Source organism: Pseudomonas sp. Pseusp49 (genome assembly GCF_059491875.1).
This window is the reverse complement of the sequence record NZ_CP168514.1, coordinates 5,282,661-5,340,331: the sequence shown is the minus strand read 5'-3', so window position 1 is coordinate 5,340,331 and position 57,671 is coordinate 5,282,661. Positions and strand designations below refer to the sequence as shown.

43 protein-coding genes, 4 tRNA genes and 1 riboswitch (1 of these 48 only partly in view) are annotated in these 57,671 nt (G+C 58.2%); of the genes, 35 read left to right on the top strand and 12 right to left on the bottom strand.

Annotated elements, in window-relative coordinates; genetic code table 11:
• Positions 1 to 4,666, bottom strand: the 5' portion of a protein-coding gene (locus ACEN83_RS23690) for a dermonecrotic toxin domain-containing protein (protein WP_495578590.1). 272 nt of this gene lie to the left of the window's left edge; 4,666 of the gene's 4,938 nt are visible here — the first part of the coding sequence; the start codon lies at positions 4,664 to 4,666; its stop codon lies beyond the left edge, outside the window.
• Positions 4,667 to 4,976: 310 nt separating this feature from the next.
• Here ACEN83_RS23690 and ACEN83_RS23685 point away from each other — a divergent pair, with 310 nt between their 5' ends.
• The 7 genes from ACEN83_RS23685 to astE all read left to right on the top strand — a co-directional run bounded on the left by ACEN83_RS23685 (position 4,977) and on the right by astE (position 12,896).
• Positions 4,977 to 6,197: an aspartate aminotransferase family protein gene (locus tag ACEN83_RS23685; protein WP_495578589.1), complete on the top strand. Its 1,221-nt coding sequence runs from the start codon at positions 4,977 to 4,979 to the stop codon at positions 6,195 to 6,197.
• 214 nt (positions 6,198 to 6,411) lie between these two features.
• Positions 6,412 to 7,431, top strand: a complete 1,020-nt coding sequence (aruF, locus tag ACEN83_RS23680) for an arginine/ornithine succinyltransferase subunit alpha (protein ID WP_007971023.1) — start codon at positions 6,412 to 6,414, stop codon at positions 7,429 to 7,431.
• A gap of 87 nt (positions 7,432 to 7,518) precedes the next feature.
• Positions 7,519 to 8,544: an arginine N-succinyltransferase gene (gene astA, locus ACEN83_RS23675; RefSeq protein ID WP_007971025.1), complete on the top strand. Its 1,026-nt coding sequence runs from the start codon at positions 7,519 to 7,521 to the stop codon at positions 8,542 to 8,544.
• On the top strand, positions 8,541 to 10,010 hold the full coding sequence (astD, locus tag ACEN83_RS23670) for a succinylglutamate-semialdehyde dehydrogenase (protein WP_495580908.1): 1,470 nt from the start codon (positions 8,541 to 8,543) through the stop codon (positions 10,008 to 10,010). The genes astA and astD overlap by 4 nt, the downstream gene beginning before the upstream one ends.
• Positions 10,011 to 10,174: 164 nt before the next feature.
• The gene (astB, locus tag ACEN83_RS23665; protein ID WP_102699826.1) at positions 10,175 to 11,521 is read left to right on the top strand and encodes an N-succinylarginine dihydrolase; all 1,347 of its coding nucleotides are present in this window, start codon (positions 10,175 to 10,177) and stop codon (positions 11,519 to 11,521) included.
• A gap of 61 nt (positions 11,522 to 11,582) precedes the next feature.
• The gene (locus tag ACEN83_RS23660; protein WP_007971029.1) at positions 11,583 to 11,873 is read left to right on the top strand and encodes a hypothetical protein; all 291 of its coding nucleotides are present in this window, start codon (positions 11,583 to 11,585) and stop codon (positions 11,871 to 11,873) included.
• 12 nt (positions 11,874 to 11,885) lie between these two features.
• Positions 11,886 to 12,896 carry a succinylglutamate desuccinylase gene (astE, locus tag ACEN83_RS23655; RefSeq protein ID WP_116579903.1) on the top strand — a complete coding sequence of 337 codons (1,011 nt, stop codon included), beginning with the start codon at positions 11,886 to 11,888 and terminating at the stop codon, positions 12,894 to 12,896.
• Positions 12,897 to 13,023: 127 nt separating this feature from the next.
• Here the strand turns inward: astE and ACEN83_RS23650 are convergent, their stop codons facing one another.
• Positions 13,024 to 13,533 carry a 6,7-dimethyl-8-ribityllumazine synthase gene (locus tag ACEN83_RS23650; protein WP_102699825.1) on the bottom strand — a complete coding sequence of 170 codons (510 nt, stop codon included), beginning with the start codon at positions 13,531 to 13,533 and terminating at the stop codon, positions 13,024 to 13,026.
• A gap of 115 nt (positions 13,534 to 13,648) precedes the next feature.
• Positions 13,649 to 13,819, bottom strand: a riboswitch (FMN riboswitch).
• Positions 13,820 to 14,103: 284 nt separating this feature from the next.
• On the opposite strand from ACEN83_RS23650, the gene ltaE reads away from it, so the two are divergent.
• The 8 genes from ltaE to mgtE all read left to right on the top strand — a co-directional run bounded on the left by ltaE (position 14,104) and on the right by mgtE (position 21,979).
• The gene (ltaE, locus tag ACEN83_RS23645) at positions 14,104 to 15,108 is read left to right on the top strand and encodes a low-specificity L-threonine aldolase (RefSeq protein WP_495578588.1); all 1,005 of its coding nucleotides are present in this window, start codon (positions 14,104 to 14,106) and stop codon (positions 15,106 to 15,108) included.
• Between the two features lie 146 nt (positions 15,109 to 15,254).
• A complete protein-coding gene (alaS, locus tag ACEN83_RS23640; RefSeq protein ID WP_495578587.1) occupies positions 15,255 to 17,876 on the top strand; it encodes an alanine--tRNA ligase in 2,622 nt (873 codons plus the stop codon).
• A 91-nt stretch (positions 17,877 to 17,967) separates the two neighbouring features.
• Complete coding sequence (locus ACEN83_RS23635; RefSeq protein WP_007971040.1) at positions 17,968 to 19,209, top strand: aspartate kinase; 1,242 nt, start codon at positions 17,968 to 17,970, stop codon at positions 19,207 to 19,209.
• A 188-nt stretch (positions 19,210 to 19,397) separates the two neighbouring features.
• Positions 19,398 to 19,586: a carbon storage regulator CsrA gene (csrA, locus tag ACEN83_RS23630; RefSeq protein WP_002554426.1), complete on the top strand. Its 189-nt coding sequence runs from the start codon at positions 19,398 to 19,400 to the stop codon at positions 19,584 to 19,586.
• Positions 19,587 to 19,648: 62 nt separating this feature from the next.
• Positions 19,649 to 19,739: transfer RNA gene (locus ACEN83_RS23625), tRNA-Ser, on the top strand.
• 107 nt (positions 19,740 to 19,846) lie between these two features.
• Positions 19,847 to 19,923 (top strand) — tRNA-Arg (locus ACEN83_RS23620).
• Positions 19,924 to 19,995: 72 nt separating this feature from the next.
• Positions 19,996 to 20,072: transfer RNA gene (locus tag ACEN83_RS23615), tRNA-Arg, on the top strand.
• A gap of 464 nt (positions 20,073 to 20,536) precedes the next feature.
• Entirely contained in the window at positions 20,537 to 21,979 is a 1,443-nt protein-coding gene (gene mgtE / locus ACEN83_RS23610) for a magnesium transporter (protein ID WP_007971042.1), read from the top strand.
• Between the two features lie 862 nt (positions 21,980 to 22,841).
• On the opposite strand, the gene ACEN83_RS23605 is transcribed toward mgtE, so the two are convergent.
• The 3 genes from ACEN83_RS23605 to ACEN83_RS23595 all read right to left on the bottom strand — a co-directional run bounded on the left by ACEN83_RS23605 (position 22,842) and on the right by ACEN83_RS23595 (position 24,015).
• Positions 22,842 to 23,168, bottom strand: a complete 327-nt coding sequence (locus ACEN83_RS23605; RefSeq protein WP_003178899.1) for an Arc family DNA-binding protein — start codon at positions 23,166 to 23,168, stop codon at positions 22,842 to 22,844.
• 412 nt (positions 23,169 to 23,580) lie between these two features.
• Complete coding sequence (locus ACEN83_RS23600; RefSeq protein WP_095963656.1) at positions 23,581 to 23,760, bottom strand: PA3371 family protein; 180 nt, start codon at positions 23,758 to 23,760, stop codon at positions 23,581 to 23,583.
• A 21-nt stretch (positions 23,761 to 23,781) separates the two neighbouring features.
• Positions 23,782 to 24,015: a hypothetical protein gene (locus tag ACEN83_RS23595; RefSeq protein WP_495578586.1), complete on the bottom strand. Its 234-nt coding sequence runs from the start codon at positions 24,013 to 24,015 to the stop codon at positions 23,782 to 23,784.
• Between the two features lie 290 nt (positions 24,016 to 24,305).
• On the opposite strand from ACEN83_RS23595, the gene ACEN83_RS23590 reads away from it, so the two are divergent.
• The 5 genes from ACEN83_RS23590 (at position 24,306) to ACEN83_RS23570 (ending at position 29,999) form a co-directional block, all read left to right on the top strand.
• Positions 24,306 to 24,382, top strand: a tRNA-Arg gene (locus ACEN83_RS23590).
• A gap of 338 nt (positions 24,383 to 24,720) precedes the next feature.
• Entirely contained in the window at positions 24,721 to 26,325 is a 1,605-nt protein-coding gene (locus ACEN83_RS23585; RefSeq protein ID WP_116579907.1) for a tetratricopeptide repeat-containing response regulator, read from the top strand.
• Positions 26,322 to 27,014: a sensor histidine kinase gene (locus tag ACEN83_RS23580; RefSeq protein ID WP_495578585.1), complete on the top strand. Its 693-nt coding sequence runs from the start codon at positions 26,322 to 26,324 to the stop codon at positions 27,012 to 27,014. The genes ACEN83_RS23585 and ACEN83_RS23580 overlap by 4 nt, the downstream gene beginning before the upstream one ends.
• A gap of 287 nt (positions 27,015 to 27,301) precedes the next feature.
• Positions 27,302 to 28,546, top strand: a complete 1,245-nt coding sequence (locus ACEN83_RS23575; protein ID WP_495580907.1) for a glutamine synthetase family protein — start codon at positions 27,302 to 27,304, stop codon at positions 28,544 to 28,546.
• Between the two features lie 70 nt (positions 28,547 to 28,616).
• Positions 28,617 to 29,999: an MFS transporter gene (locus ACEN83_RS23570; RefSeq protein ID WP_495578584.1), complete on the top strand. Its 1,383-nt coding sequence runs from the start codon at positions 28,617 to 28,619 to the stop codon at positions 29,997 to 29,999.
• Positions 30,000 to 30,062: 63 nt separating this feature from the next.
• Here ACEN83_RS23570 and ACEN83_RS23565 read toward each other — a convergent pair whose 3' ends face one another.
• The 4 genes from ACEN83_RS23565 to flgA form a co-directional block, all read right to left on the bottom strand.
• Positions 30,063 to 30,809: a flagellar brake protein gene (locus ACEN83_RS23565; protein ID WP_116579911.1), complete on the bottom strand. Its 747-nt coding sequence runs from the start codon at positions 30,807 to 30,809 to the stop codon at positions 30,063 to 30,065.
• 93 nt (positions 30,810 to 30,902) lie between these two features.
• Positions 30,903 to 31,370 carry a flagella synthesis protein FlgN gene (locus tag ACEN83_RS23560; protein WP_495578583.1) on the bottom strand — a complete coding sequence of 156 codons (468 nt, stop codon included), beginning with the start codon at positions 31,368 to 31,370 and terminating at the stop codon, positions 30,903 to 30,905.
• A 48-nt stretch (positions 31,371 to 31,418) separates the two neighbouring features.
• A complete protein-coding gene (gene flgM, locus ACEN83_RS23555) occupies positions 31,419 to 31,745 on the bottom strand; it encodes a flagellar biosynthesis anti-sigma factor FlgM (protein ID WP_007980134.1) in 327 nt (108 codons plus the stop codon).
• Positions 31,746 to 31,914: 169 nt separating this feature from the next.
• Positions 31,915 to 32,673 (bottom strand): flagellar basal body P-ring formation chaperone FlgA, encoded by a 759-nt coding sequence (gene flgA, locus ACEN83_RS23550; RefSeq protein WP_116579913.1) that lies wholly within the window; start codon positions 32,671 to 32,673, stop codon positions 31,915 to 31,917.
• 83 nt (positions 32,674 to 32,756) lie between these two features.
• Here flgA and ACEN83_RS23545 point away from each other — a divergent pair, with 83 nt between their 5' ends.
• The 6 genes from ACEN83_RS23545 (at position 32,757) to flgE (ending at position 37,878) form a co-directional block, all read left to right on the top strand.
• Positions 32,757 to 33,689 carry a chemotaxis protein CheV gene (locus tag ACEN83_RS23545; RefSeq protein WP_015096472.1) on the top strand — a complete coding sequence of 311 codons (933 nt, stop codon included), beginning with the start codon at positions 32,757 to 32,759 and terminating at the stop codon, positions 33,687 to 33,689.
• A gap of 45 nt (positions 33,690 to 33,734) precedes the next feature.
• Positions 33,735 to 34,562, top strand: coding sequence for a protein-glutamate O-methyltransferase CheR (gene cheR / locus ACEN83_RS23540; protein WP_007980127.1), 828 nt, complete (start codon positions 33,735 to 33,737; stop codon positions 34,560 to 34,562).
• A 378-nt stretch (positions 34,563 to 34,940) separates the two neighbouring features.
• Positions 34,941 to 35,348, top strand: coding sequence for a flagellar basal body rod protein FlgB (gene flgB / locus ACEN83_RS23535; protein ID WP_008051530.1), 408 nt, complete (start codon positions 34,941 to 34,943; stop codon positions 35,346 to 35,348).
• Positions 35,349 to 35,351: 3 nt separating this feature from the next.
• On the top strand, positions 35,352 to 35,795 hold the full coding sequence (gene flgC / locus ACEN83_RS23530; protein WP_007980123.1) for a flagellar basal body rod protein FlgC: 444 nt from the start codon (positions 35,352 to 35,354) through the stop codon (positions 35,793 to 35,795).
• A gap of 15 nt (positions 35,796 to 35,810) precedes the next feature.
• Complete coding sequence (gene flgD / locus ACEN83_RS23525; protein WP_116579915.1) at positions 35,811 to 36,533, top strand: flagellar hook assembly protein FlgD; 723 nt, start codon at positions 35,811 to 35,813, stop codon at positions 36,531 to 36,533.
• A 31-nt stretch (positions 36,534 to 36,564) separates the two neighbouring features.
• Positions 36,565 to 37,878, top strand: coding sequence for a flagellar hook protein FlgE (gene flgE / locus ACEN83_RS23520; protein ID WP_116579916.1), 1,314 nt, complete (start codon positions 36,565 to 36,567; stop codon positions 37,876 to 37,878).
• 742 nt (positions 37,879 to 38,620) lie between these two features.
• Here the strand turns inward: flgE and ACEN83_RS23515 are convergent.
• The gene (locus tag ACEN83_RS23515; protein ID WP_495578582.1) at positions 38,621 to 39,385 is read right to left on the bottom strand and encodes a hypothetical protein; all 765 of its coding nucleotides are present in this window, start codon (positions 39,383 to 39,385) and stop codon (positions 38,621 to 38,623) included.
• A 695-nt stretch (positions 39,386 to 40,080) separates the two neighbouring features.
• Between ACEN83_RS23515 and ACEN83_RS23510 the strand changes: the two genes are divergently transcribed.
• The 7 genes from ACEN83_RS23510 (at position 40,081) to gmtX (ending at position 50,321) form a co-directional block, all read left to right on the top strand.
• Positions 40,081 to 41,922, top strand: coding sequence for an AAA family ATPase (locus tag ACEN83_RS23510; RefSeq protein WP_495578581.1), 1,842 nt, complete (start codon positions 40,081 to 40,083; stop codon positions 41,920 to 41,922).
• A 1-nt stretch (position 41,923) separates the two neighbouring features.
• Positions 41,924 to 42,811 carry an ATP-binding protein gene (locus ACEN83_RS23505; protein ID WP_495578580.1) on the top strand — a complete coding sequence of 296 codons (888 nt, stop codon included), beginning with the start codon at positions 41,924 to 41,926 and terminating at the stop codon, positions 42,809 to 42,811.
• Entirely contained in the window at positions 42,793 to 44,217 is a 1,425-nt protein-coding gene (locus ACEN83_RS23500) for a response regulator (protein ID WP_495578579.1), read from the top strand. Before ACEN83_RS23505 ends, ACEN83_RS23500 begins: the two co-directional genes overlap by 19 nt.
• 1,200 nt (positions 44,218 to 45,417) lie before the next feature.
• Positions 45,418 to 45,615, top strand: a complete 198-nt coding sequence (locus tag ACEN83_RS23495; RefSeq protein ID WP_495578578.1) for a hypothetical protein — start codon at positions 45,418 to 45,420, stop codon at positions 45,613 to 45,615.
• A gap of 23 nt (positions 45,616 to 45,638) precedes the next feature.
• A complete protein-coding gene (gene gmtY, locus ACEN83_RS23490; RefSeq protein WP_495578577.1) occupies positions 45,639 to 47,045 on the top strand; it encodes a gamma-mobile-trio recombinase GmtY in 1,407 nt (468 codons plus the stop codon).
• 9 nt (positions 47,046 to 47,054) lie between these two features.
• Positions 47,055 to 49,643: a gamma-mobile-trio integrase GmtZ gene (gene gmtZ, locus ACEN83_RS23485; protein WP_495578576.1), complete on the top strand. Its 2,589-nt coding sequence runs from the start codon at positions 47,055 to 47,057 to the stop codon at positions 49,641 to 49,643.
• Between the two features lie 3 nt (positions 49,644 to 49,646).
• Positions 49,647 to 50,321: a gamma-mobile-trio protein GmtX gene (gene gmtX / locus ACEN83_RS23480; protein ID WP_495578575.1), complete on the top strand. Its 675-nt coding sequence runs from the start codon at positions 49,647 to 49,649 to the stop codon at positions 50,319 to 50,321.
• A gap of 358 nt (positions 50,322 to 50,679) precedes the next feature.
• On the opposite strand, the gene ACEN83_RS23475 is transcribed toward gmtX, so the two are convergent.
• A complete protein-coding gene (locus ACEN83_RS23475) occupies positions 50,680 to 53,574 on the bottom strand; it encodes a ribonucleoside-diphosphate reductase subunit alpha (protein ID WP_495578574.1) in 2,895 nt (964 codons plus the stop codon).
• 740 nt (positions 53,575 to 54,314) lie between these two features.
• On the opposite strand from ACEN83_RS23475, the gene ACEN83_RS23470 reads away from it, so the two are divergent.
• On the top strand, positions 54,315 to 55,037 hold the full coding sequence (locus ACEN83_RS23470) for a winged helix-turn-helix domain-containing protein (protein WP_495578573.1): 723 nt from the start codon (positions 54,315 to 54,317) through the stop codon (positions 55,035 to 55,037).
• The gene (locus ACEN83_RS23465) at positions 55,034 to 56,644 is read left to right on the top strand and encodes an ATP-binding protein (protein WP_495578572.1); all 1,611 of its coding nucleotides are present in this window, start codon (positions 55,034 to 55,036) and stop codon (positions 56,642 to 56,644) included. The genes ACEN83_RS23470 and ACEN83_RS23465 overlap by 4 nt, the downstream gene beginning before the upstream one ends.
• Positions 56,645 to 56,768: 124 nt before the next feature.
• Here ACEN83_RS23465 and ACEN83_RS23460 read toward each other — a convergent pair whose 3' ends face one another.
• Positions 56,769 to 57,488: a 4'-phosphopantetheinyl transferase family protein gene (locus ACEN83_RS23460; protein ID WP_495578571.1), complete on the bottom strand. Its 720-nt coding sequence runs from the start codon at positions 57,486 to 57,488 to the stop codon at positions 56,769 to 56,771.
• Between the last annotated feature and the right edge of the window lie 183 nt (positions 57,489 to 57,671).

Genomic DNA, 57,671 nt, shown 5'->3' with positions numbered 1-57,671 from the left:
TGCCCGTATGGCTCAAGTCCAGTGAGGATATTTCTGTCATGTGGCTAAGGTCAGGGCTTGGGCCGAGTGGATTGTCCCGCAGGCTCAAGTGGTCAAGGTGCTCCATGCCCGCCAGGGCCTCTACCGTTTCCTGAGTCAGCGTAATGCCGCACTCCGACAAGCTCAGCACCGACAACCTGCCCATTCTGAAGATGGCTTCGGGAAGGTTGCCCAGTCGGTATCCGCGTACGGTCAGGGTGTCCAGGTTGGCAAAACTGTCCAGGAACCGGCCAAGTCCAGGTGCAATGCCTTGGGCGGTCGTCAGGTACATTTCGGGCACATGACTGAAGTCGGCTGACAGCGTCGGAAGGTCACCCATGATGGCCAGGTGTGAGACGAATCCGTACTCACCCACGGCCATGTTTTCGATGGGGATCTGGCGCCAGCAGCGTTCCAGGTTTTGCTTGAATTCGTCTCTTTTGACGTGCTCGGCAAAAATCTCCTCGGCCGTCAGCGGGGCGCCAGTAACGGAATGGGTGTCGGGCACATCGGCCGTCCACCGGCTCAGCTCGATACCGAGTCGGGTGAGTTCGAGCTCGCGACGGGTCAGGTCGGTTCGACCCTCTGCGAGGGTGCCGGGTAAGCGATAGGCGAAATCGCTGGCCTCTTCGTTGTCCAGACTTGGGTAGAGGGCTTTGACGCGATCGATATCGACCTGTTCGGCATGGACTCCAAAGTCCTTTTCGGTTCGCTGATAGTGACGTTTGATGTGTTCCCGGGTGGTCGGGGACAGAGGGTTGTTGCCAAAATCAAAGCCCTCGGTGAGGTCGTCGGGCAGATCGAAGAGGGCAGTGGGCAACTCGGTGATCTGGTTGTCATTCAAAATGGCGGTTCGAATGCTCGGGTGATTCACCAGGCCGTCGGGAATGCGGGTAATTCCGGTACCGGAAAGATCGACGTAGTTCAGCTTCGGCATGTTTGTCAGGGAAGGGCACTCACCGAGCGGGTTTTTATACAGGTCGAGCGCAGTCAATTGATTCAGGCCAGACAGGGTGGCGCGACTCTGTTCTGTGAGGGTCACGGCGCAGTCGCTGAGGATGAGTGCGTCGAGTTGGGGCCATTGGGCAATGGCGTCCGGCAACTGCCCCAGTTCGAAGTTGCGTAGCGCCAGGCGGTTGAGACTGGAAAACCCCTTCAAAAAATCATTCACACCACGGGTGGCACGATGACCTTCAAGTGTCACGCTGCGCACCTGAGGGAAATCGACGTTCAACTTTGGCAGCTCGCCAACAACCGGCTGGGAAAACTCAAAGGAAACCGGTACGCCATGGGCGCTGTCGTAGGTGGCCTGACGCCGCCAGCCGTCGAGCAAACTGGCTGTCATTTGCCGGCGCGCAAGCCGTTGACTGGCGAGCTGCTCGACGCTCAAGCGGGTTTGCGTACCCGGAACATGCAGTGGGATCTCTTCGCGCCAGGCGCTCAATTGCTCAAACAATTGCGTGTGTTGGTTAAACAGGCGCTGGAGTTCTGCGCGCGGTCCGCCGGGATTGCCTTGCAATCGTGCGGCAAAGGCTTGCAGTTCCTCTGGGGTCAGATGGGGGAACAGCCGAAAGATGTGGCTTTGTAATGAAGGGGTATTGACCGGCATCCGGTGATAACCATCGCCCCCGCCCAGCAAGCGCATCACCGCCGGATCGTAGGCAGGCTTGATATTCGGCCGTTGCGCCAGCAGCGCACGCAATGCTTCAGGAGTGAGCGCGTGGGTGCGAATCAGCTGCTTGAGCCTTTCGCCCTCACCGATGTTGAGGGCGAGGGCGATTCGCTCGCTGTCGGGCAGTGCCTGTAACAGGCTGGAATAGAGGGAGTCGGTGCCGCTGAGTTGTTCACCGGCGTCGTCGTAGGCCTGATAACCCCCTTCATCGGTCAGCACCAGCAGCTTGCGCAAGGGCGCGTCCGGCTCGCCAATGCTGTCGATAAGCGGTCCATTGTGGGTGTATTGGCGGATTTCCAGGCGCAGTTGTCCCGACCAGCCAGGCAAGCGTTCCAGGGTGTGTAACGCCAGGCGATCGGTGTCGAGATGGTTGCGCGTCGAGTACAGGTAGAGCCCTTCATAAGCGCGAGTGACGCGCACCTGCAGGCCGGCCTCCTGTGCCAGTTCGGCGAGGCGTTTGGACAAGATTCCACGCTCCAGTTGCTCGCGTTCAGCGGCACTGGCGCTGTCGAGCAGTGCTTCAGCGAGGCTGGTTGGCAAACCGGGCTCGCTGTCGATAATGCGCTGGACCAAGGGGCGCGCACCTTGTTCGATTTTGCGGTAGCGCTGGCTGAAGAGGGTTTCCCGTTTGTCGGCGGCAAGCGTTGTCAGGTAGCGGCGCACTGAGCGTGCATCGGTGCTGTCGAGGTGTTGCAGCAGGGGGGTGATCAGGTCGCCATTGTCCAGTTGCGCTTGATTGATCTGCACCACGACCCGGTTGCCTATGCCGCGCTCCCAGAGGGTTTCTCCTGTTGCGTCGATCAGTCGCAGACCCTTGTCCGCTGGCCAGTTACCGTAGTCGCAGAGCAGTTCCAGTTGCATCAGCGGATCAGCCTTCAGGTAATCGTCTGCACGATCGCTGCCGATTTGATCAATGAAGATCTGCAGGTCCTGATCAATCTTGAAGCGTTTGAGGGTGTCGGCCAGCAGCGGCGGTAGTTGTTCGGCGTCGACATGCATCTTGCGCAAGGCGTTTTCGTGGCAGCCGCTGATGCTGAGGATGCGCTCGCGTTCGCTCGCGGAAAAACGCTGCATGTCCGGACCGATACGCCGCAGCAGGGTGGCCTGGTCCCAGGTCAGTGGCTGCTCGAGTTCGGTGTGCCAGGCGCCTTTTCCGTTGTGCCTCAGGGTGGGCTGATAAGCTTCGGGACGCGTGGGGTGCTGGATACGATGGCCCCCCGTCAGCGGATCCTCTGTCACGGAGTAACGGCTGTTGTCCAGTGTCAGCAGGGTTTTGCCTTGATGGGCGTGCAGTCCCATCGAGTCGGGTTGCGCGTCGTTGGGGGTCGCGACGGTATGTTCGTAAGGCGTCAGGTCGGGCTGCCAATAGCGGGTTTCGCCATTGGGGCGTTTCACGGCGTTGAAGCGGTCAATGAATTGCACGACCTCCCGGGGCAGGACCGCGCGAAATTCGCTGACGGCGATCATGCCACCGGCCGCGAAAGTGCCCAGTTGCACTGCAGATTCAACCATCCCCATGAAATGCTCGAAGGCTTCGTTGGTCAGGCCTTCAGCCCAGTCGACAACAGCTTCGAAGGTGTCATCCAGCAGCTGATAGGCCGTGTAAGCCAGCATCAGCTCGCCAAGGAACGGGACGAACGGCAACGCGATGAAGGCTGCGATGTTCAGCAGCGCCGAGGCGATTTCCGTGAAGGAGTCCCATAACGCCCATCGGGCCTTGCGGTCGACCGTGGCCGTCGACACTGCGATCACGCGCGCGTCATTGAGGATCTTGTCGAGTTTGCGTTGATAGAGATGAACCCACAGGTCGCCTCTGATCGGCGTTGCTGCCATTTGCAGGTCGGGACGCTGGTTGGGGGCTTCTCTCCAGGTCGGCCGTGGATCGCCGGGTGGGACCGGTTGCCAGGTGATGGGATCGAGGCGGTTGTTCAGCTCGGCGAAGAAGTAACCGCGGTCTTCATGATTGATAAAACGACTGAAAAATTGTTGATAGTCGGGCGCGCGCAGGCGCTGGCTCAGTTCCTTGGCGAATGCCGCCGATGAGGGGTATTGCTTGATGGGATGTTCGGGGTCGTCAGGAATGTAGGCCACTACCCGGACCGCTTCGCGGGCGCGCTCCAGTTCCGGGGCGAACAGCACGATGCCGGTCAGGCGGGCATTCATGATCGTCAGGTCATGGCATCGCCAGGATTGGCTGTGTGCATCGGAGAGCAGGCGAAGGAGCGGCTGATGAACGTCGCTGGTCAGCAGGTTTTGCATCTGCGCCATCTGCAGGGCGACGGTCAGTGCGGTTTTTTGGCTTTCGCGAATTTTCGGTTGCAGGATCGCCGCAGCCACCGGGTTGCTGATGCCAAGGTTGTCTTCCAGGTACCTTTTATAGCGCTCACCAATGTCGAGTTCGCGGCACAGTTGGGTGAACGCCGTGATGGGCATCGTCGCCAGAATCTGTGGCAGGGTGCTGAAGTGCCCGGTGGAAGAGGGCGCAGTGATGTAAGTCGAGGCGGGCTCAAAGGCGTCGGCCTCGGTTTCTGCGCTTTCGAAGTTGTGCAGCGCGGCGTCCAGCAACGACACGGTCCAGGTGCGTGCGGCTCCGGACTTCAGGCGCAGCCAGGGGATGTGCGCGGGAATGTAAAGGCGCAGAAAGATTTTATCGACGTCCACTTCCAGGCCGAAACGTTTCTTGAGTGCGCCCTTGAGCATGGGTTCGGCGAAGGCTGTGGGGTTGAGCAGATTCGCCAGGGCCTGATCGACCCGGTTCTGGCTCGTCGTCTGCCGGGTAATGAGTCGGCCGAGTTCGGCGTGCTGATCTTTGGATGCATCCCTGATGGGGGTGGGCAACACCGGCTTGATGTTGCGCAGCGCTTCACGCCGTTTTGGCGTGGTTTGGCGAAGCCAGGGTGGAATGACGTTCATCAGATGCTGGTAATGCGCGTCGGGCCTGAAAGTCTCAGGGATGTCAGGATTTTCGGTATTCATGGGGACAGGTCCACCCTTGCGGTTGATAGACCGTCAGGAAAACCCGTAATCGAAGACGACGCGCGGTACATATCTACCGCATTCACGGAATCGGCATGGGTTACGACACAGCGACCTGCCGCAAACGTCCGCCGCCAGTTAAACTGCGCCTTTGCGACCCTATATGTCGCATTGCCGTAAACCCGGGAAAATCCGGGGTTTGCGCTATAAGAAGTTGTCGCTTGGCGGCAAGGCCGGGCTGAAAACTGTCCTTACAATCCCCCCATCGCTCGCCAGTTTCAGGCGAGTGTTTTCTCTTCAGGAGACTCCGATGTCCGTTGAGCACGCTGCGGTACAACGCGCCGATTTCGATCAGGTAATGGTTCCCAACTATGCGCCTGCCGCATTCATTCCTGTGCGTGGCGCCGGTTCCCGCGTTTGGGACCAGTCCGGTCGCGAGCTGATCGACTTCGCCGGCGGGATTGCCGTTAACGTATTGGGCCACGCGCATCCGGCGCTGGTCGGTGCCTTGACCGAGCAGGCGAACAAGCTGTGGCACGTGTCCAACGTGTTCACCAATGAGCCGGCCCTGCGCCTGGCGCACAAGCTGGTCGACGCCACCTTTGCCGACCGCGCCTTTTTCTGCAACTCCGGCGCCGAAGCCAACGAGGCCGCCTTCAAGCTGGCCCGTCGTGTCGGTTTCGACCGTTTCGGCAGCGAGAAGTACGAGATCATCGCCGCGCTCAACAGCTTCCACGGCCGTACCCTGTTCACCGTGAACGTCGGTGGCCAGTCGAAGTACTCCGATGGTTTCGGTCCGAAGATCACCGGCATCACCCATGTGCCGTACAACGATCTGGCCGCGCTGAAAGCCGCCATTTCCGACAAGACTTGCGCTGTGGTGCTGGAGCCGATCCAGGGCGAAAGCGGTGTCATCCCGGCTGAACTCGAATACCTGCAAGGTGCCCGCGAACTGTGCACCGCGCACAACGCATTGCTGATCTTCGACGAAGTGCAAACCGGCATGGGCCGTACCGGCCACCTGTTCGCCTACCAGCATTACGGCGTGACTCCGGACATCCTGACCAGCGCCAAGAGCCTGGGCGGTGGTTTCCCGATCGCCGCCATGCTGACCACCGAAGACCTGGCCAAGCACCTGGTCGTCGGCACCCACGGCACCACCTACGGCGGCAACCCGCTGGCGTGTGCGGTCGCGGAAGCCGTGATCGACGTGATCAACACCCCTGAGGTGTTGGCCGGCGTCAAGGCCAAGCACGACAAGTTCAAGGCGCGCCTTGAGCAGATCGGCGAAAAATACGGCCTGTTCACCAAGGTCCGTGGCATGGGCCTGTTGATCGGCTGCGTGTTGAGCGATGCGTGGAAAGGCAAGGCCAAGGACATCTTCAACGCCGCTGAAAAAGAAGGCTTGATGGTCCTGCAAGCCGGCCCGGACGTGGTGCGTTTCGCGCCAAGCCTGGTGGTGGAAGACACCGATATCGATGCCGGCCTGGACCGCTTCGAACGTGCCGCGGCAAAACTGACGCAAGCCTGATAGACCCTTCGACGCCTGACCGTTCAGGCGTCGAACCCAATTTTGATGCCGGGCACGATCAAATGTGGGAGCGGGCTTGCTCGCGAAAGCGGTGTATCAGTCAACATTTTTACTGTCTGACCCACCGCTTTCGCGAGCAAGCCCGCTCCCACACTGATCTCTGTGTAGGCCCGGGATTTTTCTTCTGTAAGTTCTGAGATTAAGGAGTGACACCATGCTGGTGATGCGCCCCGCGCAAATGGCTGATCTGGGCGAGGTACAGCGTCTGGCTGCGGACAGTCCGATTGGTGTCACTTCCTTGCCGGATGACGTTGAGCGCCTGAGCGACAAGATCGCGGCAAGCGAAGCCTCGTTCGCCGCCGAAGTGAGCTTCAACGGTGAGGAAAGCTATTTCTTCGTCCTCGAAGACAGTGCCACCGGCAAGCTGGTCGGTTGCTCGGCCATCGTGGCGTCGGCCGGTTACTCCGAGCCGTTCTACAGCTTTCGCAACGAAACCTTCGTGCACGCTTCGCGCGAGCTGAAGATTCACAACAAGATTCACGTGCTCTCCCAGTGCCACGACCTGACCGGCAACAGCTTGCTGACCAGTTTCTACGTGCAGCGCGATCTGGTGGGGTCGCCGTGGTCGGAACTCAACTCCCGTGGCCGCTTGCTGTTCGTGGCCAGCCATCCGGAGCGTTTTGCCGATTCCGTGGTGACCGAGATCGTCGGTTACAGCGATGAAAACGGCGACTCGCCATTCTGGGATGCCATCGGGCGCAACTTTTTCGACCTCAACTACGCTGAAGCCGAGCGTCTGTGCGGCCTGAAGAGCCGTACGTTCCTCGCCGAACTGATGCCGCATTACCCGATCTACGTGCCCCTGCTGCCGGACTCCGCGCAAGAAGCGATGGGCCAGGTGCACCCGCGGGCGCAGATCACCTTCGACATCCTGATGCGCGAAGGCTTCGAGACCGATCACTACATCGACATTTTCGACGGCGGCCCGACCCTGCATGCCCGCGTCTCGGGGATCCGTTCGATTGCCCAGAGCCGCGTGGTGCCGGTGAAGATCGGCGAGCCGGTCAAAGGTGTCGGTCGCCAGTACCTGGTGGCCAACGCCCAGTTGCAGGACTACCGCGCAGTCATGCTCGAGCTTGACTACGCGCCGGGTAAACCGGTGACCCTGGACCTGGAAGCGGCCGAAGCCCTGGGCGTCGGTGAAGGTGCCAGCGTGCGCCTGGTGGCGGTTTAACGCCTGCTGCTATGCCTATAAAGAGTGAATGCTTAGTAAAGCAGCGAGTTTCACGGGTGGCGCAAGCGGCCCGTTTGAGGAGATAGCATGATCGTTCGTCCCGTACGCAGCAGCGATTTACCCGCTCTGATCGACCTGGCCCGCAGCACCGGCACCGGCCTGACCACCTTGCCGGCCAACGAAGAGCGTCTGGCCCATCGTGTCGGCTGGGCCGAGAAGACCTTTCGCGGCGAAGCCGGGCGGGGCGATGCGGACTACCTGTTCGTGCTCGAAGACGACGACGGTCGCGTGGTGGGCATTTCCGCCATTGCCGGCGCCGTCGGCCTGCGTGAGCCCTGGTACAACTTCCGGGTCGGTCTGACGGTCAGCGCTTCCCAAGAGCTGAACATCTATCGCGAAATCCCGACGCTGTTCCTGGCCAACGACCTGACCGGCAACTCCGAGCTGTGCTCGCTGTTCCTGCACGCCGATTACCGCAGCGGTCTCAATGGCCGCATGCTGTCCAAGGCGCGGATGCTGTTCATCGCCGAATTCCCGCAACTGTTCGGCAACAAGATCATCGCCGAAATGCGCGGTGTTTCCGACGAAGCCGGGCGTTCGCCGTTCTGGGAAAGCCTGGGGCGTCACTTCTTCAAGATGGAATTCAGCCAGGCCGATTACCTGACCGGCGTGGGCAACAAGGCGTTCATCGCCGAACTGATGCCGAAATTCCCGCTGTACACCTGCTTCCTGTCGCCGGATGCGCGCAACGTGATCGGTCAGGTTCACCCGGACACCGAACCGGCGCTGGCCATGCTCAAGAGCGAAGGTTTCAGCTACCAGGGCTACGTCGACATCTTCGACGCAGGCCCGGCCATCGAATGCGAGACCGGCAAGATCCGTGCGGTACGCGACAGCCAGGCGCTGGTGCTGGCCGTCGGCACGCCGGGTGATGACGCCACGCCATTCATCATCCACAACCGCAAGCGCGAAGACTGCCGCATCACTGCTGCGCCGGCACGTCTGGCCGCCGGCACCCTGGTAGTCGATCAGCAGACCGCCAAACGTCTTCAACTCAACGCTGGCGATCAAGTGCGCGCCGTGGCGTTGTCCGCAGCTCGGGAGTCGAAATAATGAAGTCGCTTTACATCGCAGGTGAATGGCTGACCGGTCAGGGCGAAGCCTTCGAATCGCTGAACCCGGTGAACCAGCAGGTGCTGTGGTCCGGCGTCGGTGCCACCGCCGCTCAGGTCGAGTCGGCTGTGCAGGCGGCGCGTCAGGCGTTCCCGGGCTGGGCGCGGCGTACCCTGGAAGAGCGTATCTCGGTGCTGGAGGCCTTTGCTGCCGCACTGAAGAATCATGCGGACGAACTGGCCCGCACCATCGGCGAAGAAACCGGCAAGCCCCTGTGGGAAGCGGCGACCGAAGTCACCAGCATGGTCAACAAGATCGCCATCTCGGTACAGAGCTACCGCGAACGTACCGGCGAGAAGAGCGGCCCGCTGGGCGACGCCACCGCTGTGCTGCGCCACAAGCCTCACGGTGTAGTCGCGGTGTTTGGTCCTTACAACTTCCCGGGCCACTTGCCGAACGGCCACATCGTGCCGGCACTACTGGCGGGTAACAGCGTGCTGTTCAAGCCCAGCGAGCTGACACCGAAAGTGGCCGAGTTGACGGTCAAGTGCTGGATCGAGGCCGGTCTGCCGGCGGGCGTGTTGAACCTGCTGCAAGGCGCTCGCGAAACCGGTATCGCCCTGGCGGCGAACCCGGGCATCGACGGCCTGTTCTTCACCGGTTCCAGCCGTACCGGCAACCACCTGCACCAGCAATTCGCCGGTCGTCCGGACAAGATCCTCGCGCTGGAGATGGGCGGTAACAACCCACTGGTGGTCGATCAGGTCGCCGACCTCGATGCCGCCGTGTACACCATCATTCAGTCGGCCTTCATCTCCGCCGGCCAACGTTGCACCTGTGCCCGCCGCTTGCTGGTGCCGCAGGGTGCCTGGGGCGACTCGCTGCTGGCGCGCCTGGTGGCCGTCAGCGCGACAATTGAAGTCGGTGCCTTCGATCAACAGCCGGCGCCATTCATGGGCTCGGTGGTTTCCCTCGGTGCGGCAAAAGCGCTGATGGACGCCCAGCAACACCTGCTGTCCAATGGCGCCGTGGCGCTGTTGGAAATGACCCAGCCTCAGGCTCAGTCGGCCTTGCTGACCCCAGGCATCCTGGACGTGACCGCCGTTGCCGATCGTCCTGACGAAGAGCTGTTCGGCCCGTTGCTGCAAGTGATCCGCTACGCTGATTTTGAAGCGGCGATCGCTGAAGCCAACGACACCGCGTACGGCTTGGCCGCCGGTCTGCTGTCGGACTCCGAAGCGCGTTACCAGCAATTCTGGCTGGAAAGCCGTGCCGGTATCGTCAACTGGAACAAACAGCTGACCGGTGCCGCGAGCAGCGCGCCCTTCGGCGGCGTCGGCGCCTCGGGCAACCATCGCGCCAGCGCCTACTACGCGGCGGATTACTGCGCGTACCCGGTGGCCTCGCTGGAAACGCCGAGCCTGGTGTTGCCTGCGGCCCTGACACCAGGCGTGAAGATGGCGTAGCGCCCATTCGCGGGCAAGCCCGCTCCCACAAGGACTGCGTCGAACACAAAATTTGTGAACACTGCTGAACCTGTGGGAGCGGGCTTGCCCGCGAAGGCCGCGCCTCGGTCTAAATCAATTGTTACTCGATGCCTATAACAACAGATTCTCGTGGAGCCTCGCTGATGAAATCCTATGAAGTCAATTTTGACGGTCTAGTGGGGCCGACCCATAACTACGGCGGCCTGTCCTACGGCAACGTCGCGTCCCAGAGCAACAGCCAGCAGTCTTCCAACCCCAAGGAGGCGGCGCTGCAGGGCCTGGCGAAGATGAAAGCGCTGATGGAAATGGGTTTCCAGCAAGGCGTGCTGGCACCGCAAGAGCGCCCGGACGTGGCCGCATTGCGTCGCCTGGGCTTTGGCGGCACTGACGCTCAAGTGATCGAGCGCGCTGCCAAAGACGCGATGCCGCTGCTGGTGGCCAGTTGCTCGGCCTCGAGCATGTGGGTGGCCAACGCCGCCACCGTCAGCCCGAGCGCTGACACCGCTGACGGCCGTGTGCATTTCACCGCTGCCAACCTCAACTGCAAATATCACCGCAGCATCGAACACCCGACCACCAGCCGCGTGCTGGGTGCGATGTTCGCTGACCAGAAACACTTCGCCCACCATGCCGCCTTGCCGGCCGTGGCGCAGTTCGGTGACGAAGGGGCGGCCAACCACACGCGTTTCTGCCGTGAATACGGCGAAGCCGGTGTCGAGTTCTTCGTGTTCGGCCGCAGCGCGTTCGACACCCGCTACCCGGCTCCGCAGAAGTACCCGGCGCGCCAGACCCTCGAAGCGTCCCAGGCCGTTGCCCGTCTGCACGGTTTGAGTGATGACGGCGTGGTCTACGCCCAGCAGAACCCGTCGGTGATCGATCAGGGCGTGTTCCACAACGACGTGATCGCCGTGGGTAATGGCGAGGTGCTGTTCTATCACGAGGACGCGTTCCTCGAGACCGAGAAGATGCTCGCTGAATTGCAGAGCAAACTCGCCAAGGCCGGTGGGAAATTTCAGTCAGTCTGCGTACCGCGTTCCGCAGTAAGTGTGGAAGACGCGGTTCGTTCCTACCTGTTCAATAGCCAACTGCTGTCGCGTCCTGACGGCTCCATGCTGTTGATCGTGCCGGAAGAATGCCGTGGCAACGAGCGTGTCTGGCAATACTTGCAGGGTCTGACCAGCTCCGGCGGGCTGATCCGCGAAGTGAAAGTCTTCGATCTCAAGCAGAGCATGCAGAACGGCGGTGGCCCGGCTTGCCTGCGGTTGCGCGTCGCACTCAACGAAACCGAACTGGCGGCCGTCAACCCAGGGGTTATCATGACGGCACCGTTGTACGGCACACTGACCGAATGGGTCGAGAAGCACTACCGCGACCGCATGACCGAAAACGATCTGGCGGACCCGCAATTGTTGCTTGAGTGCCGGACGGCACTGGATGAACTGACGCAAATCCTTAAACTGGGCGCGGTTTATCCATTCCAGATCAATTGATCGACGACGCGCTGCCCCGGATGGCAGTGCGTCGCTTCATCTCAAACGAGAGCGTAAAGACATGAGCGATACCCTGCAGCTGATCCTTGAAGACACCGACGGCACGCAACTGGAGACGTCCTGCACCCGCGTCGCGGTCCTGTGGCAAGGCAAAGAGCTGTGGATCCAGCAGGACGGCCGTGGCCAGTTGCTGATCGGCGTGGACGTCGAAGAAGGCGATGCCGAATACGCCAACCTGCTGCTGCGCCCATTGGCGACTAATCTGGTAAGTCTGCAACTGGAGATGGAACCGGCTGACCTCACCGACGATGAGGACCATGTTCACGGCCCGGACTGCAACCACGATCACTAAGGAAACCGCTCTATGCTCGCCCTCGGCAAACTGCTTGAACTGACCCTCGCCGGCCGCGAACCGGCGGAGAAGACTCAACTGACTGTCGAAGGCGTGCGCATGCGCTGGTTGAGCGAAGGTGCGCTGGAAGTCCGGCCACCTGAAGCGCGTGACAATGGCTTGGACCTGCTGCTGTCGGCGGGGATCCACGGCAACGAAACAGCACCGATCGAGTTGCTCGATCGCCTGTTGCACGACATTGCCCGCGGCGACCTGAAGCCGCGCGCACGTATTCTGTTCCTGTTCGGCAACCCCGAAGCGATTCGCAAAGGCGAGCGCTTTGTCGAGCAGGACGTCAATCGGCTGTTCAACGGCCGTCATGAACAAAGCAGCGGCTCCGAAGCCTTGCGCGCCTGTGAGCTGGAGCGTTTGGCGGCCAGCTTTTTCAGCCTGCCGGACCGTCAGCGCTTGCACTACGACCTGCACACGGCGATTCGCGGCTCGAAAATCGAGCAGTTCGCCCTGTACCCGTGGAAAGAAGACCGCCAGCATTCGCGCCAGGAACTGGCGCGCCTGCGTGCCGCCGGTATGGAAGCGGTGTTGCTGCAGAACAAGCCGTCCATCGTGTTCAGCGCCTACACCTACGACAAGCTCGGTGCCGAGGCCTTCACCCTGGAGTTGGGCAAGGCGCGGCCGTTCGGGCAGAACGCCGGGGTCAACGTGTCGCTGCTGGAGGCGCGCCTCAAGCAGATCATCGAAGGCACCGAGCCGGAACTGACTGAAGCGGCACTGGACGGTTTGCAGCTGTACAGCGTGGCGCGGGAAATCATCAAGCACAGCGACAGCTTTCGCCTGAACCTGCCGGCGGACGTCGAGAACTTCTCGGAGCTGGAAGTGGGTTACCTGCTGGCGGAAGACATCGCCAACACCCGCTGGATCATCGAGGAGGAGGGCGCCCGGATCATCTTCCCGAACCCCAGGGTGAAGAATGGCCTGCGCGCAGGCATCCTGGTGGTGCCGACCACCGACGAAAACCTCGCCTGATCTGATAAGCCCCCTGTAGGAGCGAGCTTGCTCGCGATGGACTTGAGAACGCCGCGGGGTATCAGATACCCAGCGTTATCGTTGACGACCATCGCGAGCAAGCTCGCTCCTACAGGGGATTGTGGTGTTAGACGGCTACCGCACGAGGTTCAGTGCGGCGCAGCGCACGGATCTTCATCAGCGTATCCGCACAGGTTTTCGCCGCTTCCTGGCCTTTATGCACGAAATGCTCGAAGAAGAACTTCTGGTGCTCTTCGCCGGCATGGAAGTGGTGCGGGGTCAGGGACACCGAGAACACCGGCACTTCGGTTTCCAGTTGAACCTGCATCAGGCCGCTGACCACCGATTGGGCGACGAACTCGTGACGGTAGATCCCGCCGTCCACCACCAGGGCGGCCGCGACGATGCCGGCATAACGACCGGTCTTGGCCAGCAACTTGGCGTGCAGGGGCATTTCGAAGGCACCGCCGACTTCGAAGAAGTCGATGTCGGATTCCTGATAACCCTGGGCAATCATTTCGGCGAGGAAACCTTTACGGCTCTGATCGACGATTTCCTTGTGCCAGCAGGCCTGGATGAACGCGACGCGCTCGCCGTGATGGTGTTTGCTTTTGCTGTCAATTGCGGTGGGTTGCATGTTCTGACTCCTGTTTGTGTGAAAAAACAGGGCGTTATGAATCGAAGGGGATCTGAGGGTACGCAGGCACGAATGCCTGCGGACGGCGCTTTGGTATAGAGCTAGGCGGCGTCAATCCCGTTCTCTCTTCATCCGGACTATGACCGTCGGCCCCGGGATCACACCGGGTCTGCTGACCTTGCTGTCAGGCACCGCCGAAGCCGTGCTGCCATCAAGCGCTCGCGGGCTATGCGCATTGCGCGCAATTACCGCCGGTGGGGAGTTGCACCCCGCCCTGAGAACGTTTTTGCCGCCGGAATGTTTGGCGGCGCAGCGTTTTTATCACATATTTCCGATATGCGCATGACCAATACCGGTCACTAAAGGTGGGGAACCTGTGGGAGCGGGCTTGCTCGCGAAGACGGTTTAACATCCAGCGCAAATGTCGACTGTCAGTCCGCCTTCGCGAGCAAGCCCGCTCCCACATGGGCGCATTTCGTCTTTTACTCGTTCAAGGGTTGATTAATCGCCGCCATGCCCGCAGTAATTCTTTCCTGAAAGGGATTTCCCCTGCTTACCGAGGCCAGATTCATGAGCGTTATCGATCTTCGCAGCGACACCGTCACCCAACCTTGCGCCGGCATGCTGGACGCAATGGCCAAAGCCGCCACCGGCGACGACGTGTATGGCGAAGATCCGACGGTCAATCAGCTGGAGGCCGAACTGGCCAAGCGCCTGGGGTTTGCCGCGGCGCTGTTCGTGCCGACCGGGACCATGAGCAATCTGCTGGGGTTGATGGCCCACTGCGAGCGCGGTGACGAGTACATCGTCGGCCAGCAGGCCCACACCTATAAGTACGAAGGTGGCGGCGCAGCGGTGCTCGGCTCGATCCAGCCGCAGCCGCTGGAAGTGCAGGCCGATGGCTCGCTGGACCTGGCACAGGTCGCGGCGGCGATCAAACCGGACGACTTCCACTTCGCCCGCACCCGCTTGCTGGCGCTGGAAAACACCATGCAGGGCAAGGTCCTGCCGCTGGAATACCTGGCCCGGGCGCGCAGCTTTACCCGCGAGCAGGGTTTGCAGCTGCACCTGGACGGCGCACGTCTGTACAACGCGGCAGTGAAGCTGGGTGTGGATGCCCGGGAAATCACCCGGTATTTCGATTCGGTCTCGGTGTGCCTGTCCAAAGGCCTGGGTGCCCCGGTCGGTTCGGTGCTGTGCGGCTCGGTCGAGCTGATCGGCAAGGCGCGGCGCCTGCGCAAGATGGTCGGTGGCGGCATGCGTCAGGCCGGTATTCTGGCGGCGGCGGGCCTGTATGCGCTGGATCACAACGTTCAGCGCCTGGCCGATGACCATGCCAACGCGCAGTTGCTGGCCGAAGGCCTGCGTGCGGCGGGCTTCGAGGTCGAGCCGGTACAGACCAATATGGTATATGTGCAGATGGGCGACCAGGCCGAGGCGCTCAAGGCCTTTGCCGCTGAGCGCGGGATCAGGCTCAGTGCGGCCGCGCGTCTGCGCATGGTCACGCACATGGACGTCAGCCGTGGGCAAATCGAGCAAGTCGTCGCGACATTCGTCGACTTTTCGCGCAAGTGATAGCGTTAGCGCTCCAATTGACCGTTTCTATCGTATAAACACGCTGTACCCCGCGCGCAGGGCCGATATAATGCGGCCCTTTGCCGTCGCTTCGTCTGTTGACGTTTCGAACAGGCCTTTGGCCGCAGCCTCCGTGGAAGAACCTAATGAAAAGCGCAGAAATCCGTGAAGCCTTCCTTCGCTTCTTCGAAGAGCAAGGCCACACCCGTGTAGCCTCCAGCTCTTTGATTCCGGGCAACGACCCAACCCTGCTGTTCACCAACGCGGGGATGAACCAGTTCAAGGACTGCTTCCTGGGCCAGGAAAAACGCGCGTACACCCGCGCGGTCAGCAGCCAGAAATGCGTGCGCGCCGGCGGCAAGCACAACGACCTGGAAAACGTCGGTTATACCGCTCGTCACCACACCTTCTTCGAAATGCTGGGTAACTTCAGCTTTGGCGATTATTTCAAGCGTGATGCCATCAGCTACGCCTGGAACTTCCTGACTTCCGACAAATGGCTGAACCTGCCGAAGGAAAAGCTCTGGGTCACCGTCTACGCCAGCGATGACGAGGCGTACGACATCTGGACCAAGGAAATCGGGGTTCCGGCCGAGCGCATGGTGCGCATCGGCGACAACAAGGGCGCGCCGTACGCTTCCGACAACTTCTGGACCATGGGCGATACCGGCCCGTGCGGTCCTTGCACCGAGATTTTCTACGATCACGGCGCCGACATCTGGGGCGGCCCACCGGGCTCGCCGGAAGAAGACGGCGACCGTTACATCGAGATCTGGAACAACGTGTTCATGCAGTTCAACCGCACCGCCGATGGCGTGTTGCACCCGCTGCCAGCGCCGTCGGTGGACACCGGCATGGGCCTGGAGCGGATCAGTGCCGTGCTGCAGCACGTTCACTCGAACTATGAAATCGACCTGTTCCAGAGCCTGCTGAGCGCGTCGGCCAAGGCCATCGGCTGCACCAACGACGCCCAGGCTTCGCTGAAAGTCGTGGCTGACCACATTCGTTCCTGCGGCTTCCTGATCGCCGACGGCGTGCTGCCGTCCAACGAAGGCCGCGGCTACGTGCTGCGCCGGATCATCCGTCGCGCCTGCCGTCACGGCAACAAGCTGGGCGCCAAGGGCAGCTTCTTCTACCAGATCGTCGCGGCCCTGGTCGCCGAGATGGGCGAGGCTTTCCCTGAGCTGAAATCCCAGCAGACACACATCGAGCGCGTGCTGAAGGCCGAAGAAGAGCAATTCGCCAAGACCCTGGAGCAGGGGCTGAAGATCCTCGAGCAGGATCTGGCTGAACTCAAAGGCGACGTGGTGCCGGGCGACGTGGTGTTCAAACTCTACGACACCTACGGTTTCCCGATGGACCTGACCGGCGACATCGCTCGCGAGCGCAGCCTGACCATCGACGAAGCAGGTTTCGAGCGCGAAATGGAAGCCCAGCGCGTCCGTGCCCGTTCCGCCAGCTCCTTCGGCATGGACTACAACAGCCTGGTCAAGGTCGATGTGGACACCGAGTTCACCGGTTACACCGCTCACAGCGGTTCTGCCAAAATCGTTGCTCTCTATAAGGACGGGCAATCGGTTGACGTGCTGAGCGAAGGCGAAGAGGGCGTGATCGTCCTCGATCAGACACCGTTCTATGCGGAATCCGGTGGCCAGATCGGTGATTGCGGCTTCCTGCAGGCCGGTGCTGCGCGTTTCGACGTGCGCGACACCACCAAGACCGGTGGTGCGTTCCTGCACCACGGCGTGCTGGATTCGGGCAGCCTGATCGTAGGTACTCCGGTGGAGACTCATGTCGACGCCGAAGTGCGCCACGCGACTTCGCTGAATCACTCGGCGACTCACTTGCTGCACGCTGCATTGCGCCAGGTACTGGGCGACCACGTCCAGCAGAAAGGTTCGTTGGTCGACAGTCAGCGTCTGCGCTTCGACTTCAGCCACTTCGAAGCGATCAAGCCTGAGCAACTGAAAGCGCTGGAAGAAATCGTCAACGCCGAGATTCGCAAGAATTCCGAGGTTGAAACCGAAGAAACCGATATCGAAACCGCCAAGCAGAAAGGCGCCATGGCGCTGTTCGGCGAGAAGTACGGCGATAGCGTGCGCGTACTGAGCATGGGGGATTTCTCCGTCGAGCTGTGCGGCGGTATCCACGCCAACCGTACCGGCGACATCGGCCTGCTGAAAATCATCAGCGAAGGCGGTGTGGCATCGGGTGTGCGTCGTATTGAAGCCGTCACTGGTGCTGCGGCGCTGGCTTACTTGAACGCGGCGGAAGAACAACTCAAGGAAGCGGCCAGCCTGGTCAAGGGCAGCCGCGACAACCTGATCGACAAGCTGTCGGCTGTGCTGGAGCGCAACCGTCTGCTGGAGAAGCAACTCGAGCAGTTGCAAGCCAAGGCTGCCAGTGCCGCGGGCGACGATCTGTCGGCCCAGGCGCAGGACGTCAAGGGTGTGAAAGTGCTGGCCGTGCGTCTGGACGGTCAGGATGGCAAGGCGCTGCTGGCGCTGGTCGATCAACTGAAAAACAAACTCGGCCGCGCAGTGATCCTGCTCGGCAGTGTCCATGAGGAAAAGGTCGTTCTGGTTGCAGGCGTAACCAAAGACCTGACTGGCCAACTCAAAGCCGGTGATTTGATGAAGCAAGCCGCTGCGGCAGTGGGCGGGAAGGGCGGTGGTCGTCCAGACATGGCGCAAGGCGGCGGTACCGACGCTGGCGCACTGGATGCGGCACTGGCGCTGACCGTTCCGTTTGTAGAGCAGGGTCTATAAGGCAGTGCTTGCGGCTCGTAGTCTAGTGGCGGGCCGCAATGCTGTTTGAGTGATTATTTGGGCGCCCTTCATGGGCAGAGGCGGCTTTGAAATGGCTTTGATCGTACAGAAATTTGGAGGCACCTCGGTCGGCACTGTCGAGAGAATCGAGCAGGTCGCCGACAAGGTTAAGAAATTCCGCGATGCCGGCGATGACCTGGTGGTTGTGCTGTCTGCAATGAGCGGCGAAACCAACCGTCTGATCGATCTGGCCAAGCAAATCAGTGGCGACGGCCAACCGGTTCCGCGCGAGCTGGACGTGATCGTCTCCACCGGTGAGCAGGTGACGATTGCCCTGTTGGCCATGGCGCTGATCAAGCGCGGCGTGCCGGCGGTGTCGTACACCGGCAATCAGGTGCGGATTCTGACGGATAGCGCGCACAATAAAGCGCGTATCTTGCAGATTGATGACCAGAAGATTCGCGGTGACCTGAAGGCAGGTCGTGTGGTGGTTGTCGCCGGTTTCCAGGGCGTCGACGAGCACGGCAACATCACCACCCTCGGTCGTGGCGGTTCCGACACCACCGGCGTGGCGCTGGCGGCGGCCCTGAAGGCTGACGAATGCCAGATCTACACCGACGTCGACGGTGTCTACACCACCGACCCGCGTGTGGTGTCCGTGGCCCAGCGCCTGGACAAGATCACCTTCGAAGAGATGCTGGAAATGGCCAGCCTCGGTTCCAAGGTGTTGCAGATCCGCGCGGTCGAGTTCGCCGGCAAGTACAACGTTCCGCTGCGCGTACTGCACAGCTTCAAGGAGGGTCCGGGCACCCTCATTACTATTGATGAAGAGGAAACCATGGAACAGCCGATCATTTCCGGTATCGCTTTCAACCGCGATGAAGCCAAGCTGACCATCCGTGGCGTGCCAGACATTCCGGGCGTTGCCTTCAAGATTCTCGGCCCGATCAGTGCCGCGAACATCGAAGTCGACATGATCGTGCAGAACGTCGCGCACGATAACACCACCGACTTCACCTTCACCGTGCACCGCAACGACTACCAGGCGGCGCAAGCCGTGCTGGAAAAAACCGCTGGCGAGCTGGGTGCCCGTGAAGTCGTGGGCGACACCAAGATCGCCAAGGTCTCGATCGTCGGCGTCGGCATGCGCTCTCACGCAGGCGTGGCCAGCCGCATGTTCGAATCCCTGGCCAAGGAAAGCATCAACATCCAGATGATCTCGACCTCGGAAATCAAAGTCTCCGTAGTGATCGAAGAGAAGTACCTGGAGCTGGCTGTGCGCGCTCTGCACACGGCTTTCGAACTGGACGCACCGGCCCGCCAGGGCGAGTGATGCGTTTGCCAGAAGGCGCGGTCTGACCGCGCCTTTTGTTTTTTTGAATGGCGTGACCCCCGAGACTGTTCTTTTGCTCGCGCTAGTCAATACTCAGGCATGTAGGGCTGCGACCGCTCCGGTTGTGGGTCGAGTGCCTTTTTTTTGCAGACTGTTGTCCCTGAAATGAAATGCGTGAGGAGAAAGGTATGCTGATTCTGACTCGTCGGTGTGCAGAAAGCCTGATTATCGGTGATGGCGAAATCACCGTGACCGTACTCGGCGTCAAAGGAAATCAAGTGCGCATCGGCGTTAATGCCCCCAAAGAGGTCGCTGTTCACCGGGAAGAAATTTACCTGCGTATCAAGAAAGAGAAGGACGAAGAACCAAGCCATTAATTTTTATCGTTTTTTATGTTTGCAAACGGGGAAGAAGCTGGTTAATATACGCCCCGTGTTGCGGAGAGCTGGCCGAGTGGCCGAAGGCGCTCCCCTGCTAAGGGAGTACACCTCAAAAGGGTGTCGGGGGTTCGAATCCCCCGTTCTCCGCCATTATTTGCTTAGTACGTTGTAATCTGGCTTTTTCGGTAAGTTGTTGAAATTACTAGAAAAAGTGTTTGACATAGAGATTAGACGGCCTATAATGCGCGGCAACAAATGCACTCGTAGCTCAGCTGGATAGAGTACTCGGCTACGAACCGAGCGGTCACAGGTTCGAATCCTGTCGAGTGCACCATTTAAGAGTCATCTGCAGTAATGTGAATGACTTGGCTTCAACCAGTTGTGATCTGGTCTAAAAACACAAATTGCACTCGTAGCTCAGCTGGATAGAGTACTCGGCTACGAACCGAGCGGTCACAGGTTCGAATCCTGTCGAGTGCACCATACAACAAAAAGCCCGCATTTTATGCGGGCTTTTTGCCGTCCGGGATTTGGCTTTTCCCTTCTTGCATCCCTTCCCGTCGAACGCCACGCGTGCCTGGCGTCTTGCTGGCTCCTGCTGGTTGAAGATCGCCTCTGTGTGCTCCCGTGCGTCCTGCGTGGCATTCCTTTTCAAGGCTGGCGGCTACAATTTTCGAAGGGGCGTGTGTTTTCCTCTCGGATTGCGTCGTCGCATTTTCACGGATCAGGACGATGCTCAGGTTTGTTGTGCAAGCGCTTGTTTCAGCCAAGATTTTTTAACGTTTAAAACCGTCAGGCGGTGTATCATTGCGCCCGTCAGCCCCGCCGGGGCTTGTGGAATACCTCCATGGACTTACCCAGTAGTTACTCAGTACCCCGTTTTACCAATCATGAATTGACTGATTGATCCTTCCGGCGTGCCCCGCTGCTGGGAGTGGAGTTCGCCTATGTCCGAAGTTGAAGTAAAGAAAACGCAGGAAAGCTTGCAGGATCGCCTGGCTCAGGTGGTTGAGTTGCTGCAGCGCCAGCGAGTGGTAGAAGACCTGACTCACCGCCAGGAAGGCCCGCATCATGACCGGGTCGAGAACCTGGTCCACCGGCAGAACCTCGTCGAGTTGCAACGCAAGCTCGATGACCTGCACTCCGCCGACGTCGCCTACATCCTTGAAGCCTTGCCGCTGGACGATCGTCTGACGCTCTGGCAATTGGTCAAGGCCGATCGCGACGGCGACATTCTCCTTGAAGTATCCGATTCGGTCCGTGAATCGCTGATCGCCGACATGGACGATCACGAGCTCCTGGCAGCCGCCAAGGACATGGACGCCGACGAACTCGCTGACCTGGCTTCCGAGCTGCCGCGAGACGTCGTCCATGAGCTCATGGAGACCCTCGACCAGCAACAACGCGAGCGTGTGCGTTCGGCACTGTCCTACGACGAGGAGCAGGTCGGTGCGTTGATGGACTTCGAGATGGTGACCATCCGCGAGGATGTCAGCCTTGAAGTGGTCCTGCGTTATCTGCGTCGTCTGAAAGAGCTGCCGGGCCACACCGACAAGCTGTTCGTGGTCGATTACGACGGCGTCCTCAAGGGCGTTTTGCCGATCAAGCGTTTGCTGGTCAACGATCCGGACAAACAGGTTTCCGAGGTGATGGCCAGCGATCCGGTGAGTTTCCACCCGGACGAAGACGCCTACGATGCCGCCCAGGCATTTGAACGTTACGACTTGATCTCCGCACCCGTGGTCGACAAGAACGGCAAGCTGATCGGCCGTCTGACCATCGATGAAATGGTCGACCTGATCCGTGAAGAGAGCGAAAGCGAAGTTCTCAACATGGCGGGTCTGCGTGAAGAAGAAGACATTTTTGCGTCGGTCTGGAAATCCCTGCGCAACCGTTGGGCCTGGCTGGCGATCAACCTGATTACCGCGTTCGTGGCTTCCCGGGTCATCGGTTTGTTCGAGGGTTCGATCGAGAAGCTCGTGGCGCTGGCGGCGTTGATGCCGATCGTGGCGGGGATCGGTGGGAACTCGGGCAACCAGACCATCACCATGATTGTTCGGGCCATGGCGCTGGACCAGGTGAGCACCGGCAATACCTCGCGCCTGATGCGCAAGGAGTTGGCGGTAGCCTTGATTAATGGCGTGATATGGGGCGGGGTGATCGGTGTGGTCGCCTATCTGCTGTATGGCAGTTGGTCACTCGGCGTGGTGATGACCGCCGCGATGACGCTCAACCTGTTGCTGGCGGCGTTGATGGGGGTCTTGATTCCAATGACGTTGGCGAAAATGGGCCGCGATCCAGCGATGGGTGCCAGCGTGATGATTACGGCCATGACCGACAGCGGAGGCTTTTTCATCTTCCTCGGGCTGGCGACAATTTTCCTGCTCTGATGCCCTGTTTACTGAAAACCCGCCTTCTGGCGGGTTTTTTGTGCTCGGGTGAAACTGTAGGAGCCAGCCTGCTGGCGATGGACTCAAGGGCGCCGCGTTTATCCAGTTTGCCCGCGTTATCGTTAACGACCATCGCTGGCAAGCCAGCTCCCACAAAGGAACGTGCCCACGCGGGAAAACTGTAGGAGCCAGCCTGCTGGCGATGGACTCAAGTGCGCCGCGTTTATCCAGTTCACCCGCGTTATCGTTAACGACCATCGCTGGCAAGCCAGCTCCTACAAGGGACCGTGCCCGCGCTGAAACTGTAGGAGCCAGCTTGCTGGCGATGGACTCCAGTGCGCCGCGTTTATCCAGTTCACACGCGTCATCGTTAACGACCATCGCTGGCAAGCCAGCTCCTACAGGGGACCGTGCCCGCGCTGAAACTGTAGGAGCCAGCTTGCTGGCGATGGACTCCAGTGCGCCGCGTTCATCCAGTTGACCCGCGTTATCGTTAACGACCATCGCTGGCAAGCCAGCTCCTACAGGGGGCCGTGCCCACGCTGAAACTGTAGGAGCCAGCTTGCTGGCGATGGACTCAAGTGCGCTGCGTTTATCCAGTTCACCCGCGTTATCGTTGACGACCATCGCTGGCAAGCCAGCTCCCACAGGGGACCATGCCCACGCTGAAACTGTAGGAGCCAGCTTGCTGGCGATGGACTCCAGTGCGCCGCGTTTATCCAGTTCACCCGCGTAATCGTTAACGACCATCGCTGGCAAGCCAGCTCCCACAAGGGGTCGCAACTGCAGGAGTCCATGCTCAGGCCAGTGAAATAGCCAAAAAAAAGCCAGCGATCAGGCTGGCTTGAGCTTTCTGGCTGAATCAGGACGCGTCGGCGGCCATTTCAGCGTCATGAGCGATCAGCGAAACCAGAGCGTTCTGCTGTCGATGTGAGAGTTGGCGGAAGCGTTGCAGCAGCTCCCGTTCGTGCAAGGAAAGCTCCGGGCTGTCCAGGCGCATGCTCAACTCTTCTCCCAGTGCGCCTTCCTGAATAAGACTCTGCTCAAGGCGCGCAATGATTTCGGAGTTCATGCTGCGATGATGATTGCGAGCCACCTCGGCAATGCGTTCACGCATTCCGTCTGGCAGACGTACGACGAACTTGTCAGCCGTACGGCTGGAATAAATTGCCTGTTTCAATGGGCGCATATATTTAACCGGTTAGTTCAGGGGAGCGGTTTTCGGGATTGGCCGCAGGATGTCTGGTAGGACAAGCTCTCTGACCAAATGTTCAACCTGAATTGATAGAGGCGCGCATCATGCCTCAAACCAGCCAGATCCTTGGCGTCAATTCTGTGACAAATATTGAACTGGATAAAGGCGTTCTGCCAGCACCAATTATCAGAAATGCGCACTGGTTTGAAAAGTTTGACCGGGCCGTTTCGCTTGGCGCTTTCTCCGACCGACGAAAGGTCTCTGGCGGGAGGAAAAAAGCGGGCTCGATTCCTGCTCCTTGCCCTTACAGAATAGTGGCAAATGGCCGATTTACTAGGGGAGGTGGTATTGAGGGGCTGAATTCAGGTTGGAAGACAGGCCCTTGCACTGAATCCGCCAAGCCAGGTCAGCGCAGTACCGGATCAAACTTGATCTTGCGTCCGGCAATCAATGCGAGCACGAACAGAGTGGTGAATACACCACAGGCGATCAGGGGGAGGGTGACGACCATGTCCTGGGTCAATGACAGATGAAAAATGCCGCTCAACAAGGCGAGGATGAAAAAACTCGCGGCTGATCTGGACATGCGATGCTCCTGGTGGGGGGGTCAAAATACCAAACGTTCGGCAGGCGGGTTTGGCACCGGGATGTTTTCCTGGCTGGCCTCCTGGCTGACAAAACCGTGCTGGTCGCTTATCGCTGCCAGCTGCGGAGCCTTCTGCAACTGAAGGTAATGCGGGATGCGTTGGGCAACCTGCGTAGCGCTGGTCTCGGGAAAAAAATGAAATCCCAGTAAAACTGCCAGTGCGATTGCATTCGAGAGTAAAAGGGCGCATTTCATGGTGCGTGCCTCGGTTGTTCTGTGAGAACAGTGGAAGCAGCTCGCATGCCAGAGTTTATCGGCAATTAAATTCTTTAAAAACAATGAATTAAGTTATTTTTGGTAAAGCTCCATATTGCATTTTGCAATGGTGGCTTTTTGCAGTGATGCAAAATGCACGGTAAACAAGTCCGCGCCCGCCAGAGGCATCTGCCTACACTTAAAAAACCCACGGACGACATGACAAAAGCAGGTCCGGCCGTTAACATGCACGCCGTCCATCGCGCCGCGTTTCGTCGCGGCCGACTTGTGTCTCAGTAGCTCAATTGGATAGAGCATCCCCCTCCTAAGGGGAAGGTTGGCAGTTCGAACCTGCCCTGGGACACCATCCTTCATCAGCACTTTGCTGTCCAAAAAGCCCCGTCGGAAAGTTGATTCCGGCGGGGCTTTTTTGTGCGCTGCGTCTCGTTTTCACTCGCCCGTTCAACTATTCAGAGTGAGCGTTGGGGCAGGTTCTCAAGGGAATGCCATGGCTGGCCGATAACCCTGACAGTTACGCGCTTCTTCATCTATGCGGTCAGTGCATCTGCTGATTGGCGATGAGAAGCTGTTTGATGGCTAAGGGCTACCAGTTATCATCTGCGCGCCAAATCAAGGGCTGCGAAGCTGAGTCCGTCCGTGTATTTGCCTTTGGGTTCTCCTTCTTAAATTGCCTGGAAATCTTCGATGCTGTCGTATCACCAAAAGCGTTTTCTGATCGTCGATGATTTCTCGGACTTCCGCAGTTCGGTTCGCTCGATGCTGCGCGAACTGGGCGTCAAGGAAGTGGACACTGCCGATACCGGCGAACAGGCGCTGAAAATGTGTTCGCAGAAGGCCTACGATTTCATCCTGCAGGACTTTCACCTGGGTGACGGCAAGAAGAATGGCCAGCAGGTGCTCGAAGACCTGATGGAAGAAAAGTTGATCAGCCATGAAGCGGTGTTTGTGATGGTCACCGCCGAAACCAGCCAGGCCATGGTGCTCAGTGCGTTGGAGCATGAGCCCGATGCCTACCTGACCAAGCCGTTCAACCGTTCCAGCCTGGCCCAGCGCCTGGAGCGCCTGGAGCAGCGCAAGACCTTGCTCAAGCCGATCCTGCAGGCCCTCGACCGGGGCAAGCCGATGGAGGTGCTCAACGCCTGCATCGCCCTGTGCAAGCAAGACATCCGTTACTCGCCGTTGTGCCTGCGCTATCGCGCCGATGCCTTGCGCGACCTCAATCAGAATGAAGCGTTGGAGCGGCTGTACGACGGCATCATCGCCGACCGTCCTTTGCCCTGGGCGTTTGCCGGGTTGGGCAAGTTGCTGTTCAAGCGCGGTCAGGTCGGGCAGGCGAAAGGTATCTACGAAAAAGCCCTGAAAGTGTTCCCGATGATGCCGTCGTTATATGACGGCATGGCTGACGTGCTGGTCGCCGAAGGGGACACCAAGGGGGCGCAGCGCGTTCTCGAAGAAGCGATTCGCCTGTCGCCGCTGGCGGTGCGCCGGCAAGCGGCGCTGGGCAAGCTGGCTATGACCAACGAGGACTTCGATACCGCCTCCAAAGCCTATCGTCAGGCGGTAGCCCAAGGCGCGCAGTCACGTTTCAAGGACCCTGAAAGTAACCTCGGCCTGGCTCACGCCTTGATCAGCAAGGGCAGCGACAGGGGGTTGGATACCCGCACCCGGCTGGAAATCAACACCACGCTGAGCGCAGTGGCCAAGGACAACCCAAGCGACCCTGGCCTGCAAATTCGTGCGCGCTTGATGAAGGCCACCAGTCTGCTGATCAACGATGCGGAAACGGCCGACAAGCTCACCGAGCAGGCCCTGTTGCGCCTCGACGGCATGGAGCAATTCATGAGCGCGGAAGCTGCGTTGCTGGTGGCCAAGCAACTGAAAATGCTCGGGCAGTCCGAGGCCGGCACCGCGATGCTGAAAAACTGCGTGGAAATCTACGGCGACGATCCGGCGGTGATGAAGGACATCGCCAAGCAGACCGACGACCCGAGCATCCTCAATGCCGGCAACGCCGCCGCAGAACTCAACCGTCAGGGCGTGCGCGTCTACAAGACCGGCAATCTGGTGGAGGCTCGGCAGGTCTTTCGCAAAGCCCTGGCCATGCAACCGAAGAACATCAGTATCGCCCTGAACATGGCGCAGTCGCTGTTGCACGGCACCGATACCAGCGTTGCTTCGGCGGAGCTGGAGGAATGCCGGACCTGCCTGAAAATGGTCGGCCTGATGCCCGACACCGACGCGCGTTTTCCACGTTACCAAAAGCTCAAAAGCAAGGCGTTTGGCCAATGAACGACAACGAACAGGCACTGGACTTCTCAACGGTGATCGCCTCCACCGTGCATGACATGAAGAACTCGCTGGCCATGCTGATGCAGGCCCACAGCCAGTGGCTGGGGCGATTGCCGGAGTCGGCGCGGCAGACGCCGGAGCAGGGCGTGATCGACTTCGAGTTCGCCCACCTCAACGGCATGCTGGTGCAATTGCTGGGGCTGTATAAGCTCGGCGTCAACCAGATGCCGTTGCAACCGGCCTACCATGAGCTGGACGACTTCATCGAAGCGCAACTGGCGTGTCATCAAGAGGTGTTCGCCAGCCGCGGCATCATGGCCACCTATGAAGTGGACCCGTTGAGCCCGCTGGGTTTCTTCGACCGCGAGTTGATCGCGTCGGTATTGGCCAACTGCATCAACAACGCCATTCGTTTTGCACGGCATGCCGTTCTGATCAGTGTCAGTGACGAAGCCGGGCAACTGGTGTTGACCATCAATGACGATGGCGAGGGCTATCCGGCGCCGATGATCGAGCGTCAGGCCGATTACGCGCAGGGGATCAATCAAAGCACCGGCAGCACAGGGCTGGGCCTGTACTTTGCCGGACGAATTGCCGCGCTGCATCAACGCAACGGCGTGGGCGGGCACACCGAGATCAGCAATGGCGGTCCGTTGGGCGGTGGGGTCTTCAGACTTTTCCTTCCATGATTGTTTCTCGCAGGAGCTGCCGAAGGCTGCGATCTTTTGATCCTGGAAGTCAAAAGATCGCAGCCTTCGGCAGCTCCTACGGGGTTTTGTGTCTTTATTGATGTGGGCTGCTTGAAATTCCGAACACGCGGAGCCTATTTTGTACGGTCGCCGTTCGCGGCCCGCACAATAACAAGGATAGCGTCATGACGACCGTTGGCCTGAGTTCACTCGCGCAGCGATTGACGGGCATTGATGAAGTTGAATGTGTCACGCCGGATTTGAACGGCGTTCCACGGGGCAAAGTGATGACCTCCGAGGGATTTCTCGACGGTCGACGTTTGCAGTTGGCGCGGGGTGTGCTGCTGCAATGCATCATGGGCGGATACCCGCCGGCGCGGTTTTACGGCAGCGATGATGGCGACCTGGCGCTGATTCCGGACCCTGCACAAATCCACCGCTTGCCCTGGAGCAGTCCACCGCGTGCTTTCGCCATTTGCGACGCGAACGAACTGGGCACTACCACCAGCTCCAACCTGTCGACCCGTGGCCAGCTCAAGGCGGTGATTGCCCGTTACGCGGCCCGCGGCCTGGCGCCCGTGGTGGCGACCGAGCTTGAGTTCTTCGTTTTTGCGCCTAACACCGACCCGACTCAATCGTTCCAGCCACCGGTGGGGCAGGACGGTCGCCGCGAGGACGGTCAGTCGGCGTTCAGCGTCAGCTCCAACAACGGCTTGCGGCCGTTCTTCAATGAGGTCTACGCGTGCATGGCGGCGCTCGGGTTGCCCCGCGATACCTTCATGCACGAGATGGGCGTCAGCCAGTTCGAGATCAACCTGCTGCATGGCGATCCATTGCTGCTGGCCGACCAGACGTTCCTGTTCAAGCACCTGCTCAAGGAAGTGGCTCTCAAGCACGGCCTGAGCGTGGTGTGCATGGCCAAGCCGTTGGCGCATACGCCGGGCAGTTCGATGCATATCCACCAGAGTGTGGTCGAGATCGATTCGGGGCGTAACGTGTTCAGTGACGAGGCGGGGCAGGAGACAGCCACCTTCCGCCATTTCATTGCCGGCCAGCAAGTGTGCATGGCCGACTTCACCGCGTTGTTTGCGCCGAACGTGAACTCCTATCAGCGCTTGTGCCACCCTTACGCCTCACCGAACAATGCCTGCTGGTCCCACGACAACCGGGCGGCCGGCCTGCGCATCCCGGCCAGTTTGCCGGTGGCTCGTCGGGTCGAAAATCGTTTGCCCGGCGCCGATGCCAACCCGTATCTGGCGATTGCCGCAAGCCTGGCGGCAGGGTTGCATGGCATCGAGAACGCATTGGAGCCGAGCGCACCGATCCAGGGTGAATTCGAAGTGCCGGACAATCTTTCATTGCCGTGTACCTTGCATGCGGCTCTTGAGCGTCTGAAACGTAGCCAGTTGGCCAAGGAACTGTTCGGCACGGAATTCATCGAAGGCTACATCGCTTCGAAGACCCAGGAGCTGAGCAGTTTCCATGATGAAATTACGCCCTGGGAACGACGTGTTTTAGCCGCCCAGGCCTGACGATCTGTCGACATCCGGCTATCGTTTAGCGATAGCCGATTCTCACTGCAAGGAGCCGCTCGGAACGCCGATGCGCCAAATCTGGAAATCCTTTCGAGCACTGTATTTCGCCTCGCTGATGATGTTGATCGGCTCGGGCCTGTTGAGTACTTACCTGGGCTTGCGCCTGGCGGCCGACCATGTCGACAGCCTGTGGGTCGGTGCGTTGATGGCCGCCAACTATTTCGGCCTGGTGCTGGGGGGCAAGATCGGTCACCGCTTGATTGCCCGGGTCGGGCATATCCGGGCCTACTCGGCCTGTGCCGGGATCGTCGGCGCGGCGGTGCTGGGCCATGGCCTGGTCGATTGGCTGCCGGCCTGGCTGTTCCTGCGGGTCATAGTGGGTCTGGGCATGATGTGCCAGTACATGGTGATCGAGAGCTGGCTCAATGAGCAGGCCGATGCCAATCAGCGCGGCATGGTGTTCAGCGGTTACATGATCGCTTCGTACCTGGGCCTGGTGCTGGGGCAACTGATACTGGTCATGCACCCGGCGCTGGGGCTGGAACTGCTGATGCTGGTCGCCCTGTGTTTTGCCCTGTGCCTGGTGCCTGTGGCCCTGACCCGGCGGATTCACCCTGCACCCTTGCATCCTGCGCCGATGGAGCCACGGTTCTTTATCAAGCGTGTCCCGCAATCATTGAGTACGGTGCTCGGGGCGGGCCTGATTGTCGGTTCGTTCTACGGTCTGGCGCCGCTGTATGCCTCGCAGCAAGGGTTGTCCACGGAGCAGGTCGGTCTGTTCATGGGTAGCTGCATTTTTGCCGGGCTGCTGGTGCAGTGGCCGTTGGGCTGGTTGTCCGACCGCTACGATCGGGCCGTGCTGATCCGCAGTTTCGCCTTCAGCCTGGCACTGGCTGCACTGCCGCTGGCGATCATGCCGCAGGTGCCGCTGGAGGTATTGTTCATCGCCGGCTTCCTTTGCTCGCTGGTACAGTTCTGCCTGTATCCGTTGGCGGTGGCGTTCTCCAATGACCACGTCGAAGGCGATCGCCGGGTGTCCCTGACGGCGATGTTGCTGGTCACCTATGGCGTGGGTGCGAGTATCGGACCACTGGTGGCCGGTGTGCTGATGAAGCTGTTTGGCAGCCAGATGCTCTATGCGTTCTTCAGTTTCTTTGCGTTGGTGCTGGTGTGGCGGATTCGCCCGAAAGCGGTGACCAACCTGCATCAGGTCGACGACGCACCGCTGCATCACGTGGCCATGCCGGACAATATGACGAGTTCGCCACTGGTGGCCTGCCTCGATCCGCGTGTCGATGAGCAGGTGGTGCAGGATCAGATGCACACTCCGGTGAGTGTCGGGCCAGAACCTGAGCCTGAGCCAGAACCTGTCACCGAAACTGAAGCCGATCAGCCGCCGCAAGACCCTGATACAGGGCGGGACCCTAACTTCAGCGAGGCCAGGCCTTAAAGCCGGGGCATAAAAAAACGGGCAGTCACCGCAAGGGACTGCCCGTTTTTTGTGGAGGTTCTATCAGATGTCGTCTTTGTCGAAGCGGCGCGCTTCACGCTGCAACTGGTAGACGAAGCGTTCGACCTGACGCTGCACCAGTCCGCTCATGTTGTGGAAACGAACGCCGGCGAAGGTGGTGGAGATCTTTTCTTCGAAGTGCAGATAACGCAACTCGACCGGCGCCGTCATCTTGCCAAAGGGCAAGTCGGCGTTGAAGCGGTCGTACACCTGACCCAGTTGCAGGCTGCCCGTGATGTCGCCGTCGAAACGCAGTTTGCAGCCGGTAGCGGAAATATCCAGCAGCTTGCCGCTGATGGGGGCCTTGAGCTTTTCGCCGTCGAGATTGACGTTGACCAGTTGTGCCAGTTTCAAGGCCGCGCGGAACGCATTGCGGCGCTGGTGGTACACCACTTCATCGGGCAGGGTGCCGCGATAGCAGCGGCTGCCACCGGATTCGTCGATGTTCAATTGGCCGTTGCTTTCCCAGGCAATGCGCACACCTTCGTGGAAGCCTTCGACCCTGAAGGGTTCGCCCGCCATCAGGTAGCGCTCGCCATCGCGAGGGATCATTTCGTCCAGGGCAATCATGTTGCTGTCACGGTCCAGTTCCACCAGATAGCTCTGGAAGCGCTGGCTGCGCTCGTGGAACGTGATGATCAGCGGGTCATGGCTTTCGAGCAGCTGGCGCAGATTGCTGGAGATTTCCAAGGGCGTGGAGAGCACCTTGGGGGGCTGCGGAGCATCATCCACGGATAAGGCATTGGACACGGTTAATCAATCTCCAGACAAAATTTGACTACGACTAGCCAGCATTTTGCCAGCATCTTTCGCGTCTTGGATAGAGCGGGCGCATCAAGCGGCCTAAGCCTGACTGAGCGGGCGCGGCTTAGCAAGCTTGGAGAATGTTCCGCTGGCATCGTAGAGCGCCGGGGTTTCTCCACCGTTGAGAATTCTCAGCTGGGTGGCCGTAGCGGCCTGCTGAGTGAGGATCGATTGACCGTTGCTGGCATTGCTGGCCTGGCACTGGACCAGGAGATCGCTCAGCACGTCACTTTGCGCCAGCAACTGCTCGCCAATGCTCGACTGGCTGGCCAGTTGCTCCAGCCCGCCGCGGTTGGTCGGCAGGTTGAGGCTGGCGAGAATTTCACTGCGCTTGCGCCCATGCTGTTCGAGCAAGACGACCAATGCCTGTTTCTGCGCCAGGATGCCCTCGAGCAATGGCATGTCACGGCCATGCAAGGCGAGGGATTCGGTCTGCAGCAATTCCAGCAGGTGTTGCGCTGGAGCAAGGTCGTCGGTGATCAGTTGCAGTAGCTGAGTGTCGTGCATGGCTGGCCTTGGGTTTTAAGCGTCCAAAAGCCTGGCGCCGGCGGTGGCCTAGCGCTGGGCTTCGAAGTTGAGCAGTTTGCTGGCTACACGGTTGCTGTCGACTTTATAGCTGCCATCGGCAATCGCTGCTTTCAACTCGGCCACGCGGGCTTTGTCGACGGCAGGCTGATCGCGCAGCGTGTCAGTGACCTTCTGCAACTGTTGAGCCTCATTGCTGATATGTACCGATTCCCCGCTGTTGACGGTACCGGCCTGTTCGGCCGCGGATTCCAGCGGCGCGGTTTTGCCGGCTTCGGCGCTTTCCTTGCTGGCGCTGGTACGTGTACTGCCCGTCAGGGACGAGGAGCTGTTCAAACGGCTGAAATCGATGACCATGATAAAAAAAACCTCTGGGAATTTGGACGCTTGCCATGGTTTCGGCCATTCCCTGGAAAACTTTAGGCTCATTTATCAATGAACCTCGCGCGCGTCAGCGCTTGCCCTGCATGGAGCACAGTCTAGGGAACAGCCGCGACGAGCGCCACATTCCGATGAACCGAGCGCCTTACATGGACACTTCCACCTGCCCCGGCGCCATCACCTGCGCCTTGATGACCCGCTGGGAGTTGAGGTTTTTCACCCGGATCTGTTCGCTCAGGCTGCCGTTCGACAGGGCTTCGCCGGGCATGCGCACGCTGAGCGTACCGCTGCGGGCGGTAATCACCACCTGATCCCCCTTGCGGATCACCTCGGCCTGTTCGATATGTACCAGGGTAATTACCTGGTCGGTGACCATTGGTCGGGTCAATCGCTGCCCGATCGCCTGGTCGAGGGACGTCAGGTAGCCCTGGCTGATCAGGCTGATATCGCGCTCGCGCAGCACCACATCTTCAGGCTCGACAATGGCGGCACGGCGCAGTGGCCGGGCGCTGGTCACGACATCGCGAAACAGGCGGACTTGAGCGGGTACGAAGACAGTCCAGGGGGAGGCGCCCTCGCAGCGGACCTTGACCGTGACCCGTCCCAGCGGCTTTGGAGTCTCGAGCGTTGCTGTCAATTCCTTGTCGCACATGGGCATGTGCATGCGCGGGTCGAGCGGGTTGACCTGGATCTCGTAGCGACCTTCCGTTTGACTGGTTGCCAGATAGTCTTCTACGGTGAATTCAAGAAAGCCCTGAGTGACGCCGATAAGCATGTCAGGCAAGGTAACCGCGTCAGCAAGGGCAGGGCTGCCAGCGTTGAACAGGCAAACAGCCGCCAGCACGCCGAGCAATTTGCGGTAGGGTGTGGTCAGGCGTCGGAAAAATGTCGGTTCTGTGTTCATAACGATTAAAAAAGCAAGCGCCGTGCCGTTTAGTGATGAAGGCGCGTCGCAACAACACTTGGCGTTGGTGTAGGAGTCTGGGCATGGCTGGTGTAATGGATTCGGTAAACCAGCGCACGCAACTGGTGGGGCAGAATCGCCTTGAGCTGTTGTTGTTCCGTCTCGACGGCCAGCAGCTGTACGGGATCAACGTTTTCAAGGTTCGGGAGGTGCTGCAATGCCCCCAACTGACGTTGATGCCCAAGTCCAGTCCTGTCGTGTGCGGCGTGGCGAACATCCGGGGGGCGACCATTCCGATCCTTGATCTGGCAATGGCGACCGGCTCCGGTGCGTTGAAGGACAAGAACAATCCGTTCGTGATCATCACGGAGTACAACACCAAGACCCAGGGTTTCCTGGTGCGCTCGGTGGAGCGCATCGTCAACATGAACTGGGAGGAGATCCATCCGCCACCCAAGGGCACCGGGCGCGATCACTACCTGACGGCGGTGACGCGGGTCGACAATCAGTTGGTCGAAATCATCGATGTCGAGAAGGTGCTCGCGGAAGTGGCACCGACGCCGGAAGCGATTTCCGTCGGCGTGGTGGATGTCGAAACCCAGCACAAGGCGCTTTCGTTGCGCGTGCTGACGGTCGACGACTCCTCGGTGGCGCGCAAGCAGGTCACGCGTTGCCTGCAAACGGTCGGCGTCGAAGTGGTGGCGTTGAACGATGGTCGGCAAGCGCTGGATTACCTGCGCAAACTGGTCGACGAGGGCAAGAAGCCGGAAGAAGAGTTCCTGATGATGATCTCCGACATCGAGATGCCGGAGATGGACGGGTACACCCTGACGGCGGAAATCCGCAACGACCCGCGCATGCAAAAGCTTCATATCATCCTGCATACTTCGTTGTCGGGGGTATTCAATCAGGCGATGGTCAAGAAGGTCGGTGCCGATGACTTCCTGGCCAAGTTCCGTCCTGATGACCTGGCATCCCGGGTAGTCGACCGGATCAAAGCAGCAGATATCAGCTAGGGGCCTGCGCCCCTGGCAGTCAACACGATTTAAGAGGCGGCATCATTGTCTACGGGTAATTTGGATTTCGAACAGTTCCGGGTATTCCTGGAAAAAGCCTGTGGCATTTTGCTCGGTGAAAACAAGCAATACCTGGTCTCCAGCCGTCTCAACAAACTGATGGAACAGCAAGGCATCAAGTCTTTGGGTGAGCTGGTTCAGCGCATGCAGACCCAGCCGCGCAGCGGTTTGCGCGAGCAGGTGGTGGATGCCATGACCACCAACGAAACCCTGTGGTTTCGTGATACCTACCCGTTTGAAGTCTTGAAGAACAAGGTCCTGCCCGAAGCGATCAAGGCCAGCCCCGGCCAGCGCCTGCGTATCTGGTCGGCGGCGTGCTCGTCGGGCCAGGAACCGTATTCGCTGTCGATGTCCATCGACGAGTTCGAACGGGTCAATATGGGCCAGTTGAGGATGGGCGTACAGATCGTTGCCACCGACCTGTCCGGCACCATGTTGAACAACTGCAAGACCGGCGAGTACGACAGCCTGGCCATCGGCCGCGGTCTGTCGCCCGAGCGCCTGCAGCGTTATTTCGATCCGAAAGGGCCGGGGCGCTGGGCGATCAAGGCGCCGATCAAGAGCCGGGTGGAGTTCCGTTCGTTCAACCTGCTGGACAGTTACGCGAGCCTCGGCAAGTTCGACATCGTGTTCTGCCGCAACGTGCTGATCTACTTCTCCGCCGAGGTGAAGAAGGACATCCTGTTGCGTATCCACAGCACGTTGAAGCCGGGGGGGTACCTGTTCCTCGGTGCTTCCGAAGCGTTGAACGGTTTGCCGGATCATTACCAGATGGTCCAGTGCAGCCCGGGGATCATTTACCAGGCGAAATGATGCAAAAGCGGCACGTATAAAAACGGGAGTCCTCAGGGACTCCTTTTTTATGCGCGCCGCTTTTGCATCAGGTAGGAGCTGCCGAAGGCTGCGATCTTTTGATCTTGTTTTTTAAGATCAAAAGATCGCAGCCTTCGGCAGCTCCTACAGGGGGCGGCGTTCGATCCAGTAAGGGACGGTGCCCGATTCAGGAGGGGGGCAGTGCGGAACTCGGGAAAGCGGCAGAAAAGCGGCAGGCGGCGGAAAACCGTTGCCGCTTTTCTGGCATTGCCGCGTTGCCATGTCCGGCAAAGCCCCGGTTTTCGGGGTTTTTTGAATTGGCATGGGGCTTGCTAAGTTGATCCTACGAAAAATCAGGTCACCCGAAGGTTTCCCGACATGAGCATCAGCTTCGATAAAGCGCTCGGTATCCACGAACAAGCCCTGGGCTTCCGCGCCCAGCGTGCCGAGGTCCTGGCCAATAACATCGCCAACGCCGATACCCCGAACTACAAGGCTCGGGACCTGGACTTCTCGAAAGTGCTCGCCGAGCAGAACGAGAAAACCAAAAGCGGCACCTTCGCCTTGAACATGACCAACAGCCGTCATATCGAAGCGGAAGGCCTGGGCAATGGCGACGAGTCGTTGCTGTATCGCACGCCGATGCAACCGTCGATCGACCAGAACACCGTGGACGCTCAGCTGGAACAGTCGAACTACGCGGAAAACGCGATCGGCTTCCAGGCCAGCTTCACCCTGCTCAACAGCAAATTCAAAGGGCTGGTGTCAGCCCTGCGCGGAGAGTAAGCCATGTCTCTATCCAGTGTTTTCAACATTGCCGGTAGCGGCATGAGTGCGCAGACCACGCGTTTGAACACCGTTGCCTCGAACATCGCCAACGCCGAGACCGTCTCGTCGAGCATCGACCAGACCTACCGCGCGCGTCACCCGGTATTCGCCACCATGTTCCAGGGTGGCCAGAGCGGCGGCAGCGACTCGCTGTTCCAGAGCCAGGACGCCGCCGGCCAAGGTGTGCAGGTGCTGGGTGTGGTCGAAGACCAGAGCAATCTCGAAGCGCGCTACGAGCCGAACCATCCGGCCGCCGATGCCAAGGGCTATGTCTACTACCCGAACGTCAACGTGGTTGAAGAAATGGCTGACATGATTTCCGCGAGCCGTTCGTTCCAGACCAACGCCGAAATGATGAACACCGCCAAAACCATGATGCAGAAAGTCCTGACCCTCGGTCAGTGATAAGGGGCGACTCAGATGAGTGTTACCGATTCCACCAGCGGTTTGAGCCTCAACGACATCCTGGCCAACTCTTCGATCAAGACCAACACCACGACTGACGGCCTCGCCTCGGCAGCCGGCAGCGCCTCGGGCAACAAGGCCCTGGGCAAGGATGCGTTCCTGCAGTTGCTGGTGACCCAGCTGAAAAACCAGAACCCGCTGGAGCCTCAGGACAACGGTGCGTTCGTGGCCCAGTTGGCGCAGTTCAGCAGCCTGGAAGGCATCACCACGCTCAACGACACCGTGAGCGGCCTGGCCAGCAACTACAACTCGTCCCAGGCCTTGCAGGCGTCGTCGCTGGTGGGCCGTTCGGTCATCGCGCCGGGTGACAAGGCCGTGGTCGATACCACCAAGAGCCTCAGCGGTACGGTGGTGGTGCCGTCTTCGGTGGCGTCCGCCACCCTGAAGATCACCGACTCAACCGGCAAGACCGTGCGCACCATCGACCTCGGTTCGCAGAAGGCCGGCAACGCCAGCTTCATCTGGGACGGCAAGAACGATGCGGGTGAGACGGTACCTGCGGGCACCTACACCTTCGGCGCCACGACCGAGATCGATGGCAAGTCCGTCGCGTTGATCACCAACCTGCCCGCGACCGTCAACAGCGTGACCATCAGCCAGACCGGCGGTGAGTTGATGCTCAATCTGGCCGGGCTGGGCAGCGTTGCCCTGTCCAAAGTACAAACCATTGGTATGTAAAGCCGACTAACCCGGCACAAAGGAGTGAAATATGTCTTTCAATATCGGTCTTAGCGGTCTCTTTGCATCCAACAAACAACTCGACGTTACCGGCAACAACATCGCCAACGTCGCGACCACCGGCTTCAAATCGTCCCGTGCAGAATTCGAAGACGTGTACTCGGCGACCCGCCTGGGCACCGGCAGCAAGACCATCGGCAACGGCGTGCGCCTGGCCAACGTTTCCCAGCAGTTCACCCAGGGTGACGTGAGCAACACCGGCAACGTGCTCGACATGGGTATCCAGGGCAACGGCTTTTTCGTCCTGAACAACAACGGTTCGCTGACCTACACCCGTGCCGGTACGTTCAAGACCGACAAGGAAGGCTACGTCACCAACAGCGACGGCACGGCCCGATTGCAGGGTTACGGTGTGGATGCCAATGGCAAGATTCTCAACGGCGTGTTGACCGACCTGCGAATCGATACCTCCAACCTGGCGCCGAAGGCCACCAACACCGTTTCGTCGACGATCAACCTGAACTCCACCGCGCCGGTGATCGATCAGACGGTGGCGACCAACAAGTTCGATCCGAGCAAGCCCGCCACTTACACCAAGCAGTTCACTACCCCGGTTTTCGATACGCAGGGTAACCAGCACCCCATGGACCAGTACATGGTCAAGACGGGGCCGAACACCTGGGATACCTACACCCTGATCGATGGTCGCAACCCGGATGGCAGTGATCCTGCCGTGACGGCTCCGATCCCTTCGACCATGGCTTTCGATTCGAGTGGCAAGCTGGTTTCGGTTACCACTCCAGGTACTCCGCCTGTCGTCAGCCCGGATCTGAAAATCACCAACTGGGTTCCAGGCAAAGTGACCAACGGTGTATGGGCAGCCAACGGCGCCGCCGCCGATCCGGCAGGTGTGACCACTTCCATGAGCAACACCACGCAGTTCAACGCCGACACTGCGCGTTCGATTCCTGCGCAGAACGGCTACGCCACCGGCCAGATCACCAACCTGACCATTGATGGCAGCGGTGTGCTGCTGGCCAACTTCAGCAACAACCAGACCAAGCCGATCGGCCAGATTTCCCTGGCCAGCTTCACCAACGAGCAAGGCCTGCAGCCGGTAGGCGGCACAAGCTGGAAAGAAACCTACACGTCGGGCATCCCGGGCTACGATGCGCCGCAGACTGGTACTCTGGGTTCGATCGTTTCCAACTCCCTGGAAGAGTCCAACGTCAACCTGACCAACGAACTGGTCGACCTGATTAAGGCGCAGAGCAACTACCAGGCGAACGCCAAGACCATCTCGACTCAGAGCACCATCATGCAGACCATCATTCAGATGACCTGATGCTGGAAAGTGCTGCATAAAAAGCCCCTCGAGAGTTATTCCCCCCAGTCTGAAATACATAATTAAGGCTTTTCAGGCGATTCCCCCTATCGATACCCCTCTATTGAGGGGTATTTTTTGAGGTGTAAACGCTAAAGCTATACCATGATTCTGCATAGCATGTAGCTGAGATACCTATCTATGCATAATCTGGCTGCTCTCAAAGTCAGCCTGTCCGCGTGATTGCCTTCATGGCGCCTTGTGCATAATTGCATTCCTTCTGATCTACCAATTGCTATTGCGCTGACCATCGTTGCATTCGACTCAACCAACGCACGCCGAAGAGGCGACCGGCAAACAACGGCCAAAAGCTTCGCCCCAACGTCCCCCTCCCCGAAAATCTATCCAAGATAATCGCCGATGAGTTTTCAGCAATAGATTCTGACTCAAAATTACACCCTAACGGCGATACACTATTTGGGGCGATTCTGTTGATAAAGTCGATTCATCAAGACTGCCTGCATAGGACTGCTGAAACGCCTTTATTGCGCGCAGCTACGCAGAATCTGAGCCCGGAGTCCTGTGTGCTCAAGGCAAAGATTTCAATCTCAAGCACGTACTTTTCAGCCGTGGAAACCATGATCGACTTTTTCAACAGAATCGGTCGATTTCGGTCAGTCGCGACAGACAGAAATCGGCCAGGGGCAGACGTTCCCGCCTATAGGTTCTGTAGTAAGTAGACCTCTAGAAAAAAGAGATCAATTCACATTGACTTGAGCTCATCATCAGTAGCTCCCCGCATGGCAGCTTCAAATGAGTCAAGGTCGTCGTCTGAAGGGACGGTCATTGCGGGTATCGCTCGAATCCCATCCGCAATGTCCCTGCGGCTCAGATTGCAGATGATCATTTGGCCGCTGTTGATCTGGTACTCCAAAGAGCCACACCAGCGATTCATGTACCCTACGGTAGGTGTCAGGACGGCTGCGCTGGGACGCTTTCTCATCTGGTGTTTTGCGAGGGACATTCGCAGGAGCTCCATCTGAGTGAACAGCACTTGAGTACGCTTTAGGTCATCCCTCATCGTTTCAACGAGCTCTGGTTTCTCTATGAGCAGATTGATTTCCTCGATGCGTTTTTGGATCGTGTAGTTCTCATAGCCCAAGGGCTTCTGCAGTTCCTTCAACTTGAGCGTCAACCCGCCATTGTCTGCTGCTTTGAGGTATTTACTGATTTTCTCGCGCCATGTGCGCACCAGTTCGTAGGCAGAGAAAATCCACATTTGTGACTGCGCAGACAAAAACATCGACTGGTAAGACGTGTTTGTCTCATCGAATTTACTACGAAGGTATCCGTACTCCAGATCCATGACGAACTCATCCACAAGCGTGAGATTCATCGCTTGGTTGCTGAAGTCGAGATTGTTTGCGAAGAAAACAAGGCTGTTTAGAGCTGAGTAAATCGCCATCTGATCGATTTCCTCAGGTCTCTCGTAAGGAATCTCTTCGTCGTACTCTTCGTAGTCATCCATGGTCTATCCTTTCGACGGCTTCGACGCTCACCCCATTACAGCTTTGCTCAATGCTGGCAGGCAGTCTTTGGATTTGGGCTGCATTGACCCACTGCTAGGCAATGTGACCAGTAGCGGTACCTGCTTCGCGGCTGCTCGCTCAAGTTGATCCTTCACTGCCAATCAGCCGTAGCGGTCGGTTATAGACCAGTCGCTGCTTGGAGTACGCTGGCACTTACAACATAGTTTGACACGAATCACCTGCCACCTCACATGGGCTAGGATTCGCGTCAAATCCAGTTTTGACCCTGGGCGAAACCCACCGCCGGAGAGTCCCAAGCGGCGCTGCAAGCGCACCGATAACCACGCCTTAGGAGCATCAAGACAAATGGCGGTTAGTCAGGTGCACATTGTGCAGCCCACTCACAGGCTAGCTTGCGGTCATGGATATCGCGAATCGTATTGTTTTCCTTAAATAAATAGACAACGCAGCAAGTCTATGCATGTGAATTTTTTGAGCGCAGCACCAAGGTATGTCCATACCCGGCTGTTTTTTGATTCGCTGTTCGTTACTCCGGCTTTCGGCTCAAAACCGCACCTTTATTTTTTGCATTGATAAAAAAACATCTACCTGTGGATTCTCTAGATTGCACGCCTGCGGTATCTTTGATGAACTGAGTGATTCATCGTTAAAAATCCTAAGGATTGGAGTTTAAATGTATATACAACGCGTACAAGTCGACGAGGGCTTCCTCGATGGTTTGGATATCACCTTTACTCCGGGGCTGAACGCAATAATAGGCTCGCGGGGAACAGGTAAAACATCACTCATCGAATTAATCAGATTTTGTTTAGATGTCACCAGCACGACGACTGAAACTACTAGACGCAGCAGAGATCATGCTCTATCTATACTTGGTGCTGGCCAGGTTACGGTTACTTTAGTTGATAATGACAAAACAATTTTAGTTAGTCGAACAGCTTCTGATGATGTCCCAAGAGCCACTTCTGTATATCGGAAGCCTGTAATATTTTCTCAAACAGAAATCGAAACCGTAGGGCTAGAGGCGGCAGGACGACTAAGACTTCTCGACGGATTTGTAAGAGCCAAGCAAGACTCCGACGTAGTTGAAAGAGATGTCGTTGCAGAGTGTAGGAGCTTGACACGACAGATAGAAGCTTGCCGAAAGGAAATAGATGAGTTCGAGCAAGCACAGAAAGCTCTTCCTAACCTGCATGCAGAGCTGACTCAAACAGCTCAAGCAGAGCAAGAAGTCTCGAAAACCTCTTTAGATTTGCAGGCAAAAACACAGCTTCTCAGCCACCACTCTAATGAAATATCAGGGATAAGTGTAATACTTCAGCATGTCACTCGGCTTAAAGATAGTGTTGCAGGTTGGAGTCATGAAGTAAAAAAGGGGATCGATTTTGGTCTGCCGTCTGATATTGATGCTGATCTTGCAGCGAAAGTTACGACAAACATCCTTGCCATAAATCAGAGGATAAAAGGCGTAAAAGAGCGCCTAAGTGGCGAGCTGAAGGAAGTCATAAATATATATCACGAATTGGATGAAATCGTAAAAAAATGCACTGGTGATAAAGTTGTACAAGAGGATATAGCAAGACAGCTCCGGGTAGAGGTAGAAGGAATTCAAGCCGGATCAGGAGCAGTGCTAAGAAAAGGACAAGAGCTAAGAGAGAAAATTGCGAAACTGGATTCCATAACCGCGTATCTAGGGCAGAGAAAAATATTCATACAGAGTCTAATTGATAAAAGAGCCGCTGCATTAGATCAGCTAGATGAGATACGCGCCTCACGATACAAAGCAAGATATGAAGCATCTGATGCGTTAAATAAACTGGTTGGTCCTAGCATACGCGTATCAGTTTTCCGGAATGGGCAAGTAAAAAAGTTTGCTGCCTCAATCTCTGAGTCTTTAAGAGGAAGTGGATTACGGTACGCCGAGGTGGCCGAAACTCTAGCAAATAATTTGAGCCCTAGAGCACTTTTAGAGGCTGTAGATGATTTTGACGCGGATACTATAGCAGACGCAGCAAATATCACATCGGATAGAGCAGCCCGACTCTTGTCACACCTAAAGGGATGTGATTTAGGAGAGATTTGCACCATCAATATAGAAGATGAAGTTTCCCTACAACTTCTCGATGGCACAGATTATAAAGATATATCTGACCTTTCAACCGGGCAGCGATGCACCGTAGTATTACCGTTGATTTTATCTCATATGAACCGGATGTTAATAGTCGATCAGCCGGAAGATCATATCGACAATGCATTTATCGCTAAAACCTTGATCAAGGTGATAGTTTCGCGAGGTGGTCAAGGACAGATAATTTTTTCAACACATAATCCTAATATTCCGGTGCTCGGAAATGCCGACATGGTGCTGCATCTTGGCTCGGATGGCCGTCGCGGCTTTAGAATTTCTTCGGGCCCTCTTCATGAGCGGGACATCGTTTCGGCAATAAGTACCGTTATGGAAGGTGGCGCAGAGGCGTTTTCAAAGCGTGCAACTTTCTATAGTGGTAACTCTTAACATGAACCGAGAAGAGGCTCTCCTGGCGCTGACTACCGGCAATTCGCACGTTAGGTTTCGCGCATTGCGGGCGTTAGAACGGGTTGCTCTACCGTCGGATATAGCTTTTTTACTTAGACTTCAGACTACTGAAACGGACTTATACGTTAAAAAGCGTATTGATAGAATAGTGTCTGGTCTTCACGTCCAATTACCAGCGAAACCGGTAGCGGAGGATGACATTGTCCCCGCCGACGTTAGGGAGCGCATTAGGGCTGATGCCATAGAATGGGTTGCAGGCCTTCTTTTGCATGAAATCGGTTCAAAGCTCGGCCTTCTTGCCAGTGAGGTATCCCATGACATACCAAACTATGAGAACTCCAACTCAAAGCGTAGAGTAGAACAGCTCCAAGATACATTTGATGGTATTGAAGAACTTAAAAAAGCCACTTCATCGCCTAAGCCAGTAGAAATGGATCTTGCATCATTTATACGAGATTTAGTTGAGCTTGAGCGAGTTGGACGTGATGTTGAGGCTTCCTATGTAGGGTCAAAGCCACTGGTCATATTCTGTGATAGAGGTCTTTTGGCGCTGGCTCTTTGCAATGGCATTAAGAATGCCATAGAGGCAGCTATCTCCGTCCGCTCCGAAAACCGGGAGCCGACGATTATTGTTAGCTGGGGTCAAACAGACATCGATAATTGGATAACAATAATCGACAACGGCCCGGGCTTACCAAGTAATTCATCAAGATCATTTGTTCTCGGTGAATCTACGAAGTCGGGCCACCTTGGCTTCGGTTTGGGTATAGCACGACAAGCAATTGAAACACTGCATGGCACCGTCGAACTCCGAAATTCGGGAGCAGATGGAGCTGCATATGAGCTAAGATGGAGCTTGATGAATTGAATATTCTTATAATCGAGGATGAACCCGATTTTGTTGAGGAAATTAAGAGGCGGGTTTCCTCGATATGTCGTGAACCAATTTTTACAGTCGCTGCCTATGCCGAAGTTGCGGCAGATTTTTTGACAAATAATTTCTTCGATCTGATTTTTTTAGATTTAAAGTTGCCTACTGCGAATCAATCCATGGACAGTGATCCTCAGCATGGGAGAGACTTGTTAGATTTGGCGAGGGCTGTTGCTCCTGGTACTCCTGTATTCATGCTGACAGGATCATCCGCAGAGCAATTTTTGCCGGAGATGATGGCCCTCAACCATCAAGTCGATATTTGGGGCCAAGGAAAAACGCTATCATTAATTGGATTTCAACCAAAGCACCGAGTAAACAATCTGGATGCGCTAATTCATCCATACATTAAGGCATGCGATGCCGTATGCGACGTTGAGATCAATTCGGCAACCGATTTAGATCTACGTGTCGCGCGTTTAGTACGAATTTTCACTGCGTCAGTGGGCGGAGTATTTTGTGATGTACGTAGACTAAGTGGCGGCTTATCCGGTGCACTAGTTCTAAAACTTCTTGTTAGGGACGGTAGTGGAGCTAAAATTCACGATTCGATCGCAAAGATTGGCTCACCCGACCACATCCAAGATGAGGTAGAACGGCATGATAAATATATCTTGAGATTAGAGCCCAGCGCTACACCTAGAAAAGTAGCTGTCTTGAATCATGGTGCTAAAGATACGTCAGGAGTATTTTACAGCCTAGCTTCAGCCTCAGAATTTACTGGATTTTCGACTGTTGAAAAAGGCGCTACTGAAGTAATAAAGGCGGTCATGGGATGCGTTCAGCGCTGGACAGATGCGGCAACACAAAAACGAGTTTCAATTCAAAGTATAAGACGCAGCTTTATAAGCGATGAGCAATTCGCAGAGGTTCGAAACCTAGTTTCACACGAATGGGTGGAAAGATTTGAGCAAAACCCTGTTCTCGTTAAATGGGGTTGTGTGCATGGTGATTTGCATGGGATGAATGTTCTTCTCTCCGACGCTTGCGTACCAGTTCTCATTGATTATGGTGATGTTGAGGAAGGCGCCCTCTGTAGAGATCCTATTACATTTGAGCTAAGCACATTTTTCCATCCGGATGGTCCATTTAGAAATAGTGAATGGCCGAATGAGAAGGAGGCTTTGCTATGGGGGCAGCCGGAATTTTCTGGTCTTAATTGCCCCGCTGAAGAGTTTTTTGACGGTTGCAGAGTGTGGTCGGAAACCATAGCTGCGGGAAAACGGGAGAGAGCGGCAGTTGCATATGGGTACTTAGTTCGCCAACTAAAATATCCTGGCTGCAATGCGTTGCGTGTCAATCAATTATTAGCGGGAGTTAAACGACTCTACGACTCGGCTTGATTACCATTTCCATAGAGCTGAGTAACGCCTCAGATATTTGTCTAATGAGGCGTTACGTAGTCTTTCGCCAGCAGCACAGCGCTCGTTAGCGTACTCACAATGCAAGCCGCGCCCAATCCCGACCGATACTCCGCCCAGGATGCGAAAGCCCCGAATCCGGGGGTTTAACCTACATTTCTGAGGGGCGCTCAAAACACGAGTTACCTTGGAATTTCAATTGTGTAGGTTGGCAGTCACTTGCTCGTACCTCGCATTTGAAATATGCAAAAAGAAGCAGTTTGGGTAAGTGACTGATTTATGGACGATAAAACGCATACAACAGTTAGCAAGGCGCCGGAATCACTGAGCGGCTCCAACATGAGGGAAAAACGACATGGGTAGCCGGTCGTGGAAGGCCGCAGTCGACCCATCGCTGACGGTTGTGACAGACAGAAATCTGTCCAAGCAAGCAGCTGTAGCCAGGGCTTTGAATACGCGAAGTAATAGCAAAAAAACGCGAACACCAGAATATTTTAATGACTAGATCTATTATATTAATATAGCCATTTATGCCTCATTATTAGCAGAAAACTCTATAATATTTGAATTATGCGCAATTATGCAAAAATCCATAATTTGCTTGAAGGCAGGATTCAGCGACGAAAAAACAAATGTGCATGAGGCTGGATAAGGGGTGGATAAAACCGTCTCTCAAAATCCTGGTTCCTAGGCCTTCGGGACGTTACTGCCGGTAAGAATACGAGGCGCGTTCGTCAAAGCTGAAGGCTGACGGTTCCTGGCCGCCCGTGCGATTGTTGTCCCGCGCTTCATCGTTGCCCAAAAATACCAGTAGCAAGGAAAAAAAGTGTTTCCTTTAAGTGCTGAAAATAGCCTTAAAGACAACATTTCTTTACTTACAGCTATTGGCCGATTTCTGCCTGCCAAGACCGGCTGAACCCGACCCAAAGCGGACGCAAGTGTCAATGCGAGCAGGTATTGAAGTGGAGTGCAAATCGCGCTATCGAAGTTAAAGCCCTATTCTCCCTCCCTGTACTCGTCGTTCAGCCTGCGACCTGATCGGCTTCCATCGACTATGCTCATCAATCTGTCCAGCGTTGACGGAGTGAGCGTTTACATTTCTGCGTCTTTGCTCGGCTTGTAGGCAATATGGATAAACCTCGTCCTTCTGGCCCTTATCGGTCCATTGATCGGAGCTGAACCATGTCGACCGGCTATTATCTGGCGTGCCTAGAAACACTGCGCTATGTCTGGATTGACACACTTGCCGATACGACGTCCGCGGCCGGCGTCGAAGCTGAGGTTGTATCGCGCTTCTGCTTGGCACATCGCGGTAAGGCGCTCAGCGTGGTCAGCGAAGAGCACCAGATCGTTGAGGAAGGCCAAGAATGGCGTCTTTAACTTATACGATGCTCAGATAAGAGATGCACATCGTGTTTGTGACAGTCAAGGCTCGCGTCTACACCGACGCCACAGGGGTCTATAGCGAGCTGCCAGCGCTGTTGACGCCGGCTGGGGTATTGGAGCCTTTACTCGACTATTGCCTGTCTCGCAGCCATGACCGCAGCCTCACTTGGATGTCGAAAGTGACCCGCTCGGTCCGGATGTTTCTCGAGTACCTGCAATCCAACCCCGCCGAGCGCGACACCTATCGCCTGTTTCAGAACTTCGCTCAGAGGCTGTATACCGGCACCTTCGACCTTAAGACGGGGCTTGATCCCAGCGGCTTGTGCTGGGCGCCGCGCTCGCCGCAGGACGCCTCGCACATCGTCACCCAACTGACGGACTTTTTCGATTGGCTTGGGAAGATGCGTCCCGAGGCGGCCTTGTTGAATCCACACTATGCGGGCGGCGCCTTCGACCGACAGACTGACGAGGCTGCGTACCAATTCCGACGTAGCAGGGCCTTCCTCGGGCACACGTGGGCAGCGAATGCAGCCCCCACGGAAGCAGGACATCGTGTCCGCGGACGACGCCTTCCGCAGGTCGAAAGAAGTGAGCCGCCGGCCTTCCCGGAAGAGCGCTTCGAGGAGTTGATAGCCAAGGGATTCAGGACGGCCGGACGTCAGGACTATCGCGGAATGCTCATCACGCTTCTGTTGCACGGCGCTGGCTTCCGCGAGTCGGAGCCTTTCCACCTCTACATTTCGGACGTGTTCCCTGACTTGGTCTGCCCACGCCAAGCCAAGGTGCTGATCCATCACCCAAGCCATGGCGCTGCGCCTGCCGATTGGTGCGACGAAAAGGGCAAACCTCGTAAAGGCAAACGCACGGAATACCTCGCCCAGCGGTTCGGCCTGACGCCCCGCACCGAGGTGATGGACCGGCGCCACGCCGGCTGGAAGGGCGGTATGCACGATGCGGCTTACTACAAGCAGGCCTACTGGTTCCTGCCTGAGTATGGAGAGTGGTTCCTACAACTGTGGTATCGCTACCTGGAACAAGTTGCACGTATCGAGCGCGACCATCCGTTTGCCTTCATCAACCTGAGCCGCGAGCCCGTGGGGGCGATGTACACGCTCGCCCAGTACAACAAAGCACATGCCAACGCTTGCGAACGTATCGGCCTTGAGGTCAGCAAAGCACTGGGCACGACACCACACGGTCACCGTCACGCCTACGGCCGCCGGCTGCGCAGCGCAGGCGTCGACAAGTCACTGATACGCCGCTTCATGCATCACGCCTCCGAGGAAAGCCAAGAGGTATACACCCGGGCGACCGCTCGCGAGGTCTTGGCGGCGCTTAATACGGCTGCGCAGCGGCTGCAGGACAATCACGCCGGTACGCGGATAGTGCCTGGCCGAGTACCAGGCATCGAGCTCAGCGAGTGAAGAATCCACATGACCAAAGAGAAGACAGCGACCAAGACATCCACCGGCCCTGTCCCGAAGAGGAAAGGGTTGAATCGTAATACCGACACCAACCTGGGCTGGGTGGAACGCGAATATCCGCAGTTGGCTGTCTGGCGCGCCTTGGCCATGCTGTGGTTGAAAGGGGAAACAAGCGGAGTTGGTAAGAAGCTCCAGGCCCTCGCGGCGTTCTTCGAGCGATACCTCGTCCTGCTGGGGTTGCCGCTCGAGCCGGCAGTATTCTTGGCCCGCGTCACGGTCCTGCCTGACTTTCACCGCACAGTCTGCCCGGATTCTGCGGACGGCATCCAATACAACAACACCATCCACGCCTTCTTGCACTTCGTGCTTCTGCGCGAGTTCAGCGAAGCAGCCGACGACGGTGATCCAGTGGTCTCGCCAGCTTTCCACAACCCAGTACCCAAGATGTCCAGGAGCGGCCTGCCTCGGCGCGACGAAAGCGTACATTCTCCGCTACCCTACGGCTACATCGACGAACTGCGCTGCCTGCTCGCCTCAGGGCCGAACTTCCGGGGCTGGCATTGGGCGCATGGTGCCCTAGGCGCGGAAAGCGACCAGCGCGGCCCCGACTGGTTTGAAGTGAACGAAGACCAGATTGACCGTAACGACCCGGACTGCGTGTGGCGTGAGCGACCAATAAAGAACGGCACGCGCCTGGAAATGTGGTCACCGGTGCGCTGGGTAGCTCTCCTCGTCAAGCTCATACTGCCGTTACGCACCTTCCAGGTCCGCATGCTCGATTCAGGCGAAGCCGATACCTGGCGCTACACAGGGGGCGCGTGGGCGTTGAACGCGAACCGGCTGGCGCAGGGCAGCGCACGTTACCCCCTTCAGCAAGGGGTGTTCCGCCGTAGTAACCCGGCCACCAACGTTGAGCCGGCGTTGGCCATTCTCTACATAAATACGAACAAGACCGCCGACATCGCTAGATCCGGTCCTGACAAGGGCTACGTACTGCCCTGGCCTTCTGGCGGGCCGGTTCACCAAGATGTCTTCTACTGGCTGGAGAAACTGCGCAACTGGCAGGAGAAGTACAACCCTGTCTCGCGGCGCACGGCGTGGAGGGAACTGGACGGCCGTCACCTCCGGGCGAAGAGCGAGGTGCAACTCGCTGGCTATTCGGATGCCTGCTTTCTCTTCAGGCTGCCGGAGGCGCGAGGTGGCGAGCGGAATTTTCCTGTGCAGCGATACGGTAAACTAGAGGTGTGCTGGTTCCGTCTATTGGAGGCACTGGAAATCCGCCTTGCTAACCGTGGTGAGACTCATCGCAACGGCGCACTGATTCGTTTCTTGCCACCACTGGAAGAGCAAAATAACGGGAGGACAACTCTCTTTCCCCTGCACAGCCTGCGCGTCTCCCTCATCACCGCTCTGGCTCTGGATGGACAAGTGCCATTCCCCGTTTTGCAGAAGCTCGTCGGCCACAGCCGCCTGCTTATGACGCTGTACTACACAAAGCCCGGCGGGAGTTACATTCGTGAAGTGCTGCTTGGCGCCGCGGAGCGACTGGAGGCGAACAAGGAAGCGCGCATTCAGGACTTCCTGCTTGACACCTTACACGAGGAACTACTGCAGAAGGCCATCTGTAACAGTGTGCCCAGCCTAGCCGCAGCCATCCCGCAGCATCCAGCCGCGCGCAACCCGGCGGGCTGGATGCCGATGCACCACGGTCTGTGCTTGGTCGGCGGCAACACCAGCGACGTTGAAGGCAATGGCATGGTGGGGGGGTGCTACAACGGGGGGCCTATTATCACCAATAGCAGTTCGTCAGTGAATACCAAATACGGTCCAGTTCCGGGTGGCAGTCGCAATTGCGTGCGTTGTCGCTGGTTCGTTACCGAGCCGCATCACCTGCCTGCGCTGGCAGCCCACTTCAACACGCTTGCGTATCACTTTGACGATGCCCGTAACGCTTGTCTTAGCCGTGAGCAGGAGCTACAAGATCTGAAAAAGCAGAAGGCGGATGCGGAGCACGCGGGGCAGCCGTTCGCCCGGATGGACGCCTTCCGCCAGTCCGAGCGAGTATGGGAAAGCGCGATGAGGCGATTCAGTGACTTGGCCGAAGACCTAGTGGCCTGCTGGCGGCTCATCGAACGTTGCAAGATGGTGCTTGAAGCCCCTCAGGGCGACGGTACGCAACTAGTCACGGTGGGTGCGGTAGGAGAGGTACAGGTAATCTTCGAGGAGACAGAGTCGGAACTGCTCCAACTGGCCGGAGTTTGTGACAGCGTCGAGGTTTACCCCGACCTGGAGCCGGGCAAGGCGGTCATCCGCCGCAGCCAGCTGCTCGATGGTGTGCTCTACCGCGACAACCTACAACCCATATTCATGCTCCTGAACGAACAGGAACAACTTCTCGCCGGCAACGCCTTCATGCGACGACTGGCCCAGCAGATAAACCCTGAAAATCCCGTTCTGGGCCAGCGGGAAGTAATTCGCATAATGGACGCAGGTGCGCGCCTCAGCCAGCACTTTGGCATGGACCTAGCCGCCCTGCTGACCGGAGCACAGACTGATAAGGCGCCGCTCACCCGGCAAAGCCCCCCCGGCGAGAGCTGAAGCATGAACGGCATGACAGACATCCACCCGGACGCTGTGCTGACGTCGCTCCTCGACAAGGGTGGACGTTCTAACCGGCGGGCAAACCTTGCGAAGATGCATGAGCTTTGTTGTAGGCAGCACGCGGCTGGCTCGCGCGACTTCGCACTGCCGACCATCGGCCGCTTAGCTGAAGCCGAAGGCATCTTGAAGGGCCGAGCCCTATACAACGCTCCATCTGCCGACTACCGGGCGCTCATCGAAGCTTGGGCCGCCTATGCCGGTCTCGCTACGCCCAAGCCCCCAAAGACCTTAGCGAGCCACGAATATTTGATGCGCATCGAAGACCCTGCCATCCGCTCCATTATGCAGGCCGTCATCGCTGAGCGCGACAAGCTCAAGGCGCAGCTCAACGTGCTGAAGGCCCATACCCAAGTGAACGTGGACCGCCGTCACATAGGTGCAACCGGCTCTGCTGCCCCGAAAATACAGCGGGCCGCCTTGCTCGACTCGTCCGCGCAACTCACACCGTCAGAACGGGAAGCCTTGGAAAAAGCTGTGTCGGCCAGCTACCTCGAAGAGCGCGGCATGAAGGAAGGCAGCCACGGTGAAATTGTTAACGAGCGCGGCCGGACGATGTTCGAGGTGGGCTTTGCCCGCGCAGTTCGCAAGGCGCTGGGCGATCCTATTGCCCAATAAAAAGGCGCCGACGTTGCCGTCGGCGCCTGGAGGTTTTGATGCATTGCGATGTATTTATGCATAACAGCGCATTGGTCTAAAAATTCAATTTAGACAACACCTTGCGGTCACTCACCCACATCCTATGTATTTTTAGGGTATAGGTGCTTTCGAGGGGCTTTTTTGTGAGTGCAAGATACAGATCAAAAGATCGCAGCCTCGCTTCGCTCGACAGCTCCTACAGGAATCGCATTTCAATGTAGGCGCTGTCGAGCGAAGCGAGGCTGCGATCTTTTTCATGGGCAAAAGAAAACCCCCGATAAACCAGAGGCTCATCGGGGGTTTCGAGTCAGCACCTTTCAGTGCTCACCGGCTCAGCTTATTGGCAAGCTTCGCAATCCGGCTCGTCGATGGCGCAAGCCTTCGGCACTGGAGCAGGGCCGGCAGGCGCTGCCAGGACCGAATCTTCACCGTGGTTGCCGCCGCTGGAAACAGCGTTCAGCTTACCGGTGTTGATGGTCGACTTCTCGGTGCTGGTTGCGGCCAGGGCACGGAGGTAGTAAGTGGTTTTCAGGCCACGGTACCAGGCCATGCGGTAGGTCACGTCCAGTTTCTTGCCCGAGGCGCCGGCGATGTACAGGTTCAGCGATTGAGCCTGGTCGATCCACTTCTGACGACGGCTGGCAGCGTCGACGATCCACTTGGTGTCCACTTCGAAGGCGGTCGCATAGAGCTCTTTGAGTTCTTGCGGGATACGCTCGATCTGCTGCACCGAACCGTCGTAGTACTTCAGGTCGTTGATCATGACCGAGTCCCACAGACCGCGAGCCTTGAGGTCGCGAACCAGGTACGGGTTGATCACGGTGAATTCGCCCGACAGGTTCGATTTCACATACAGGTTCTGGTAGGTCGGTTCGATCGACTGCGATACGCCGGTGATGTTGGCGATGGTCGCGGTCGGTGCGATGGCCATGATGTTGGAGTTACGAATGCCTTTCTGTACACGGGCGCGAACCGGTGCCCAGTCCAGGGTTTCGTTCAGGTCGACATCGATGTACTTCTGGCCACGGGCCTCGATCAGGATCTGTTGCGAATCCAGCGGCAGGATGCCTTTGGACCACAGCGAACCCTGGAACGTCTCGTACGAGCCGCGCTCGTCAGCCAGGTCGCAGGAAGCCTGGATCGCGTAGTAGCTGACCGCTTCCATCGACTTGTCGGCGAACTCGACGGCTGCGTCCGAACCGTACGGGATGTGCTGCAGGTACAAGGCGTCCTGGAAGCCCATGATGCCCAGGCCGACCGGACGGTGCTTGAAGTTGGAGTTCTTCGCTTGCGGCACCGAGTAGTAGTTGATGTCGATCACGTTGTCGAGCATGCGCACGGCAGTGTTCACGGTGCGTTGCAGCTTGGCGGTGTCCAGCTTGCCGTCGACGATGTGATTCGGCAGGTTGATCGAGCCCAGGTTGCAAACGGCGATCTCGTCCTTGTTGGTGTTCAAGGTGATCTCGGTGCACAGGTTCGAGCTGTGGACCACGCCGACGTGCTGCTGCGGGCTGCGCAGGTTGCACGGGTCCTTGAAGGTCAGCCATGGGTGGCCGGTTTCAAACAGCATGGACAGCATCTTGCGCCACAGGTCTTTGGCCTGGATGGTCTTGAACAGCTTGACCTTGCCCGGGTACTCGGTCAGGGCTTCGTAGTACTCGTAGCGCTCTTCGAAGGCCTTGCCGGTCAGGTCGTGCAGGTCCGGCACTTCGGACGGCGAGAACAGGGTCCACTTGCCGTCATCGAAGACACGCTTCATGAACAGGTCAGGGATCCAGTTGGCGGTGTTCATGTCGTGGGTACGACGACGGTCATCACCGGTGTTCTTGCGCAGCTCGATGAACTCTTCGATGTCCATGTGCCAGGTTTCCAGGTAGGCACACACAGCGCCTTTGCGCTTGCCACCCTGGTTAACGGCTACGGCGGTGTCGTTCACGACTTTCAGGAACGGAACCACGCCCTGGGACTTGCCGTTGGTGCCCTTGATGTACGAACCCAGCGCACGAACCGGCGTCCAGTCGTTGCCCAGGCCGCCTGCGAATTTCGACAGCATGGCGTTGTCGTGGATCGCGTGGTAGATGCCCGACAGGTCATCCGGCACGGTGGTCAGGTAGCAGCTCGACAGCTGTGGACGCAGGGTGCCGGCGTTGAACAGGGTCGGGGTCGAAGCCATGTAGTCGAAGGACGACAACAGGTTGTAGAACTCGATGGCACGGGCTTCGCGGTCTTTCTCTTCGATCGCCAGGCCCATGGCCACGCGCATGAAGAAGATCTGCGGCAGTTCGAAACGCACGCCATCCTTGTGGATGAAGTAACGGTCGTACAGGGTCTGCAGGCCCAGGTAGGTGAATTGCTGGTCGCGCTCGTGGTTGATCGCCTTGCCCAGTTTTTCCAGGTCGAAGGAGGCCAGCTCAGGGTTCAGCAGCTCGTATTCGATACCCTTGGCGATGTAGGCTGGCAGCGCCTTGGCGTACAGGTCGACCATCTCGTGGTGGGTGGCGCTTTCGGCGACGCCGAGGAAGCCCAGGCCTTCGGCACGCAGGGTGTCCATCAGCAGGCGGGCGGTCACGAACGAGTAGTTCGGCTCGCGCTCAACCAGGGTACGGGCCGTCATCACCAGGGCGGTGTTGACGTCGGTCAGGGCCACGCCGTCGTACAGGTTCTTCAGGGTTTCGCGCTGGATCAGGTTGCCGTCGACTTCTTCCAGGCCTTCGCACGCTTCGGTGACGATGGTGTTCAGGCGGCCCATGTCCAGCGGCGCGAAAGTGCCGTCAGCGCGGGTGATGCGGATCGACGGGTGTGCGTTGACCGCAGCTTCGGCCGGGGCGTGGGCAGCGCGTTCTTTCGAACGACCGTCGCGGTAGATCACGTAGTCGCGAGCGACTTTCTGCTCGCCGGCACGCATCAGGGCCAGTTCGACCTGGTCCTGGATTTCTTCGATGTGGATGGTGCCGCCCGATGGCATGCGACGCTTGAAGGTCGCAGTGACTTGTTCGGTCAGGCGGGCAACAGTGTCGTGGATTCGCGACGAGGCGGCAGCGGTGCCACCCTCAACTGCGAGAAACGCTTTGGTGATGGCGACGGTGATTTTGTCATCGGTGTAGGGAACGACAGTGCCGTTACGCTTGATCACGCGCAGTTGGCCAGGCGCGGTGGCGGACAGATCCGAATTCGAATCAGCGGCCTGCGGCAAGGTGCCCTGCGGGTTCTCGCGAGTTGTGTCGGTTTGCATGGGGGAGTGTCTCCACATTCTCTATGTTTGTTTGGGCACCATCACGGTGCCCACCGTTCCGTCCTGAAGCACTACAACCGGCGAGCGCCGGGCATAACAACTTCGGGACAGTAGGAAGGGGGCTTTATGGGGCGCCGCTTCCATGCCGAAGTCTTTGGTTTCACGCCTTGGGCCTGAAACCTTGGTCCTTTGCAGGTGACAGTTGGGACTGCAACACCCGTACCGTTTTCACCACTCGGGGCCGAAACACAGTAGCCATCCGCATGCGCGGTTTGGTCTTTCGAAAATACGTTTGGTTCAACCGGACAGAGGCAATAAAAGCGCTTGAAATTGGTGTCTGGTTTGTGTTTGGTTTTTTGCGCAAAACCCTATATCTAGGGTTTTTTTAGCGCCGGGCTACAAGATAATGCGTTTTAGGGGAGGATTGCAACGTACTACCTGTGGATAAACCTGTGCGTAAATTGTGTGTGAAAGAGGGAACCGGCGTGTAGGCCGCGACGCTGCTGGACCGGACCTTTTTTCAGCGAATTTCTGCGTTCGAAAACGCTCGGTCAGATTTTTAAGGGCGCGAACCCTATCACAAAAAACCGCGTTGTCCGAACGCATTTACCCGCTTGTGTTCTCGACGGGCGGCGTTTATACATTCGGCCCAGCGTGTATACATATTTGTCCCCCCGAATCATTACAAAAAGACGGGTGGATCCTTCCTTATTAGTGTTTTTGGCAAGCAGAGGTCACCCGTGGAGCAAGAAGCCTGGCAGGTATTGATTGTGGAGGACGACCAGCGACTGGCCGAACTGACCTGCGATTACCTGGAAGCCAATGGCCTGCGTGTGTCGATCGAAGGGAATGGTGCCCTCGCCGCGAACCGCATTATCAAGGAACAACCGGACCTGGTGATCCTCGACCTGATGCTCCCCGGCGAAGATGGCTTGAGCATCTGCCGCAAGGTTCGCGCCCGTTATGACGGCCCGATCCTGATGCTCACCGCTCGCACCGATGATACCGACCAGATTCTCGGCCTGGACCTGGGGGCTGACGACTACGTCTGCAAACCGGTACGCCCGCGCCTGCTGCTGGCGCGCATCCAGGCCCTGCTGCGCCGTAGCGAAACGCCTGAAGTTGCCCCGGAAAAACAACGGCGTCTGCAGTTCGGCCCGCTGATCGTCGACAACGCCTTGCGCGAAGCCTGGTTGCAGGGCAACGGCATCGAGCTGACCAGCGCCGAATTCGACTTGCTCTGGCTGTTGGTGGCCAATGCCGGGCGCATTCTCTCCCGGGAAGAGATCTTCACTGCGCTGCGAGGTATCGGTTATGACGGTCAGGACCGTTCCATCGATGTGCGCATCTCGCGCATCCGTCCCAAGATCGGCGATGACCCGGAGCATCCACGGTTGATCAAGACCGTGCGCAGCAAAGGCTATCTGTTCGTTCCCGAGGCTTGCGTAGACCAGACCCTGTGAACTCGATCTTCCTGCGTATCTATGGCGGCATGTGTGCCGCGCTGATTCTGGTGGCGGTGCTCGGTGTGCTGGCGTTGCACCTGCTCAATCAGGTGCGCAGCGAGCAATACCGCGAGCGCCTGGCCCACGGCACCTTTTCGCTGATGGCCGACAACCTGCAACCGATGAACCAGACCGAGCGCCATCGGGCCTTGCTGGTGTGGGAGCGGTTGCTGGGCATTCCGCTGGCGCTGAAAACCTTTGTCGAAACTGACCTCGACCTTACCCAGCGCACCCGTGTGTTGCGCGGCCAGGCATTGGTGGAACAGACCGGCCCGCATGCGGCGAAGGTCTACAAGCTGGTCAGCGACAAGGAACAGTTGATGCTGACCGGGGAAGTGCAGCAGATCAGCGAGCAACTGGCCCGGGCGACCATCTACCTGTTGACCGATGAGCTGGTGCGCACCCCCGTAGCCGATCAGCCCATGCGGCTGGCGCAATTGAAGCAAGACAAGGGCTTTGGCTTCGATCTGCGCCTGGTCACGGTTGACGAGGCGGACATGGACGAAGACCAGAGCCGCCGGGTGTCCGAGGGCGACACCGTGATGGCGCTGGGCAAGGAGGGCGATTCGATCCGGGTGTTTGCCGGCATGGTCGGCACGCCGTGGGTCCTGGAAATCGGCCCGTTGTATCAGATGAATCCTTATCCCCCGCAATGGCTGGTGCTGATCGCTGCGCTGGGCCTGACGCTGATCGGTTTGATCGTTTATCTGTTGGTGCGCCAGCTCGAGCGCCGTTTGCGTGGCCTGGAGGCCGCCGCCACGCGCATTGCCCAGGGCAGCCTGGAAACCCGCGTGCCGGCGCGGGGCGCGGACTCGGTGGGACGGCTGGCTTCGGCGTTCAATGGCATGGCCGAGCACTTGCAGCAGTTGTTGGCGATCCAGCGCGAACTGGTGCGCGCGGTATCCCACGAATTGCGCACGCCGGTGGCGCGCCTGCGCTTTGGCCTGGAGATGATCGGCTCGGCCGCCACGCCGCAAGCCCTGGAAAAATACTGCCAGGGCATGGACAACGACATCGAGGATCTCGACCGGCTGGTGGACGAGATGCTGACCTACGCGCGGCTCGAACAGGGTTCTCCGGCACTGAATTTCCAGCGGATCGATCTGGATGCCTTGGTCAACCAGGTGATTGAGGAACTGGCGCCGTTGCGTGCCGACGTCACGGTACAGCGGGGTTTGTGCCTGTCGGCCGCCGATAACGACGATGCCTGGGTCGAGGCCGAACCGCGTTATCTGCACCGGGCGATCCAGAACCTGGTGAGCAACGCCATGCGCCATGCGCAATCACGGGTGACCATCAGCTATCAGGTGGGGCAGCAGCGCTGCCGGGTGGATATCGAGGATGACGGGCCGGGGGTGCCGGAGTCGGCGTGGGAGAAGATCTTCACGCCGTTCCTGCGTCTGGACGACAGCCGCACCCGTGCGTCCGGCGGGCATGGGCTGGGGTTGTCGATCGTGCGGCGCATCATCCATTGGCACGACGGGCGTGCGTTGATCGGCAAGAGCAAGAGTCTGGGTGGGGCGTGTTTCAGCCTGAGCTGGCCGCGCAATCAGGAGAAGCGTTGAGCCTTCCGGCGAATGTTCAACCGCTTTCGCGAGCAAGCCCGCTCCCACAGGTTGTGTGTCGTACACAAGTCAACTGTGGGAGCGGGCTTGCTCGCGAAGGGGCCATACCAAGCACCGAAAATCGTCAGGCCTTGATACTGACCAGACTCAACAATTGCCCATCCTTGACCCCGAACTGCGCATCCAGCTCGGTGCCGTTGCGCCATTCGCGGGACAAATCCGTGAGCAGTCGCAACCGCACCTCACCGGACTCACGCCACTCCAGCACTTCGGCGTGTTCGAAATAAAACCGTTGCTGAACGATCGGATAAAGTGCCTTGAACAGGCTTTCCTTGACCGAGAACGTCAGGGTCACCAGCAACGCCCGTTGCTCGCGAGTACCGGCCGCCATGCGTTGTAGCTCCGGCGGGTTGAGGATTTCCCCGGCCAGGCGTTCGGCGCGTTCGACATTGAGCAGGTTTTCCAGGTCCATGCCCAGGCCGCGCCAATGGCTTTTGTTCGCGACAATCGCCGCGGCCCGGCCTGTGCTATGGGTGATCGAGCCAGTGATATGAGCAGGCCAGACCGGCGCCCGGTCTTCGCCAATGGCCGGAATGACGCTCAAACCTTCCAGGCGCTGTAACGCAGCCCGCGCGCACACCCGCCCGGCGAGAAACTCCGCCTGCCGTTTGGCGACAGAGCGCTGAATGCTCGCCGGCACCTCCACTGCGCTGCGCTGAAAGTCATCGCTGGCCAGTCGGGCGCTATCGAAGTGAGTGCTCAACAGGACCGTATCGGGCAGCACGAACGGTAGCGGCCAGTGGTCATCGAGGGGGGTGCAGCAGACGGGCAGGGCTGGATTCATGTCGGCATTTTGCCGTTAAGCAGCAAGACTGGGTAGTGGCCGATAGCTTTTGTGGCGAGGGGGCTTGCTGTGGCGAGGGGGCTTGCCCCCGTTGGGTGGCGAAGCCACCCCCCCCAAAAAAAAAACTGCAACCGCATTGTGCCAGACAGGGCGGTTGCAGGATTTACGACTGCTTCGCAGCCG

What these genes read in the sequence shown, in the direction of transcription:
- ACEN83_RS23685 (WP_495578589.1), top strand. Translation starts at nt 4,977, where the DNA reads ATGTCCGTTGAGCACGCTGCGGTACAACGCGCCGATTTCGATCAGGTA.
- aruF (WP_007971023.1), top strand. Translation starts at nt 6,412, where the DNA reads ATGCTGGTGATGCGCCCCGCGCAAATGGCTGATCTGGGCGAGGTACAG.
- astA (WP_007971025.1), top strand. Translation starts at nt 7,519, where the DNA reads ATGATCGTTCGTCCCGTACGCAGCAGCGATTTACCCGCTCTGATCGAC.
- astB (WP_102699826.1), top strand. Translation starts at nt 10,175, where the DNA reads ATGAAATCCTATGAAGTCAATTTTGACGGTCTAGTGGGGCCGACCCAT.
- ACEN83_RS23660 (WP_007971029.1), top strand. Translation starts at nt 11,583, where the DNA reads ATGAGCGATACCCTGCAGCTGATCCTTGAAGACACCGACGGCACGCAA.
- astE (WP_116579903.1), top strand. Translation starts at nt 11,886, where the DNA reads ATGCTCGCCCTCGGCAAACTGCTTGAACTGACCCTCGCCGGCCGCGAA.
- ACEN83_RS23650 (WP_102699825.1), bottom strand. Translation starts at nt 13,533, where the DNA reads ATGCAACCCACCGCAATTGACAGCAAAAGCAAACACCATCACGGCGAG.
- ltaE (WP_495578588.1), top strand. Translation starts at nt 14,104, where the DNA reads ATGAGCGTTATCGATCTTCGCAGCGACACCGTCACCCAACCTTGCGCC.
- alaS (WP_495578587.1), top strand. Translation starts at nt 15,255, where the DNA reads ATGAAAAGCGCAGAAATCCGTGAAGCCTTCCTTCGCTTCTTCGAAGAG.
- ACEN83_RS23635 (WP_007971040.1), top strand. Translation starts at nt 17,968, where the DNA reads ATGGCTTTGATCGTACAGAAATTTGGAGGCACCTCGGTCGGCACTGTC.
- csrA (WP_002554426.1), top strand. Translation starts at nt 19,398, where the DNA reads ATGCTGATTCTGACTCGTCGGTGTGCAGAAAGCCTGATTATCGGTGAT.
- mgtE (WP_007971042.1), top strand. Translation starts at nt 20,537, where the DNA reads ATGTCCGAAGTTGAAGTAAAGAAAACGCAGGAAAGCTTGCAGGATCGC.
- ACEN83_RS23605 (WP_003178899.1), bottom strand. Translation starts at nt 23,168, where the DNA reads ATGCGCCCATTGAAACAGGCAATTTATTCCAGCCGTACGGCTGACAAG.
- ACEN83_RS23600 (WP_095963656.1), bottom strand. Translation starts at nt 23,760, where the DNA reads ATGTCCAGATCAGCCGCGAGTTTTTTCATCCTCGCCTTGTTGAGCGGC.
- ACEN83_RS23595 (WP_495578586.1), bottom strand. Translation starts at nt 24,015, where the DNA reads ATGAAATGCGCCCTTTTACTCTCGAATGCAATCGCACTGGCAGTTTTA.
- ACEN83_RS23585 (WP_116579907.1), top strand. Translation starts at nt 24,721, where the DNA reads ATGCTGTCGTATCACCAAAAGCGTTTTCTGATCGTCGATGATTTCTCG.
- ACEN83_RS23580 (WP_495578585.1), top strand. Translation starts at nt 26,322, where the DNA reads ATGAACGACAACGAACAGGCACTGGACTTCTCAACGGTGATCGCCTCC.
- ACEN83_RS23575 (WP_495580907.1), top strand. Translation starts at nt 27,302, where the DNA reads ATGACCTCCGAGGGATTTCTCGACGGTCGACGTTTGCAGTTGGCGCGG.
- ACEN83_RS23570 (WP_495578584.1), top strand. Translation starts at nt 28,617, where the DNA reads ATGCGCCAAATCTGGAAATCCTTTCGAGCACTGTATTTCGCCTCGCTG.
- ACEN83_RS23560 (WP_495578583.1), bottom strand. Translation starts at nt 31,370, where the DNA reads ATGCACGACACTCAGCTACTGCAACTGATCACCGACGACCTTGCTCCA.
- flgM (WP_007980134.1), bottom strand. Translation starts at nt 31,745, where the DNA reads ATGGTCATCGATTTCAGCCGTTTGAACAGCTCCTCGTCCCTGACGGGC.
- flgA (WP_116579913.1), bottom strand. Translation starts at nt 32,673, where the DNA reads ATGAACACAGAACCGACATTTTTCCGACGCCTGACCACACCCTACCGC.
- ACEN83_RS23545 (WP_015096472.1), top strand. Translation starts at nt 32,757, where the DNA reads ATGGCTGGTGTAATGGATTCGGTAAACCAGCGCACGCAACTGGTGGGG.
- flgB (WP_008051530.1), top strand. Translation starts at nt 34,941, where the DNA reads ATGAGCATCAGCTTCGATAAAGCGCTCGGTATCCACGAACAAGCCCTG.
- flgC (WP_007980123.1), top strand. Translation starts at nt 35,352, where the DNA reads ATGTCTCTATCCAGTGTTTTCAACATTGCCGGTAGCGGCATGAGTGCG.
- flgD (WP_116579915.1), top strand. Translation starts at nt 35,811, where the DNA reads ATGAGTGTTACCGATTCCACCAGCGGTTTGAGCCTCAACGACATCCTG.
- flgE (WP_116579916.1), top strand. Translation starts at nt 36,565, where the DNA reads ATGTCTTTCAATATCGGTCTTAGCGGTCTCTTTGCATCCAACAAACAA.
- ACEN83_RS23515 (WP_495578582.1), bottom strand. Translation starts at nt 39,385, where the DNA reads ATGGATGACTACGAAGAGTACGACGAAGAGATTCCTTACGAGAGACCT.
- ACEN83_RS23510 (WP_495578581.1), top strand. Translation starts at nt 40,081, where the DNA reads ATGTATATACAACGCGTACAAGTCGACGAGGGCTTCCTCGATGGTTTG.
- ACEN83_RS23505 (WP_495578580.1), top strand. Translation starts at nt 41,924, where the DNA reads ATGAACCGAGAAGAGGCTCTCCTGGCGCTGACTACCGGCAATTCGCAC.
- ACEN83_RS23500 (WP_495578579.1), top strand. Translation starts at nt 42,793, where the DNA reads ATGGAGCTTGATGAATTGAATATTCTTATAATCGAGGATGAACCCGAT.
- ACEN83_RS23495 (WP_495578578.1), top strand. Translation starts at nt 45,418, where the DNA reads ATGTCGACCGGCTATTATCTGGCGTGCCTAGAAACACTGCGCTATGTC.
- gmtY (WP_495578577.1), top strand. Translation starts at nt 45,639, where the DNA reads ATGCACATCGTGTTTGTGACAGTCAAGGCTCGCGTCTACACCGACGCC.
- gmtZ (WP_495578576.1), top strand. Translation starts at nt 47,055, where the DNA reads ATGACCAAAGAGAAGACAGCGACCAAGACATCCACCGGCCCTGTCCCG.
- gmtX (WP_495578575.1), top strand. Translation starts at nt 49,647, where the DNA reads ATGAACGGCATGACAGACATCCACCCGGACGCTGTGCTGACGTCGCTC.
- ACEN83_RS23475 (WP_495578574.1), bottom strand. Translation starts at nt 53,574, where the DNA reads ATGCAAACCGACACAACTCGCGAGAACCCGCAGGGCACCTTGCCGCAG.
- ACEN83_RS23460 (WP_495578571.1), bottom strand. Translation starts at nt 57,488, where the DNA reads ATGAATCCAGCCCTGCCCGTCTGCTGCACCCCCCTCGATGACCACTGG.